Source organism: Micromonospora sp. ATA51 (genome assembly GCF_016802855.1).
Classification (GTDB): Bacteria; Actinomycetota; Actinomycetes; order Mycobacteriales; family Micromonosporaceae; genus Micromonospora; species Micromonospora sicca.
The window spans coordinates 1-42,354 of the sequence record NZ_JAEVHJ010000019.1 but is presented as its reverse complement, the minus strand read 5'-3'; the positions used below and the strand labels follow the sequence as shown (position 1 = coordinate 42,354).

The following is a 42,354-nucleotide window of genomic DNA, read 5'->3' as shown; positions in this document are numbered from 1 at the left end:
CGGAGCTGGTCGCCGCGGCGGTGCTGACCGGCCTGCGCCAGGGCGGGCTGGGGCTGCTGACCTGGACCCCGGCGGCGACGCGCTGCGCGCGCGGCTGGCGTTCTGCCGGCAGGCCCTCGGCGACGACTGGCCGGACATGAGCGACGCCGCGTTGCTGGCCGACGCCCCGCGCTGGCTCGGTCCGGAGCTGGCCCGGGCCCGCCGTCGGGCCGACCTCGCCCGGATCGACGTCGCGTCGGCGCTACGCCGGCTGCTGGACTGGCGGCAGGCCGCCCGGCTCGACGAGCTGGCCCCGGAGCGGCTGGCTGTGCCGAGCGGCTCCCGGGTCCGGGTGGACTACGCCGACCCGGCCGCGCCGGTGCTCGCGGTGAAACTCCAGGAGACATTCGGCTGGCGGGAGGCGCCCCGGCTCGCCGACGGCCGGGTGCCGGTGCTGCTGCACCTGCTCTCCCCCGCCGGCCGGCCGGTCGCGGTCACCGCCGACCTGCCGTCCTTCTGGCGGTCCGGCTACCCCCAGGTCCGGGCGGAGCTGCGGGGGCGCTACCCGCGGCACCCGTGGCCGGAGGATCCGACCACCGCCGAGCCCACCCGGCGCGCCGCGCCCCGGCGACGCTGAGGCACTACTCGTCGACGATGTCGGCGATGACCACGGTGACGTTGTCCGGGCCGCCGGCCCGCAGGGCCAGGTCGATCAGCTGGCGGGCGCACGCCTCCCGGTCGGGCTGGCCGGCCAGCACCTCGGCGAGGGTGTCCGGGCGGACCACGTTGGAGAGGCCGTCGCTGCACAGCAGCCAGCGGTCGCCGGCCCACGGCACCATCGTCGCGTACGTCGGGGAGACCTCGTCGCCCTGCAGGGCCTGGGTGACCACCGCCCGGCGCGGGTGGCTGCTGGCCTGCTCGGCGGTGATCACACCCTGGTCGACGAGCATCTGCACGAAGGTGTCGTCGCGGGTGACCTGCTTGAGCACCCCTTCGCGGAACAGGTAGGCCCGGGAGTCGCCGACGTGGGCCAGGGCCAGGCAGCTCCCGGTCCGGGCGAAGAGCAGGGCGGTCAGTGTGGTGCCCATGCCCTGGCGTTCCGGATCCTCCGCGACCGCCTGACGGATCCGCGCCGTAGCCAGCTCGAGCCCGCTCTGCAGGGCGGCGACCAGCGCGTCCTCGGGGGTCTCCACATCCAGCGGCCCGACCGCGTCGATCGCGATCCGGCTGGCCAGGTCACCGGCCGCCATGCCTCCCATGCCGTCGGCGACGGCGACGAGCCAGCTGCCGGCGTGGAGCGCGTCCTGGTTCCCGCTGCGGATCAGCCCACGGTCGCTCGCCCCCACGGAACGAAGCTTCAGGGTCATGGGAGGCAGCCTGCCAGGCGAAGGGCTCAGTTGTCTCTAGGAGATCAGGACGAGGCCCGCGTGGCGCGGTGAATCTCACTGTCCGTCGCGCCGCGGACCCGCGTCAGGTCATCGGGGTCGATCGATTGCCAGCGGCGAGACGCTGGCGGTCGATGAACCGTCATCGATCGCCCTCGGCCCGGACCGGGGCGCGCCGCGCGAAGGCCTTCTGGGGAGACGCTATGAAGCTGATGACGTAAACGATTCAGCGACGCGGCACCCGGAGCCAGCCCGGCCGCGGCCGGCCGTCGCCGTGATTCACCGACGACATCAGCTTCGTAGCGCACCAGCCACCATGTCGGTCCCGTTCGGCCGGCACGATCCAGCGGCGAGAATCCGCCGGCGGGAATGCACCCCGGCAGCGCGCTGAGCGCGTTCCGGCCGCCCGGCAGGCGTTCGTCGGCGGATCCCCGGGGCTTCCCGCCGCTCCTGGACAACGGCTCCACCCGCACCGGTACGGTCCTTCCCGTACCGGCGTACCGGGAGGAGACCCGTGGCGTACGTGTTCCTGCTGGCCGCGATCACCGCCGAGGTGATCGGCACAAGCCTGCTGAAGGCGACCGACGGCTTCACCCGGTTCTGGCCGACGCTCGGCCTGGCGGTGGCGTACCTGTCGGCGTTCGGGCTGCTCGCCCTGGCGGTCAAGGAGATCCCGGTCGGCGTGGCGTACGCGATCTGGTCCGGCCTGGGCACCGCGGCCATCATGGCCATCGGCGCGGCCTTCCTAGGTGAGCCACTCAGCGTGACCAAGGTGATCGGGGCGGGTCTGGTGATCGCCGGGGTGGTCGTGCTCAACCTCGGCGGCGCCCACTGAGCCGGCCGTACCGAATCCGCTGGACGGCGGGCTGCTGCGGCGCTGGCGGGAGGACCGCCTCGTCCGCCCGTCCGACGCCGACCCGCGCGCCCTCGCCCGGCTTGAGGCGCGGATGTGGGAGCTGCCGCCGGCCGGTTGAGTCCCGGCCGATGCTGACGGTCAGCCGGCGGGGCGACGCATGGCGACCCGCTCGGCCGGGTCCAGACCGATCGCGGCTTCAGCCGCCAGCAGCTCGGCCAGCCCCGGCGTGACCTGCGCCCCGGTCAACTCCCGGAATCCGCACCGGGCGTAGTACGGCCCGTTCCACGGCACGCTGCGGAACGTGGTCAGCGTCAACGCCGGCAGGCCTTGGCCGATAGCCCACCCGGCCACGTCGTCGAGCAGTCTCCGCCCGATTCCCCGCCGGGCGTACGTGGGATCGACGCTGAGCTGCTGGACGTGCGCGCAGCCGTCCACCAGGTCGAGCACGGCGAAGGCGAGCGGCCGGTCCTCGGCGTCCACCGCCACCCGGAGTCCCCCGGCCCGCTGGCAGGTGGCGAGCGCGTCCAGCGGCAGCGGCGGCATGTCGGCGACGTCGACCATGCCGATCTCCCGGAACGGCGCCCCGGAGGCCACCTCGAGCCGCTGCACCTCGGTCAACTCGTCCGCCCGCGCGATCCTGGTGCTCTCCACGTCGCCGAGCCAAGCAGAGCGGCACCGTCCCGGCCAGCGTGTTTCCAGCCCGATCCCGTACCTCGGCCTCCAGGCCGCCACCGCGGCCGGCATGGCCTCCGTCCGCGTACCGCAGCCCGCGGGGCGGCGGTGACCGGTCTGCTGTGACCGGCGTCGCGTCGCCGGGGGCAGCCGGTCCACCCGGCCCTGCCTAGGGTCGGTGGCATGGCCGTCGATGAGGACGCCGCAGCTCGACCGTCGTCTCCGAGCCGGCTCGCGGGGCGCCTGGCCGCGGCGATGTCGCCCATCCCACCGCCGGGGCCGCTGCGCACCCTCTCCCTGGCCACCCTCGCCAACACCGTCGGCTCGGGACTGTGGCTGGCCGGCGCGGCGCTCTACCTCACCCGTGACGTGGGGCTCTCCGCCGCCTCGGTCGGCGCCGGGCTCACCGTCGCCGGGCTGGTCGGGCTGACCGTCAGCGTGCCGCTCGGCAGCCTCGCCGACCGGCGCGACCCGCGTACGCTCCGGGCGGTCCTGCAGCTCTGCCAAGCCGTCGTCGCCGCGGCGTACCTGCTGGTCGGCTCGTTCCCGGCGTTCCTGATCGTCGCGGTGCTCGAACTGCTGTCTGCCTCCGGCAATCTGGCGGTCCGCGCCGCCCTGGTCGCCGCCGTGGGTGGTCCTGACGGCCGGGTGCACGCCTTCGCCACGCTGCGGGCGGTGGCGAACCTGGGCATCGCGGTCGGGGCGGGCCTGGCCGGGTTCGCGCTGGCCGCCGACACGCACGTGGCGTACCAGGTGCTGGTGGCCGGCAACGCGACCACCTACCTGGTGTCCGCGGCGCTGCTGCTGCGACTGCCCGCCTACCCGCCGGCCCCGCGCCCCCGGACGGCCGTCGGCCGGCGGCGCGGCCAGGCGCTGCGCGACGGGCGGTTCCTCGCGGTGAGCGGGACATCGGCGGTGCTCGCGCTGCACCTGACGGTGCTGACCCTCGTCGTGCCGCTGTGGGCGGTGACCCGGGCCGCGCGCCACCGCCCGTGGTGTCGGCGGTGCTGCTGACCAACACGTGCTCACCGTGCTGCTGGCGGTGCGGCTGAGCCGCGGCGCAAACGGCGTCGTCCCGGCGGCCCGGCAGCTGCGCCGGGCGGCCTGGTGCTGGCCGCGGCGATGCTGCTGTACGCCGCCACCGCCGGCCAGCCCACCGCCCCGGCGGTCGCGCTCCTGCTGGTCGCCACCGTCGTCCACACGGTCGGCGACCTGTGGCACGGCACCGCCGGGGCCGGGCTGGCCTACGACCTGGCCCCGCCGGACGCGTCGGCGCGTACCAGGGGGCGGACGGGCTGCTGGCCGGTTTGGCCCGGGCGGTCGGCCCGGCCCTGCTGACCCTGGTGGTCCTCGACGGCGGGGTGCCCGGCTGGCTGGCGGTCGGCGTGCTCTTCGCCGGCGTCGGCCTGGCCACCCCGGCGCTGGCCCGGTGGGCGCTCGCCACCCGCCCGGCACCCGAGGCGGAGGACCGGGCGCCGGCATCCTCCGGTCGTGCCGGCTGAGCGACCGGCCCGGCCGATCGCGCCGGCCGGTACCGGTCATCCGATGATCGACGGTCCGCGCCGATGTAGCAGCATGGCGGGCATGACGGACCAGCAGACCATCACCATCCGACCCGGCGGACCCGACGACGCGGCCACCGTGCTGCGGCTGCTCGACCGCGCCACCGCCTGGCTGGTGGCGCGCGGCCGGACCGGCCAGTGGGGCACCGAGCCCGCGTCGGCCGACCCGCGCCGGATCGCCCAGGCCGACGCCTGGGCGGCGGGCGGTGGCCTGCACCTGGCGCTGCTCGGCGACACCCCGGTAGGCGCGCTGGTGGTGGGCGCGGCCACCGACTATGTCCCCCCGGCCACCGAGCCGGAGCTGTACGTGAACCTGCTGGTCACCGACCGGGCGCACGCCGGCCTGGGGGTCGGGGCGCGGCTGCTGGACCACGCCGCGGAGCTGGCCCGGGCGCGCGGGCTGGGGCTGCTGCGGGTGGACTGCTACGGCGGGGACGACCGGGCGCTGGTGCGCTTCTACGAGGGCTGCGGCTTCACCGCCACCGAGCCGTTCACGGTCGTGCGCCCGGGCCGGGAGCCCTGGCCCGGTCAGGTCCTCGCCCGCCGCCTCGACTGAGCGCTCACACCTCGACGTCGACGGGCACGCCCGTCAGCCGATCTCCTCGTCGACGAAGCACCAGCGCCACGCCTCCCCCGGCTCGATCGAACGCATCACCGGGTGCCCGGTGGACTCGAAGTGCTTCGTCGCGTGCTGGAGCGGCGAGGAGTCGCAGCAGCCGACGTGCCCGCAGGTCAGGCAGCCCCGCAGGTGCACCCAGTCCGCGTTGCCGACGGCCACGCAGTCCGGGCACTCGCCGGTGTTCTTCGGTTCGGCCGCCCCTGGCTCGGCCAGATGCTGACAGCTCATCGGTCATCCTCCCGCTCGACTCGGCGGCTCACTCGTCGTTCTCCTGACGCAGCAACGATTCCTCCAGATCCAGGTCCCGGTAGGCGCGCACCAGCACCTCCTCGGGGATCTTCCCGGAGTCGCGGGCGGCCCGGAAGACCTCCCGCTCGGCGTCGATCATCTCCTGCCGCAGCCGACCGTACGCCTGGGACGGGGTTTCCCGCTCGGTGCCCCCCAGCCGTTCCCAGGCCAGGTTGGTGCGGCTCTGCACCAGCCCGCGCAGCCGCTCGACGACGGCGGGCGGCGCCCCGTCGGCCAGTTCGTCGAGGCGTTCCCGGGCGGCGCGGCTGGCCTGCTGTTGCACGGCGGCGGCGGAGAGCGCGTCCTGCACCGGGTCGTCCGCCGGGAGCTTCAACCGCCGGGCGACGGCCGGCAGGGTGGCGCCCTGGGCGACCAGGGTGACCACGATCACCGCGAACGCCAGCCAGATGAAGAGCTGCCGCGGGTACGGCCGCCCCTCGGCCAGGGTGATCGGCAGGGCGAGCGCCGCGGCGAGGGTGACCACGCCGCGCATCCCGGCCCAGCCGATGACGATCGGGACCTGCACCGGCGGCACCGGGTCCCGGCGCCGGACGCGGGGCATCAGCCGGGCCAGGTAGGTGGCCGGGAAGAGCCAGACGAACCGGGTCAGGAAGACGGCGAGCAGCACCGCCACGGTGATCCCGGCCAGGAAGCCGAAGGGCTCGTCGAGGTCCCGGACCACCTCCCGCAGTTGCAGGCCGACCAGGAGGAAGACCAGCCCTTCCAGCAGGAACCGGATCAGCCGCCAGAACGCGGCGACCTGGAGCCGGGAGGCGGCCGACATCAGCAGCGGCAGCTTGTGGCCGATGCCCAGCCCGGTCACCACCACGGCGACCACCCCGGAGGCGTGGATCTCCTCGGCGGCGAAGACGACCGCGAACGGCACGATCAGCGACAGCGCGTTGTCCAGCACCGCGTCGGTGGTCCGCTTGTGCAGGTAGCCGAAGACGACGACGCCGAGCAGTCCGATCAGGATGCCGCCGCCGGTGGCGACCAGCACCTCGCGGGCCACGTCACCGAAGCCCACCCCGCCGCCGGTCACGGTGGCCGAGACGATGGCGACCCGGAGCAGCACCAGCGCGGTGGCGTCGTTGACCAGGCTCTCCCCCTCCAGGATGGTGACGATCCGGCGGGGCAGTCCGACCTTCCGGGCCACCGCGGTGGCGGCCACCGCGTCGGGCGGCGCCACCACCGCGCCGAGGGCCAGGCAGATCGAGTACGGCACGTCGGGCAGGAGCAGGTGCACGACGTGCCGACGACGAAGGCGGTGAACAGCACCAGTCCCACCGCGAGCAGCAGGATCGGCCGCAGGTTGAGCTTGAACGCCGGCACCGACGTGTCCAGGGCCGCCACGTAGAGCAGCGGCGGCAGGATGCCAACCAGCACCAGCTCCGGGTCCAGCCGCACCTGCGGAAAGAACGGCAGGAAGGACAGCGCGAGGCCGAGCACGACCAGCAGGATCGGCGCGAGCAGGCCCAACCGGCGGGCCAGCGCCGCGCCGAAGGTGGCGATCGCGAGGAAGACCACGACCTCGAACAGAGCTTCCATGGGGTACGAGCCTAGGGGTCGCGGCGGGCCCCGGTGATCAGGCGGCCGTGCGGAGTTTCGGCAGCACCTCGGCGCCGAAGGCGTCGATGAACGCCCGCTGCTCCTGCCCGACGTGGTGCAGGGCGATCTGGTCGAAGCCGAGCGCCAGGTACTCCTCCAGCCAGCCGACGTGCCGGCCCAGGTCGGCGGAGACGTTGACGGTCGAGGTGACCTTCTCCAGCGGCACGTCCGCGGAGACGACGTCGAAGTGCTCGGCCAGCTCCAGGTCCCAGCAGACCGGCGGGGCGAAGACGTTGCTGCGCCACTGGTCGTACGCGACGGCCTCGGCCTCGGCCTGGTCGGGCGCCCAGCTCAGGTGCGCCTGGAGGTGCAGCGGCCCCCGGCCGCCGGCGTCCCGGTACGCGTCGATCATCCGGCGGAGGTGGTGGACGGGCGCGTTGACGGTGATCAGGCCGTCGGCCCACTCGGCGCACCAGCGCGCGGTGGCCACGCTGACCGCCGCGCCGATCAGCGCCGGAGGCTGCTCCGGGCGGGTCCACAGCTTCGCCCGGTCGACCCGGATCAGCCCGTCGTGGCTGACCTCCTCCCCGGCGAGGAGTGCCCGGATCACGTCGACGCACTCGCGCAGCCGCGCGGCGCGGACGTCCTTGCGCGGCCAGCCGTCCCCGGTGATGTGCTCGTTGCTCGCCTCGCCGGTGCCGAGCGCCGCCCAGAACCGGCCCGGGTACATCGCGCCGAGGGTGCCGATGGCCTGCGCGATGATCGCCGGGTGGTACCGCTGCCCGGGCGCGTTGACCACGCCGAAGGACAGGTTGGTGGCCTGGAGGGCGGCGCCCAGCCAGGACCAGGCGAAGCCGGAGTGCCCCTGCCGGGCGCTCCACGGCGAGAAGTGGTCCGAGGACATGGCGGCGTCGAAGCCGGCCCGCTCGGCGTGGACCACCGCCTCCAGCAGCCGGGCCGGGTGGATCTGCTCATGGGACGCGTGGAAGCCGAACACCGTCATGGGGCCACCTCCTACCCATGGCGGTGTGCGGCCAATCGCGGCTACTCGGCGTGCGCGCCGGCGCCCGCCGAGGCGGCGCCCTCCCCCACCCAGACGGTCTTGGTGTTGCAGAACTCCCGCATGCCCACGGCGGACAGTTCCCGGCCGTATCCGGAGTTCTTCACGCCGCCGAAGGGCAGCTCCGGGAAGGAGGTGGTCATGCCGTTGATGAAGATGTTGCCGGCGTCCAGGTCGGTGGCGAAGCGCTCCTGCTCGGCCGGGTCGGTGGTCCAGGCGTTGGAGCCGAGGCCGAACTTGGTGCCGTTGGCCACCTCGATGGCCTCTTCGTAGGAGGAGACCCGGTAGAGGCCGGCGACCGGGCCGAAGACCTCCTCGGACCACATCCGCATCCGCGGGGTCAGGTCGGTGACCACGGTCGGCGGGTAGTACCAGCCGTCGCCGGCGGGCTTCTCGCCGCCACACAGGATGGTGGCGCCGTTCTGGACCGCGTCCTGAACCTGGGCGTCCACCTCGTCCCGGCCGTGCGAGCTGGCGAGGGGACCGACGTCGGTGCCCCCGTCCATCGGGTCGCCGACCTTCAGCGCCGCCATGTTCGCGGCGAACCTCTCGGCGAAGGCGTCGAAGACGTCGGTGTGCACGATGAACCGCTTCGCGGCGATGCAGGACTGGCCGTTGTTCTGGCAGCGGGCGGTGGTGGCGACCTCGGCGGCCCGGTCCAGGTCGGCCGAGGGCATCACCACGAACGGGTCGCTGCCGCCGAGTTCCAGCACCGTCTTCTTCAGCTCCCGGCCGGCGATCTGGGCGATCGAGCGGCCGGCGCCCTCGCTGCCGGTGAGGGTGGCGGCGCGGACCCGGGGATCGCTGAGGATCCGGTCGACGGCGTCCGAGCCGACCAGCAGGGTGGTGAACGCGCCCTCTCCGAAGCCGGCCCGGCGGAAGACGTCCTCTAGGTAGAGGGCGGTCTGCGGCACGTTCGAGGCGTGCTTGAGCAGGCCGGTGTTGCCGGCCATCAGGGCCGGCGCGGCGAACCGGATCACCTGCCAGAGCGGGAAGTTCCACGGCATCACCGCGAGCACCGGGCCGAGCGGCTGGTAGCGGACGACGGCCCGCTTCGCCTTCACCGCGCCGGCGTCGGCCGGCTCGTCGGCGAGCATCCGTTCGGCATTCGCGGCGTAGAAGCGGCAGGCCGTGGCGCACTTGGTCACCTCGGCCTGCGCCGCCGCGTACGTCTTGCCCATCTCGGTGGTCATCAGCCGGGCGGTGTCGTCGCGCTCGGCGGCGAGCAGTTCCGCCGCCGCGTTCATCCACTGCGCCCGCTGAGCGACGGTGGTGCGGTGCAGGTCCCGGAAGGCGAGGTCGGCCCGCCCGATGGCGGCGTCGAGCTGCTCGGCAGACATCGGGTCGTACGTCTTGAGCACCTGTCCGGTGGCGGGGTTGGTGGTGGCGATGGGCATGTCGTACTCCTGTCACTCGAACAGTGAGTGCCGCGCGCCCGGCTCCTCGCGGTGGCGGGCCGCGCGTCGGCGCTGGATGACGATCAGGTCGACCGCGGCCACGACGGCGAGGACCGCGCAGACGACGCCCAGCCAGGCCACACCGGCCCAGAACGCCACCACCGCGAAGACGGTCATGGCCACCAGCCCGAAGCTGGCGAGCACGAGCCGCAGGTTCAGCGCGCTGTAGGCGGCGTTGACCCTGCGGCGGGGCTGCGATCGCGTCATTTCTCCGACCTACCCGGCCCCCGTGGCGGCTAACCTGCGGCCCGCGCCGGGCCGGCGACCACCCGCCCCAGGCGAGACGGGCGGCCCTGGTGATTGCCGGCCACGGGCCGGGTATCCGGTGGATTCGACCCCCCCGGTGGGTTGCGTTACGCCGGTGCGCCGTGACCGGGCCGAAGCGGACGACTCCGGGGAGGATGAGGGCGGCGCCGGGGTCGGCCGAGTGGCACGTGATGTACCGCTTCGCCGACGACGAGACGCTGCGCCGGTGGGGGGAGTCTCCGCAGCGGAACTGGTGGCTCGGCTCGGCCCAGGGCATCGTCGAGCACACCCGGGTGGAGCGGCGGACCGGCATCGAGGGCTGGTTCGACCCGCCGGTCCCTACCTGGTGCTGCCGAGGATCACCCGGGCCCTGCACTGGTGGCTGCACGGCCAGCCGGCACCCTGGCGCAGCGGTCGTTAGCACGCAGACTTTAACGACAGTTGTCAATGCCTGAAAGTTGACAGGAGTCGCTCCCCGTCGCGCGGCGCGCATAGGGTCACCGTGCCGTTGCTCTGTGCCGTCGGACGGGGGACGTGATGCCTCGACGCTGGGTCGCCGCCCTCGCCTGCCTGGCGGCGCTGGTGGCGATCGCCTGCGACGGGGCCGACGCCTCGCCGCGCCCGTCGGGCTCCGCGCGCCCCGGCGCGCCGGGGGTGATGTCCGCGCTCGGCGACTCGATCACCAGCGGCTTCGCCTCCTGCCTGGTGCTGGTCAGCTGCGAACGCAACTCCTGGTCCACTGGGGACGGCCTGCGGGTGGAGAGCCACTACCGGCGGCTGCGCGAGCGCAACCCCGCGCTGCGGGCGTACGACCGGGCGTCGCCCGGGGCCCGGGCCACGGCATTGGCCGGGCAGGCCGGCGCGGCGGTCCGCGACCAGGCGGATTACGTCACGGTGCTGATCGGCGCCAACGACGCCTGCCACGGCGGCATCGACGCGATGACCCCGGTGGCCACCTTCCGCGACCAGCTCGACCGGGGGCTGCGGGTGCTGCGCAAGGGCCGGCCCAAGGCGCGGGTGCTGGTGGTCAGCATCCCCGACCTGTACCGGCTCTGGGAGGTGGGGCACACCGAGCCCCGGGCGGTACGGGCCTGGGGGTACGGCATCTGCCCGGCGCTGCTGGCCGACCCGACCTCGACGGCGCCCGCCGCGGTGGCCCGGCGGACCCGGTTCCGGCAGCGGATCGACGACTACAACGCCCAGCTCCGCGCGGCCTGCCGGGCGTACGGGTCCCGCTGCCGGTGGGACGGCGGCGCGGCGCACCGGCTCCGCTTCGGCCTGGACCTGGTCAACAGCCTGGACTGGTTCCACCCGAACGCCTCCGGCCAGGACCGGCTCGCCGAGGTGAGCTGGCCGGCCGCCGGCTGGTCGGACTGATCGGCACCCCGCCGCACACCTCGGCCCGGCGGTCCGGAGGAACGTGGGGCGGTGGCCGGGTCAGGGGCGGCGCTGCCGGGGCAGGCCGTCCGGGCCGTTGCGGTAGAGGGCGCGGGCCCGCTCGGCGAGATCCTTGGTGGCCGACGAGTTCGCCCAGGTGCCGAGGATGATCGCCGCGCCGGGAACGACCTTGGCGACGACCCGCTTCGCCGCCCGCATCCCGGCCATCTGGGCCAGCCGTACGCCGAGCTGGAGCATCACCCTGCCCAGCGGGCGTTCCCCGGCCATGCCGAAGAGGGCGCCGGCCCGTTCCCGCCCGGCGGCCACCCCGAGGGCGAGCCGGGCGCTCTCGGCGACCTTGTGCACCCGCTGCAGCACCAGCAGGTCGGTGGCCCGGTCGGGGTGCACCGGGTCGACGCCGTGCGCCGCCGCGACGTGCAGCACCAGCCGGGCCTGGGTCCAGGCCAGCACGCCCACGTCGACCACCGCGCCGGCCAGCCCGGCGCCCCGGAGACCGCGCCGGAGAGCCGGGCGTGGTTGACGAACTTGCGGACCGCCTGGTCGGCGAGTTCGTCGCCGGAGACGTCGGGCCGCTCCGCGCGCTCCCGGGCGGCCCACTGCGCCGCCTCCGGCCCGAGTCGCCGGACGGCCTCCAGGGCCAGGTGCTCCGGGGCGTACTGCGGGTCGTCCCGCATCCGGTCCCAGAGCGTGGCCGGCGGGGTCTCGGGGGCGTCGGCCGGCGCGGTGGGCGGGGTGGGGACGGTGGGCTCGCCGTCGACGGGTGCGGAGTCGGTCACCAGGGCTCCCGGGGGGTCGGTTCGCGGCGGTACGGGGTCAGCGTCGGCGGCTGGACAGCCGCGAGGCCAGCTGCTTGAGCTTGCGCTGGTTCTCCGGCTTGGCCAACTCACGCCGTCCCCGCTGGACGAGCTGCTGGCCGCGCGGTGAACGCAGGAACATGCTGATCCGTTGCACCAGTGACATGTCGTCCTCCTGTCGGCGGTCCCCCGTCATGTGTACCCGGGTGCGGCAAACCCTGGTACCCGGAACCGCCGTCCGGCACGCGTCCACAGTGCGCCGCGGCACCCGCCCCGGTCAGCCGAGGATCGCGTCGACGACCCGCTCGGCCCGCCACTCGTGCTGGGCGTAGGCCCACGGGAAGGCGGACACCTGCACGGCCTGGGCGGCATCGGTGAGCGCCATGTCCTGCCAGCCGGGGATCTGCTCCAGCGCGGCGAGGAACTGCTTCGTGGCGTACTCCGGCTGCATCAGGTCCTCCACCGCCCCCCAGCCGCTGCTGGGGCGCTGCTGGAACAGCCCGACCGAGTCGTGGTCCCAGCCGATCGCCTGGTGCGGGTAGTTCTGCGACTCGGGCAGCACCGCGCTGGCGTAGTTGTAGAGGTTGCTCTCCTGCATCGCGGTGGCCACCGCGATGACCAGGCCGCGGCGGGGCACGCCCATGTCCCGGCCGGCGCGCACGATCGCCTTGGCGTTGTCCATCTGGTCCTCGTCGAGGCCGGCCACCGGGGCGATCCGCTTGGGCTTCGGCTTCGGCTTCGGCTTGGCCACTGGCTTCTTCGTGGCCGACGGAGAGACGTCCGGGTCGGCGGTCTGCGCGACCGGCGCCGGGGTCTGCCGGTCGCTGCCCCGGGACGCCGCGTCCGGGGTCGCCCGCTCGGCGACCTCCGCCGGCTGGGCGGGGGCCTTCGTGCCACCGACCGCGCCGGCGCCGACCTGGGTGACGCCGACGAGACCGAGGCAGCAGACCGCGCCGGTGGCCACCGCCAGCCGGGTCCGGCCTGGCCGGGGGGCGAGGGGGTTAGCGAACCCGCGGAGGCGGGTACGGAGGAAGCCGAGGCCGGGGAGCCGAGAAGTGGAGGGCTCGCAGGGGCTGGTTGACCGAACGGTGGAGGAGCTATCGTCCGAACGGTCAGCCGAACCGCCGAGGCCGCACTGGTCGTCGAGGGTGCCGTCGTCACGCATTCGACGAGGCTAGGCAGGTCGACCGCGGGTCACCCAGCGTCATCGAGTGGCCCTTGCCACAGTTGCGCCCTCCCGAACCGGACCGGCCGGGCCACCCTGGGCCCGGACGGGAGGATCCTCGCGGGCCGGTCAAACCTCCGCCCGGTCACGAGTCGCGCCGCCCAGGGGAGGTAGCACGCGCCCGGCGGGCGATAGGGCCATGAACGGCTAACTAGTCCTTTCGGCCGATCCACCATTCACCCGTACGGCGGCGGGCGGTGCAAGATCGGCGTATTCGCCCCAATTTGATCAATCGGTGCGCCGGATTGTGATCATCCAGTTGGCCGCCGAGCCGGGTCCCGCCGGAATGGATCAGGATTGCGGGTACGTTGCCCGAACCGGGTGCCGTGCGCGCACGGCCACCCGTACGCGCGTATCCAGGGAGGTCCCGACCGGTGCTCGACCCACACGAGCTCTACGAACTCACCGACGAGCTGCCCGAACTCGGTCAACCGGTGCTGATCCAGGCGCTCACCGGCTTCGTCGACGCCGGCAGCGCCACCCGGCTGGCCCGTGAGCAGCTGCTCACCTCCCTCCAGGCGCGGCCCATCGCCCGGTTCGACGTCGACCAGCTCTTCGACTACCGCTCCCGCCGCCCGGTGATGACCTTCGTCGAGGACCGCTGGGCCGACTACGAGGCCCCGGCGCTGGAGCTGCACCTGCTCCACGACGACGACGAGACGCCCTTCCTGCTGCTCACCGGCCCCGAGCCGGACCTCCAGTGGGAGCGCTTCGTGGCCGCGGTCGCCGGGCTCTCCGCCCGGCTGGACGTCCGGCTCACCGTCGGGCTCAACTCCATCCCGATGGCGGTGCCGCACACCCGTCCCACCGGGGTCACCGCGCATGCCACCCGCCGGGAGCTGATCGCCGGCTACGAACCGTGGCTGCAACGGGTGCAGGTGCCGGGCAGCGTCGGCCACCTGCTGGAGTACCGCCTCGGCGAGCAGGGCCGCGACGCGCTCGGCTTCGCCGCGCACGTGCCGCACTACGTCGCCCAGACCGAGTACCCGGCCGCCGCCGAGGCGCTGCTCGCCTCGGTGTCCCGCAGCACCGGCCTGCTGCTGCCCCGGGACGGGCTGCGCGCGGCCGCCGAGGTGGTCCGGGTGGAGATCGACCGCCAGGTCGCCCAGACCGAGGAGGCGGCCACCCTGGTCCAGGCCCTGGAGGAGCAGTACGACGCGTTCGCCCGGGGCCGCGGCGAGAAGAACCTGCTGGCCGCCGAGACCGGCCCGCTGCCCACCGCCGACGAGCTCGGCGCCGAGCTGGAACGCTTCCTGGCCGAGCAGACCCGCCCGAACGACACCCCGGGCACCTGACCCCTGGGTGTCGTTCCGGCGGGACCCCGCCCACGGCTCGGCACGACACCCCGGGGAGGTGACCCGGCGGGTCGGCCGGCGATACGGCAGGCTGGAGGCATGCGCCTGGCGACCTGGAACGTCAACTCGGTGAAGGCCCGCCTGCCCCGGCTGCTCGACTGGCTGGCCACCACGAAGCCCGACGTCGTCTGCCTGCAGGAGACCAAGTGCCCCGACGGGGCGTTCCCGGTCGCCGAGGTGGGCGAGCTGGGCTACGAGGCGGCCAGCCACAGCGACGGCCGATGGAACGGGGTGGCCATCCTCTCCCGGGTCGGGCTGGCCGACGTGGCCGTCGGGTTCCCCGGCGAACCCGGCTTCCCCGAGCCCGAGGCCCGGGCCATCTCAGCGACCTGCGACGGGCTGCGGGTCTGGTCGGTGTACGTGCCGAACGGCCGCACCCCCGAGGACCCGCACTACGCGTACAAGCTGGCCTGGTTCGCCGCGCTGCGTGACGCGCTCGAACCGGAGCTGACCACCGGGCTGCCCCTCGCGGTCTGCGGCGACTTCAACGTGGCGCCGACCGACGCCGACGTCTGGGACCCGGCGCTCTTCGTCGCCTCCACCCACGTCACCCCGGCCGAGCGGGCGGCTCTGGCCGCGCTGCGCGACCTCGGGCTCACCGACGTGGTGCCCACCCCGATGAAGGGCCCGCACCCCTTCACCTACTGGGACTACCGGGCCGGGATGTTCCACCAGAACAAGGGCATGCGGATCGACCTGGTGTACGCCTCCGCGCCGTTCGCCCGGGCGGTCCGCTCCGCGTACGTGGACCGGGAGGCGCGCAAGGGCAAGGGCCCCTCCGACCACGCCCCGATCGTGGTCGACGCCGACCTGGTGCCGGCCGTCGAGGCGTTCTGATCCGCCCGACGACGTCGCCGCCCGGATCGACAGCCGGCCCGGTCGTTATGGTGGAGCCATGGCAGTCGTGAAGATCAACGCGATCGACGTCCCGCCCGGCGCCGGCGAGGAGCTGGAGAAGCGGTTCGCGGCCCGGGCCGGCGCGGTGGAGAACTCCCCCGGCTTCCTCGGCTTCGAGCTGCTCCGCCCGGTCGCCGGGGAGAGCCGCTACTTCGTTTACACGCGCTGGGAGTCCGAGGAGGCGTACCAGGCGTGGGCGGCCGGGCCGTCCCGGGCCGCGCACGCGGGCGGCGAGCAGCGCCGGCCGGTGGCCAGCGGCGCGAACCTGCTGGAGTTCGAGGTGGTCCAGCAGGTCCCTGGCAAGGCCTGAGCCCGATCAGGGCTGGCGGGTGTCGGGCACCCGCTGCTTAGAAGACCGCGAGATAGGCACACAGGGCGCGGCATGGCAGACGCCGCAGGTCAAGACTTCTGGAACATGACCGAAGCGATATCTGCCATGACACCTAGCGCCCAATCAAGCTGGGGACAATTGTCCCGATCTCGGCACTCTAGGCAGCCTCCTACTCGCCAGGGCTGGTCATGCGCCCGAGTCCAGTGAGTGTCGATGATCCTCATCATGGCGAACAGTTCGTCTGCCGACGTGATGTCGCCGTCATCCATCGGCATGGGTCTGCACCCTTCCGCGAGGTCACGAGTAGCCCACCCTGGGGGGCAGAGTCTGTGCGTCGTGCTCCCCCAGGGCGGAAAGACCGGTAACCCCGGAGTGCTGAAGTCCAGGAGCGCCCGATCGCTGTCTCACTGTATCCACTGTCTCACTGTAGTCAAGTTCTCACTGTCTCCACTTTGCTGGGTTGTCCGCTTGTCCTGATCAGGTCCGGGCTGGAAACATGATCTCCGCTGAAGTCCAGGAGAGCCGATCATGCCAACCAGACCACCGCACTACCGGCGCGTAGCCGACGACATCGAGGCCAAGATTCGTTCTGGCGAGTATGCGCCAGGGCAACAGCTTCCCTCGGTTTCCGACATCGGTGAGCTTTACAGCGTCGCTCGGTCAACCGCGTACCGCGCCGTGAAGGAGTTGCACGCTCGCAATCTCATCTACGGGCAACAGGGCCAAGGTGTCTTTGTCGCGGAAGCCAAGTAGTTGTCGCCGGGCGTGGGATCATGCCGCCATGACTCGCCCGCCAGTAGCCAGCCGCCTGCTCGGCTGGCTGGTCGGCTCGGCTGCAGGTGGCCTGTTGATCGCAATGCCGGACACTGGGCCTCGGCTGTTCTCGTTCAGCCGGACGCACGGGCCGTCGCTGGTGGATTTCGTCGGGATGGTCATCGCGGTGGTCGCGTGGCTGCCGGCCGTCTGGTTGATCTGGCGTCACCGACGGGCCCTGCGTGGCCTCACCGGCTGGCTCTCGGCCGGCCTGGCGCTGGTCGGTGTCGCGCTCCTGACCGTCACGATCGGCGGCGACCTCGGGCTCTGGTGGCTGGTCCCGGTCACGCTGTTGGTGGTTGCGCAGCTGATCGCGATGGGCTCGCTCGCCCCCTCGCCCGGTCGCCGCGAAGGCAGAGAAGCCCATTCCTCCGGCCGGACACCGGTTGAGCCTTCCGCCCAACCTGGACGACCTAGTTGATCTTGTTTCCCGCGTCGTGGCCCTGGATGTCCCGGCAGCTGGGAAAGGGCTGAGCCCGGTCAGGGCTTGCGGCTGTCGACCAGCGAGGCGAACGCGATCACGTTGTCCTCGTAGCCGGTCCTGCCGCCCACCCACTCCCCGCCGCAGGTGATCAGGCGCAGCCCCGGCGGGCCGTCGTCGCCGTACACCCGGTCGGCCGGCAGGTTGGCCTTGTCGAAGTGCTCGACCGTGTCGACCTTGAAGGTCACCACGCTCCGGTCCGACCGGGTGACCTCGATCCGGTCGCCGGGCTTGAGCTTGCCGAGCTGGTAGAAGATCGCCGGGCCGCTCTTGGTGTCCACGTGCCCGACGATGATCGCCCGGCCCGGCTCGCCGGGCGTCGGGCTGCGGTCGTACCAGCCGGTCTGGTTGTGCTTGCTCAACGGCGGCACGGCGATCGAGCCGTCCCGGGCCTGCCCGACCGGGGTCACCGGCGCGCTGACCTTGATCGCCGGCACGGAGAGGCTGACCGGGCGGCTCGCCGGCAGCCAGCCGTCGGGCTGCGGGTCGCCCTGCCCGGGCCCCGCCGCGGCGTCGGCCCAGTCGAACGGCCCGGCGGTGCGGCCGAGCCCCGCCCCGGTGGCGAAGACCCCGATCAGCACCAGCACCACGGCCAGCGGCGCCGACCAGGGGCTGCGGCCGGCCCGCGGGTCGCGCCGGCCGGGTCGGGCGGCCGGCTGCGGAGCGGGATGCGAGGCCATGGCGGGACTCAGCGGCGGGCGGCGCCACGGACGGGACGGGGCCGGCGCGCCGCCACCACGCCGACGGCTGCCCCGGCCAGGGTCAGCGCGAGTCCCATCGGCACGAGCAGGCCACCGAGGCGGCCGCCGCCGGCGGTGCCGCCGAAGCCGGTCGCCGGTCCGCGGCTCGGCGCCACCCGGTTGACCACCTGGAGCATCGTCGACGCGGTCTGCCCGCCCGGGCACTCCAGCTTGACCCGGTAGTTGCCGGGACGGGTGCGCTCCCGGACCATCGGCGAGGCGGTCAGCAGCCCGCGCTGCGGCTGCACCTGCACCCGGCCGAAGGCGTCCGACACCACGGTCGCCGGCACCGAGTTGTCCCGGCAGCTCGCCCGGATGCCGACCAGGAATCCGGGCTCCACGGTGCTCGGGGTGACCTCGACGAAGATCACGTCCTCGGGCGGCGGCTGCGACTGCCCCGGCTGGCCGGGGGCCGGCTCGGCGACGGGGACCGGGGCGGCCAGGGCGGGGACCGCCCCGACCAGCGGGGCGGCGAACGCGGCGGCCGCGATCACCAGCGCCGCGCGGCGCGTGACTGACACCATGACCCCTCCCGGCGCCGTAGGGCGGTACCGGGCAACGGTCCGCCCGTTATGCCGTACGGGATGAATCGTCTCACCCTCGGGCGTACATCACATCCGATACGCGGCAACCGTCGCGTACGCTCGGGTCGCTGTGACCTCCACCGACCAGAACCCCGCCGCCGCCCCGCCCGCGCACGCCGCAAGGATCCGGACCTTCCATCCCCGCCGGGGGCGGATGAGCGGCCGCCAGGTCGACGCGCTGGACCGGCTCTGGCCGGCGTACGGCCTGGACATCGCCGACCTCGACGGGCCGTTCGATCCGGCGGCCCTGTTCGGCCGGCGGGCCCCGCTGGTGCTGGAGATCGGTTCCGGCATGGGCGACGCCACCGGCGCGATGGCGGCGGCCGACCCGGACCGACACTATCTGGCGGTCGAGGTGCACACGCCCGGAATCGCCAACCTCCTCGACCTGGCGGAACGGCACGCGCTGGGCAACGTCCGGGTGGCCCGGGGCGACGCGTTGGACCTGGTCCGGGCGCTGCCGGAGGGCTCGCTCGACGCGGTGCACGTCTTCTTCCCCGACCCGTGGCCGAAGTCCCGGCACCACAAGCGCCGGCTGATCCAGCCCGGCCACGTGGCGCTGCTGCGCTCCCGGCTGGCCCCCGGCGGGACGCTGCACTGCGCCACCGACTGGGCCGAGTACGCCGAGTCGATGCGGGAGACGCTGACCGCCGACCCGGAGCTGGTCGACGTCCACGGCGACTTCGCCCCGCGCCCCGCCCACCGCCCGGTGACCAAGTTCGAGCGCCGAGCCCTCACCGCCGGCCGCCCGATCTTCGACCTGATCCACCGCCGGGTCGCCGCCACGCCCACGCCCGCCCGGGGCTGACCCCGCGGGCGTACCTCTCGGGTGGTCCACGCCCCGGCGGGATCGGGACGCGCGGGACGGACCGCGCGCCCGGCGGGCGTCGCGGACGCCCCGGTTGGCGCGGCGGCCCATGATCCGGGCACCATGGGGGGCGCTATGACGCTCACTGCCGCGCTGCCTCGAAGCGCCGACCCCGACACCCTCTTCGACGCGTTCGCCGGCTGGGCGAAGGAGCGCGGCCTCGACCTCTACCCCCATCAGGAGGAGGCGGTCATCGAGATCGTCTCCGGCGCGAACCTGATCATGAACACGCCGACCGGCTCGGGCAAGAGCCTGGTCGCGATCGCCGCCCACTTCGCCGCCCTGGCCGACAACCGCACCACCTTCTACACCGCCCCGATCAAGGCCCTGGTGTCGGAGAAGTTCTTCGCGCTCTGCGAGGTCTTCGGCGCGGAGAACGTCGGCATGCTCACCGGCGACGCCAGCGTCAACGCCGACGCCCCGATCATCTGCTGCACCGCGGAGATCCTGGCCAACCTCGCGTTGCGCGAGGGCGCCCGGGCCGACGTCGGCCAGGTGATCATGGACGAGTTCCACTTCTACGCCGAGCCGGACCGGGGCTGGGCCTGGCAGGTGCCGATCATCGAACTGCCGCAGGCGCAGTTCGTGCTGATGTCCGCCACGCTCGGCGACACCACCCGGTTCGTCGACGACCTGACCCGGCGCACCGGCCGGCCGACCGCCGTCGTCCGCACGGCCGAGCGGCCCGTCCCGCTGCTGTTCTCGTACGCGATGACCCCGCTGCACGAGACCCTGGAGGAACTGCTCCAGACCAAGCAGGCCCCGGTGTACGTCGTGCACTTCACCCAGGCCGCCGCGCTGGAACGCGCGCAGGCGCTGATGAGCGTCAACGTCTGCACCCGCGCCGAGAAGGACATGATCGCGCAGGCCATCGGGAACTTCCGGTTCACCTCCGGCTTCGGCAAGGCCCTGTCCCGGCTGGTCCGGCACGGCATCGGCGTGCACCACGCCGGCATGCTGCCCAAGTACCGCCGCCTGGTGGAGACCCTCGCCCAGGCCGGCCTGCTCAAGGTCATCTGCGGCACCGACACCCTCGGCGTCGGCATCAACGTGCCGATCCGCACCGTGCTCTTCACCGGCCTGTCCAAGTACGACGGGACCCGGACCCGGCTGCTCAAGGCCCGCGAGTTCCACCAGATCGCCGGGCGGGCCGGGCGGGCCGGGTTCGACACCCTCGGCCGGGTCGTGGTGCAGGCCCCCGAGCACGTCATCGAGAACGAGAAGGCGCTCGCCAAGGCCGGCGACGACCCGAAGAAGCGCCGCAAGGTGGTCAAGAAGAAGCCGCCGGAGGGTTCGATCGGCTGGGGCGAGCCGACCTTCCAGCGCCTGGTCGAGGCCGAGCCGGAGCCGCTGACCTCCAGCTTCCAGGTCAGCCACTCGATGCTGCTCAACGTGATCGGCCGGCCCGGCGACGCGTTCGCCTCGATGCGGCACCTGCTCACCGACAACCACGAGGACCGGGCCGCCCAGCGGAGGCACATCCGGCGGGCCATCGCCATCTACCGGGCGCTGCGGGCCGGCGGCGTGGTCGAGGAGCTGTCCGAGCCGGACGAGCAGGGCCGGCGGGTCCGGCTCACCGTCGACCTCCAGCTCGACTTCGCGCTCAACCAGCCGCTCTCCCCGCTCGCCCTCGCGACGATCGAGCTGCTGGACCAGGAGTCGCCGTCGTACGCCCTCGACGTGCTCTCCGTCATCGAGTCGATCCTCGACGACCCGCGCCAGGTGCTCTCCGCGCAGCAGTTCAAGGCGCGCGGCGAGGCGGTCGCCGCGATGAAGGCCGAGGGCATCGAGTACGAGGCCCGCCTCGAGCTGCTCGACGAGGTGACCTGGCCCAAGCCGCTCGCGGAGCTGCTGGACGGCGCCTACGAGATGTACCGGCAGGGGCACCCCTGGGTGGCCGACCACCAGCTCTCCCCCAAGTCCGTGGTGCGGGACATGTACGAGCGGGCGATGACCTTCACCGAGTACGTCAGCTTCTACGGGCTGTCCCGCTCCGAGGGCCTGGTGCTGCGGTACCTCGCCGACGCGTACAAGACGCTGCGGCAGACCGTGCCCGAGGACGCCAAGACCGAGGAGCTGGTCGACCTCATCGAGTGGCTGGGCGAGCTGGTCCGCCAGGTCGACTCCAGCCTGATCGACGAGTGGGAGCGGCTGCGCAACCCGTCGGACGTGGCGGAGGTGGCCCAGGCCCACGCGGCCCTGGACGACCGGCCGCCAGCCGTGACCCGCAACGCGCGGGCGTTCCGGGTGCTGGTGCGCAACGCGCTGTTCCGCCGGGTCGAGCTGGCCGCCCTGCGCCGCTGGGACCTGCTCGGCGAGCTCGACGCCGGGGACGGCTGGGGCGCCGACGCCTGGGCGGACGCGCTGGAGCCGTACTTCGACTCGTACGACTCAATCGGGGTGGGCCCGGACGCGCGCGGGCCGGCGTGCTCATGATCGAGCAGGGTCGGGACCGCTGGACCGTCCGGCAGATCCTCGACGACCCGGAGGGCGACCACGACTGGGGCATCAGCGCCGAGGTCGACCTGGCCGCCTCCGACGAGGTGGGCGCCGCGGTCGTCCGGATCACCGCCGTCGAGCAGCTGTAGGAATTTCTCTCCGAGGGGCCGTCCGGTGCGTCCGGACGGCCCCTTTTCTACCCTGGGCGATGTCAGGCCCGTCGATTAGAATGTATGTACTAATCGAGTTCCTGACCTGGGAGGATGCTCGTGACCGCGCCCATCTCCACCCCCCTGACGCCGTACGCCACCCTCCTCGGCTTCACCCGGTACGTGGACCGCACCGGGCCCACCAAGGCCACCTTCGTCGGCGGCCTGCGCAAGCACGCGCGAGCCGGCACGGGTTCAACCCGCACGGCCAGTTCGTCAAGGCGCTCAAGGCCGACATCGCGTTCCACACCGGCGGCACGCACCTGGCCCAGGTGCCCGATCTGGTCAAGCCCCGCTGGCGCCCGCTCTACCAGGCGCTCGTCCCCGGGGCGACCGCCTGGCTCCAGTCGCTCGGTGAGCCGGCCGGCGTCGACCTCGCCCAGACCCGGGACGCCCTGGCGATGCTCGGCGACCTGCCCGTAAAGATCAACCCCCACTTCGGCGTCCGGTACGCCGACGGCCGCGCCGAGGCGGTCCGCCTGCACTTCGACGAGGCGCCGCCCAGCGAGGAGGCGACCCTCGCCACCCTGCACCTGATGGCCCGGCACATGGACGCGGTCCTCCCGCACGCCGAGCCGGTCCTCGTCGACGTCCGCCGCGGCGAGGCCCACCGCATGCCCGAGACGGTCAAGCCCGCGCAGGTCGAGCAGTGGCTGGCCGGCGAGCCGCCGCGTTCCGTGCCATCTGGTCCACCGCCGCCTGACCCCCACCACGCCGGCCCACGGACGGATGCCCGGAGAGAGGAGCGCTCGCTCCGGGCATCCGCCTGTGGGCACCCGCCGCCGGCTCAGCCGACCCGGTCCGGGGCGAAGCGGGCGAGCGGGTTGGCCAGCGTCCCGACGAACTGCGGCGACCCGGACGGGTCGGCCAGGTCGAGCATCTGCTGGTTGTCGCGCAGCTGCAGCCGGTTGAGACAGGACAGCGCGAACTCCGGCGCGAACAGGTCGTGGCGGTGGAGCCGGTCGGCCAGGTGCGGGACGCTGTCGGCGTAGTCCGCGACGCACCCGACCACCGTCCGCCAGAACGTCTCCTCGTCGAGGATTTCCTCGGTGGCCAGGATCGCGTTGAGGTGCCGCAGGAAGCAGTCGAACACGTCGGTGAAGATCGACAGGATCTTGTCCTGCTCCGGGACGGCGACCCGGATCCGGCGTACCGGCGGGGGCAGGTCGGCGTCCGGGTCCATCACCACGATCTCCTCGGCAATGTCCTTGAAGATCACCCGCTCCACCGCCCCGTCGTGCAGGACAAGGATGACGTTCTCGCCGTGCGGCATGAACGCCAGGTCGTACGCGTACAGGCTGTGCAGCAGCGGGACCAGGTAGGCGTCGAGGTAGCGGCGCAGCCAGGCCGCGGGCGCGAGCCCGGACTCGGCGATCAGCGCGCCGGCGAACGACCGCCCCGCGCGGTCGACGTGCAGCAGCGACGCCATGGTGGCCAGCCGCCGGCCCGGCTCCAGCCCGGGCACCGGGCTCTCCCGCCAGAGCGCGGCGAGCATCTTCCGGTACGGGGAGTGCCGGTCGGTCGCCGCCTCGTACTGCCGGTGCCGGTAGCCGATCGCCGCCCGCTCGCGGAGGATCGACAGCCGGGCCCGCCGGAACACCGGGTCGGCGGCGACGAGGCCCGCGAGCCAGTCGTTGATGGCCGGGGTGTGCTCCATGTACGCGGCGGAGAGCCCGCGCATGAAGCCCATGTTGAGCACCGACAGGGCGGTCTTCACGTAGTGCCGGCCCGGGTCGGTGACGTTGAAGAGGGTGCGGATCGACTGCTGCGCGAGGTACTCGTCCGGCCCCTCGCCGAGCGGCACCAGGCGGCGCCGGGCGACCTCGCCGGCGAAGGTGACGGCCAGCTTGTTCCACCACTGCCACGGGTGCACCGGGAGCAGCAGGTACCCGGCCGGGTCGAGGCCGAGCCCGGTGAGGGTACGGGCGAAGCCGGCGAGGGCGTCCTCGCCCAACTCGGCGCGGACCAGGGTGTCGTAGTCCAGATCGTCCGCGCAGGTGAAGGTGGTGTGGTCGCGGTGCGCGGCCAGCCAGACCAGCCGGACCGGCCGCCCGGCCTCCGGGGCGTACCGGTGGTACTCGTGCACCCCGAAACCGAGCCGGCCGTTGTTGGCCACGAAGCAGGGATGCCCCTCGGTCATCGCCGTCTCGATCCATTGGAAGTCCGCCCGGACCAGGTCGACCGCGCTCACCTCCGGCCGGCCGAGCTTGTACGCGGCGCCGGCCAGGGTGGAGGTGATCTCCTCCAGGTAGACGGGCAGGACGGCGTCGGTGAGGCCGAGCGCGCCGCGCAGCTCGAGGCAGAGGTCGACGGCGTCCAGCGGCAGTTCCCGGCCGCCGGCGTGCCGGGTGATGCCGGCCGGGTCGAGCTGCCAGTGGTCGAGGGCCAGCACCCGGGCGGCGAAGCGGTACTCCACCGCGCCGTCGTCGGCCCGCACCAGGTAACGGTCGCCGCCCTGCGGCTCCGGGGTGATCAGGCGCTCGTGGGCGAACTCGGCGAGGGCCTTGCGGACCAGCAGCCGGTTGGCGGCGGCCCAGCGCTGCGGGGTCAGGTGGGGCACGGAGGCGGCGGGGGTCACGCGGGCACGGCTCCTTCGGTGGCGGTCCGGAACTGCTCGCGGGTGCAGACGCTGAGCAGGGCGGTCTTCCCGGGCAGGGTGAGCGGTCGGACGACGGTGAAGCCGACGGCCGCGTTGAGCGCGTGCACCGCCGTGTTGCGCACGTCGGGTTCGACCACCACCCGACGGGTGCCCGGGTCGGCGAAGAGCCAGGCCAGCACCGTGGTGATCACCGCCCGGGTGAACCCGTGCACGGGGCTGTCCGGGGGCGCGCAGAGGAAGTGCATGCCGACGTCGCCCTCGGCGGCGTCGTACCGGCCGACGAGGTCGACGTGGGCGGGGTCGTACCGCTCGGCGAGGAAAGCCGGCCGGCCCCGCCACGACCCCAGGTACGCGTCGTGGTGCGGGTGTGCGGCGATCCGCCGGTACTCCTGCGCCACCCGGGTCACGTCGGCGTCCTGCATCAGCCAGAACGCGACCTGGGGTGGGTGACCCAGCCGTGCAGCAGCGCGGCGTCGGTGTCCGGATCGACCCGGCGGAGCGTGAACTCGCCGAGGCGCGGGGCGACCCGGCGGTAGACCGTCCCGGTCATGACGCGACCCCCGCCGGGGCGCCGAATTCCTGGAAGGCGATCCGCCCCTCGATCGGGTAGTGCTCGCGCCCGGTCAGCTCCCGGATGATCCACGAGTTGCGGTACGCGCCCATCCCCAGGTCCGGCGAGGTGACGCTGTGGGCGTGGGTGGCCGCGTTCTGCAGGAAGATCCCCCGGCCGCTGTGGTCGATGCTGTAGTTGCGGGCGACCTCGAACCGTCCGTGGTCGTCCCAGCGGATCCGGTCCCGGATCGGCTCGAGGAAGCCGGGCACCCGGTACCGGTAGCCGGTGGCCAGCACCAGCCCCTCGGTGGTGAGGGCGAAGTCCCGGCCCTGCTCGACGTTGCGCAGCCCCAGGGTGTACGTCCCGTCCGCCGCGTCGTACCCGGCGGCGGTCAGCTCCGTGTTGGTCATCAGCCGGGTCGGCAGCGGAGCGGCGACGCTCCTGGCGTACAGCAGGTCGAAGATGCCGTTGATCAGGTCGGCGTCGATCCCCTTGAACAGCCCCTTCTGCTCCGCCTCCAGCCGGTAGCGGGTGGCCTCCGGCAGGGCGTGGAAGTAGTCCACGTAGTCCGGTGAGGTCAGCTCCAGGGTGAGCTTGGTGTACTCCAGCGGGAAGAACCGCGGCGAGCGGGTGACCCAGTTGAGCTGGTAGCCGTAGGTGTCGATGTCGGCGAGCAGGTCGTGGTAGATCTCGGCGGCGCTCTGCCCGCTGCCCACCACGGTGACGCTCCGCTTGGCGCGCAACGCGGCGCGGTGCTCCCGGTACCGCGCGTTGTGGATCGCGTCGCCGCCCAGCCCCCGGCAGGGCGGCGGCAGGTACGGCGGGGTGCCGGTGCCGAGCACCAGGTGCCGGGCCCGGTGGGTCACCCGCCCGCCCGCCGCGGCGCAGTGCACGACGTACCGCTCGTCGGCCGGGTCGTACTCCACGGCGGTCACCTCGTGACCGAAGCGGACGCTCGGCAGCTTCGCCGCGGCCCACCGGCAGTAGTCGTTGTACTCGCTGCGCAGCGGGAAGAAGCTCTCCCGGATGTAGAACGGGTAGAGCCGGCCGGACTCCTTCAGGTAGTTGAGGAACGAGTACGGCGAGGTGGGGTCGGCGAGGGTGACCAGGTCGGCGAGGAACGGGGTCTGCAGGCGGGTGGACTCCAGCAGCATGCCCGGGTGCCAGTCGAAGTCGTCGCGCGCCTCGAGGAAGAGACCGTCGAGGTCGCGGATCGGTGCGGTCAGGCAGGCCAGCCCGAGGTTGTACGGGCCCAGCCCGACGGCGATGAAGTCGTGGGTCGACATGTGTTCTCCCGCTCAGCCCACGGGGCAGGACAGGTCGCCGGCCGTGCGGCTGCGCACGTACCCACCGGCGTGTCCGGCGATCAGGTCGAGGACGTGGGCGAGGTCGGCCACCGTGGTCTCCGGATTGAGCAGGGTGAGCTTCAGGTGGTGCGCGCCGTCGACCCGGGTGCCCGCGACGAGGGCCGCGCCGGAGGCCGCCAACGCCTCGCGGGCGTACAGGTTGGCGTCGTCGACCAGGTGCGGCGCGACGCCGGCGGGCCGCCAGCGGAACACCACGGTGCTCAACGGCGACCGGGTCACCACCTCGAAGCGGGGATCACCGGTGAGCAGCCGCCAGGCGTCCGCGGCCCGGTCGACCACCTCGTCGAAGAGCGCGCCGACGGCGTCCGGCCCCATCACGCGCAGGGTCAGCCAGAGCTTCAGCGCGTCGAAGCGGCGGGTGGTCTGGATGCTCTTGTCGACCTGGTTGGGGATGTGCTGCTCGACCGCCCGGGCCGGGTTGAGGTAGTCGGCGTGCCAGGTGACGTGCCGCAGCACCCGGCGGTCGCGGACCAGCACGGCGCTGGAGCTGACCGGCTGGAAGAACGACTTGTGGTAGTCGACGGTCACCGAGTCCGCCCGCTCGATGCCGTCCAGCAGGTTCCGCCGGGTCGGCGAGACCAGCAGCCCACAGCCGTACGCGGCGTCGACGTGCAGCCACACGCCGGCGGCGGCACAGATGTCGGCGATCCGCGGCAGCGGGTCGATGGTGCCGAAGTCGGTGGTGCCGGCGGTGGCCACCACGGCCATCACCCGCAGCCCGTCCCGCCGGCAGCAGTCGATCTCCCGGGCCAGTTCGTCGGCGCGCATCCGCCGGTCGGTGTCGGTGCCCACGGTGAGCACCGCGTCGGCGTCGAGGCCGAGCAGCTTCGCCGCCTTCTGCACGCTGAAGTGGCCGGCCGCCGAGGTGATCAGCCGCAGCCGGGACAGCAGTTCGGGGCGGGACGGCCGGGCGCCGGCCCGCGCCCAGGCCTCCTCCCGGGCCAGCAGCAGCGCCTGCAGGTTCGACTGGGTGCCGCCGCTGGTGAACACCCCGTCGGCGGCGGGCCCGAGCCCGATCCGCTCGGCCGTCCAGTCGATCAGCCGGCGTTCGATGAGGGTGGCGCCGGCGCTCTGGTCCCAGGTGTCCATCGAGGAGTTCACCGCGCTGAGCACCGCCTCGCCGAGCAGCGCGGGGATCACCACCGGGCAGTTCAGGTGGGCCAGGTAGCGGGAGTGGTGGAAGAACACCGCGTCGCGCAGGTAGACGTCGTGGAGCTCGTCGAGCGCCGCCCCGGTGTCGCCGAGCGGCCGGTCCAGGTCGATGCCCCGGACGCGCGGGGCCAGGTGCTGCGGGGTGACGCCGGTGCAGGGCCGGTCGACGGTGGCCACCCGGTCGGCCACCCGGCCGATCCCGTCGGCCAGCACCCGGCGGTAGCGCTCCAGCGAGCCGGCGGTGAACAGGTGGTCCCGGCCGGCGCCGGTCGAGGGGGCCTGAACGGTTGCTCCGGGCAGACTCATGGCGGTCCTCAATGGTCGGAGGCGGACCCGAAGGGACGGTCGCGGCGACGCGCGATCCCCGGCGGTCCGGCGTTGATCGAGTGAAGTTAGGTTACCCTAACCTAAGTACAAGTCAACGCACCGCCGTCCGGCGAGTCCACAGTCGGCCGTCGGCGACCATCACGCCGGCAGGCCGGGCCCGGACATGCGAACGCGCCCGCCCGGCACAGGGCCGGACGGGCGCGGACGGTGGAACGGGATCAGGCGGCGGCCAGGTACTTCTCCAGGTCGTCGAGGATCTTGTTGGCGGCGCCGACGCCGATGCCGGTCATCCAGACCTCGTCGGAGACCACGTGGGCCTTGCCGGCCTTCACCGCCGACAGACCCTGCCAGAGGGTGCCGCCGGTGACCTTGGCCTGCTCGGCGGCGGCCTTCTCGCCGTACGCGGTCACGAAGATCACGTCACCGTCGACCTCGTTGACCCGCTCCGGGCTGACCAGGTCGAAGCGCTTGTCCTCCTTGCCGTCGAGCCGCTGCCGGGCCGGGCGACCCAGCCCGGTGTCGCCGACGACGATCCCGGAGAACGAGTCCGGGCCGTACACCCGGATGTTGCCCGGGATGAAGCGCACGATGGAGACCTCCCGCGACGCGGCGTCGCCGAGCTTCGCGCCGAAGTCCTTCGCCCGCTTCTCGTACGTGCTCAGCAGGTCCTTGGCCTGCTGCTCCCGGCCGAGGGCCTTGCCGTCGAGGAGCAGGTTCTCCTTCCAGGTGATGCCGACCTTCTCGGTGAAGACGGTCGGGGCGATCGCGCTCAGCTCGTCGTAGAACTTCTCCTGGCGGAACTTGCTGCCCAGGATGAGGTCCGGCTTCAGCGCGGTGATCGCCTCCAGGTCGGGCTCGGTGAGCACCCCGACCTCCTTGATTCCGGCCAGCTTCTCGGCGCCGAAGTAGGTCGGCCAGCTCTTCGCCTCACCGGCGGTGGCGGCGCCGACCGGCGTGACGCCCAAGGAGAGCGCCGTGTCGATCTTGTCGGTGTCGAGGACCACGACCCGCTTCGGGTCCGCCGGGACCTTGGTGGTGCCCATGGCGTGGGTGATCTCCCGGGTCTCCCCGGTGGCGGTGCCGGCGACCGGATCACTCTCCCCGCAGGCGGTCAGGCCCACGCCGAGGGCGACGGCCACGGTGAGGGCGGCGGCGAGACGACGCATCAGATTCCTTTCGAAGGGTACGAGTCGACGCGCGGCAGGTCCGCGTCGGCGACGGAGGGGCGCGCCGCCGGAGCGGTCGGGCGCGCCAGGGACGGGCTGGTGAGGCCGGGCACCACGAGCGGCGCGCCGGTCACCGGGCAGGGCACGACCACGCAGTCGAGCCCGAAGACGTCGCGGACCAGGTCCGCGGTGAGGATCTCGCGCGGCGGGCCGGCCGCGACCACGCTGCCCTCGCGCATGGCGATCAGGTGGTCGGCGTACCGGGCGGCCTGGTTGAGGTCGTGCAGCACGGCGACCACGGTCCGGCCGCGTTCGGCGCGCAGCCGGTGCAGCAAATCCAGCACCTCCACCTGGTGGGCCAGGTCGAGGAAGGTGGTCGGCTCGTCCAGCAGCAGCGCCTCGGTGTCCTGGGCGAGGGTCATCGCGATCCAGACCCGCTGCCGCTGCCCGCCGGAGAGGGTGTCCACCGGCCGGTCGGCGAGCCCCGCGACGTCGGCCTGGGCCATCGCCCGGTCGACGGCGGCCGAGTCCTGCTCCGACCACTGCCGCCACCACCGCTGGTACGGCTGCCGGCCCCGGCCGACCAGGTCCGCCACGGTGACCCCCTCGGGCACCAGCGGGCTCTGCGGCAGCACGCCGAGGCGGCGGGCCACCTCGCGGGTGGGCAGGTCGCGGATCGCCGTACCGTCCAGCAGCACCGTGCCGCGGCGCGGGGTGAGCAGCCGGGCCATGGTGCGCAGCAGGGTGGACTTGCCGCAGGCGTTCGGCCCGACGATGACGGTGAAGGCGTCGGTGGGCAGGTCCACGTCGAGCCCGTCCAGCACGGTCCGCTCGTCGTAGCCGACGGTCACGTCGCGGGTCGAGAGCATCGGGCCAGGGGTGTCAGGGGTGCGGTTCACGCGGACCTCCGCCGCCGCCGTCGGACCAGCAGGAGCATCAGGTAAGGACCACCGATGGCGGCGGTGAGCACGCCCGCCGGCAGTTGGGTGGGGGCGAAGAGCCGCCGGCCGACCAGGTCGGCCAGCACCAGCAGCAGCGCGCCGACCAGGGCGGCGCAGACCAGTGGGGGCCGCTCGGCGCGGACCAGGCGGCGGGCCACCTGCGGGGCGACCAGCGCGACGAAGTCGACCGCGCCGACCTGGGCGGTGACGGTGGCGGCCAGCACGACGCCGGTGACGGCCAGGCCCACCCGGCGGGCCACCGGGCGCAGCCCGATCCCCCGGGCGGTGTCGTCGTCCAGCGCGGCGCCGTTCAGCGCCCAGCCGGCCCAGGCCAGCACCGGCAGCAGGACGGCCAGGGTGAGCGCGATCCACGCCGTCTCGGACCAGCCCCGGCCGGCCAGGGTGCCGATCAGCCAGATCTGCGCCCGCAGCCCGTCGATCGGGTCGGCGGAGAGCATGACCACCTCGGTCAGCGCCCGCAGGGCAAACGCGACGGCCACCCCGGCCAGCACGAACCGCTGGGCGGCCAGGCCGTGCCGGCGCCGAGGGCGAGCAGCAGCGCGGCGGCCAGCCCGCCGAGCAGCGCCGCCGGGGCGACCAGCACGGCGGCGGCACCGGTGGTGATCGCGACGGTGGCGGCCAGGCCGGCGCCCTGGGTGATACCGATGACGTCCGGGCTGGCCAGCGGGTTGCGGGCGACGCTCTGGATGAGCGTGCCGGCGACCCCGAAGGCCGCCCCGGCCGTCGCGGCCAGCACGATCCGGGGCAGCCGCAGGTCGCGCACCACCAGGTCGTACGGGGTGCCGGCGCCCGACAGCGACCGGAGCACGTCGGCCGGGGCGACGTACGGGGTGCCGAGGGAGAGGCTGAGCACGACGGCGGCGGCGAGCAGCACGGCCGTCACGGCGGCGACCAGCACCGCGCGGCGGCGCACCTGCACGCTCACCGGCCCGAGCCGCAGCAGCGACCGACCGGGCAGCCCGGCGTACGCCGGGCGGGACGAGTCGACGGCGGTCACGCGGCCACCACCTTCGCGCGGCGGACCAGGTACGCCAGCAGCGGGGCGCCGATCAGCGCGGTGACGATCCCGGCCGGCACCTCACCGGGCGGGGCGACCAGCCGGCCGACGACGTCGGCGCCGAGCAGCAGGGCCGGCCCGAGCAGGGCGGAGACCGCCAGGGTCCACCGGTGGTCGGTGCCGACCAGCGCCCGGGCCAGGTGCGGCACGGCGAGCCCGACGAAGGCGATCGGTCCGGCGGCGCCACCGCGGCGCCGGTGAGCAGCACGGCGGCGGCGCCGCCGCCGAGGCGGACCAGGCCGATCCGGTGGCCGAGGCCGCGGGCCACGTCGTCGCCGAGGGCGAGCGCGTCGGTGAGCAGCACGGCGGCGGCGCCGCCGCCGAGGCGGACCAGGCCGATCCGGTGGCCGAGGCCGCGGGCCACGTCGTCGCCGAGGGCGAGCGCGTCGAGGCCCCGGGCGACCAGCGCGGCCAGCACCAGCCCGGCCAGGACGAACGGCAGCACCTGTCCGGCGACGCCGACGTCCCGGCCGGTCAGCCCGCCGACCACCCAGAAGCGGTACTCCTCGAAGGTGCGCGCGTCGATGCTGAGCATGGCGTACACCCCGGCGGCGAGACTGGCGTCGAGGGCCGCGCCGACCAGCGCGAGGGTGACCGGGCTGGCGCCCTCGCGGGTGCCGCTGGCCACGGCGAGGACGAGCAGGCCGGCGGCGAGCGCGCCGGCGACGCCGAACCAGACGTACCCGGCGAGGCTGCCGACGCCGAAGACCGCGATGGCGAGCACCACGCCGAACGAGGCGCCGGCGCTGATGCCGAGGATCCGCGGTTCGGCGAGGGGGTTGCGGGTGAGCGCCTGGAAGAGCACCCCGGCGACGGCGAGCGCGAGGCCGACGATCAGTCCCAGCGCCGTACGCGGCAGGCGCAGCTCCCGGACGATGGTGGTGGCCTCGCCGCCGTCGGGAGCGGTGAGCGCCTGCCACACCTGGTCGACGGCGAGCGGGCGGCTGCCGAGGGCGAGGCTGGCGAGCAGGGCCAGGACCAGCAGCAGGGCCGCCGCCGCGGCGATCGCCGCCCGGCGGCCGGGCCGCCGGCGGCTCGGGACGCCGGCCCGCTGGGGTCGGGTGGCGACGGTGGTCACGGCAGAGTTCCGCCCTCTCAGCTTAGGATCGCCTTACCTTAGCCGAGTCAGTTAGGCGGGCCTAACTCGGATTCGTCGATGCCCCCGGCCCGGTCGGGCCGGCCCGGGCGGTGCAGGCCCCCCGGATGGGGCCGCTACCGGCAACCGGCGGACAATCAGGGCGTTTCCGCCCCTAGGCTGGCCGCATGCGATTCGACCAGCACACCGTCGTCCTCCTGGTCCGCCCGCCGGACCACCCGAGCTGCCGCTGGACGCGGTCGACCGCCTGCAGGACGCGCACCTCGCCCATCAGGCCGGGCTGGTGGAGCAGGGCGCGGTCCTCGCCGCCGGCCCGTGCCTCGGCGCCGACGACGAACGGCTGCACGGCTTCGCCGTGCTCTCGGTGGACCCCGAGATGGCCCGCGAGCTGTACGCCAACGACCCGGCCGTCCGGGCCGGACGGCTGGTCGCCCAGGTGCTGAGCTGGATGGTGCCGGAGGGCAACGTGCGCTTCGAGAAGGTGCCGGTCCCCCGGTCCATGCTGGAGGCGGCGTCGGGCGACTGACCCGGGCTCAGTCCTCCGCCGCCGGGCGGCTGCCGGGCACCACGGGCATCGGCCACACCCCGGTCCGGGGCACCGTCGCCAACTCCACCTGCTGGTCGGCCCAGACGTACGTCTCGGGCAGCAGGTCGGCCACCGAGACCGCGCGTAGCCCGTCCGCCGGGCCGACGATCACCTTGATCGACGGGAAGTAGTCGAGCAGCACCTGCCGGCAGCGACCGCACGGCGGGATGACGCCCCGGCCCCGATCCCCCACCGCGACGATGGTCTCCAGCTCGGTCACGCCCTGGGTGGCGGCGGCACCGATCGCCACCACCTCGGCACACGGTCCGCCGGTGAAGTGGTAGACGTTCACGCCGGTGAACACCCGCCCGTCGGCGCTGCGCGCGGCGGCGGCGACGGTGTGGTTCTCGCTGCGGCAGCGCAGCTTGGCGACGGCGGTGGCCGCCTGCACCAGCGCCCGGTCGGTGTCCCGCATGATCATCCCGTCCGTCGAGCATGTCGGTCGGCGGCCACTCTAGCCCGGCGACGGCCCCGACCGGGGAGGGCGCGCGCGGGTGCGTCCGCGCCGCCGCCACCCGCGCCGGTCGGCGGGCGGTAACCCGGCGGCACTTCGCCGCGGGGCTGCCTATTCTTGGCGACGACATGCAGAATCCAGCCGTACCCGCCGCGCCCGACTCCGTTCGCGAGCTGCACCGCCGCCTCCCCGCCCTGATGTTCCGCGACCAGCGCCGGCTGCAGCGGCGGCTGGACGGGGTCCGCCGGCTGCGCGACCCGCAGCGCCGGGACGCCGCGCTCGCCGAGATCAGCGCCGACGTGACGCGGGCCGAGGCGTGGCTGGCGAGCCGGCGGTCGGCCGTGCCGGTGATCACCTATCCGGCGCAGTTGCCGGTCAGCGAGCGCCGGGACGACATCGCCGCCGCGATCCGGGACCACCAGGTGGTGATCGTGGCCGGCGAGACCGGCTCCGGCAAGACCACCCAGCTGCCCAAGATCTGCCTGGAGCTGGGGCGCGGGATCAGCGGGCTGATCGGGCACACCCAGCCCCGCCGGCTCGCCGCCCGTACGGTCGCGGACCGGATCGCCGAGGAGCTCGGCACCGAGCTGGGCGACGTGGTGGGCTACAAGGTCCGCTTCACCGACCAGGTGGGCGAGAACAGCCTGGTCAAGCTGATGACCGACGGCATCCTCCTGGCCGAGCTGCAGACCGACCGGATGCTCCGCCAGTACGACACGCTGATCATCGACGAGGCGCACGAGCGCAGCCTCAACATCGACTTCATCCTGGGTTACCTCCGCCAGCTCCTCCCCCGCCGCCCCGACCTCAAGGTGATCATCACCTCCGCGACCATCGAGACCGACCGCTTCGCCCGGCACTTCGCCGACGCCGAGGGGCAGCCGGCGCCGATCGTCGAGGTCTCCGGGCGTACCTACCCGGTGGAGGTGCGGTACCGGCCGCTGGTCGAGGTCACCGAGGCCGAGGAGTCCGACGCCGACGACGAGGAGAACGTCCGCGACCAGATCCAGGCGATCGGCGACGCGGTCGAGGAGCTGGCCGCCGAGGGCCCCGGCGACATCCTGGTCTTCCTCAGCGGCGAACGGGAGATCCGGGACACCGCCGACGCGCTGGGCAAGCTCGTGCAGAAGAAGCGGTCGCTGCTGGGCACCGAGATCCTGCCGCTGTACGCCCGCCTCTCCTCCGCCGAACAGCACCGGGTCTTCGCCCCACACGCCGGACGCCGGGTGGTGCTCGCCACCAACGTGGCGGAGACCTCGCTGACCGTCCCCGGCATCAAGTACGTGGTGGACCCGGGCACGGCGCGGATCTCCCGCTACTCCAGCCGACTCAAGGTGCAGCGGCTGCCGATCGAGCCGGTCTCGCAGGCCTCGGCCAACCAGCGCAAGGGGCGCTGCGGTCGTACCTCCGACGGCATCTGCATCCGGCTCTACGACGAGCAGGACTTCGAATCCCGGCCGGAGTTCACCGACCCGGAAATCCTGCGGACCAACTTGGCCTCGGTCATCCTCCAGATGACCTCGATCGGGCTGGGCGACATCGCCGCGTTCCCGTTCATCGACCCGCCGGACCGGCGCAACGTCGCCGACGGCGTGAACCTGCTGCACGAGCTGGGCGCGCTCGACCCGACCGAGGCGGATCCGGCGAAGCGGCTCACCCCGCTGGGCCGGCGGCTGGCCCAGCTCCCGGTCGACCCGCGGCTGGCCCGGATGGTCCTCGAGGGCGAGCGCAACGGCTGCGCGACCGAGGTGGTGGTGATCGCCGCCGCGCTGTCCATCCAGGACCCGCGCGAGCGGCCGGCGGAGAAGCAGGCCCAGGCCGACCAGGCGCACGCCCGGTTCGCCGACTCCGAGTCGGACTTCGTCGCCTTCCTCAACCTCTGGCGCTACCTGCGCGAGCAGCAGCGGGCGCTGTCGTCCAGCGCGTTCCGCCGGATGTGCAAGGCGGAATACCTGAACTACCTGCGGGTCCGCGAATGGCAGGACATCGTCAGCCAGTTGCGCCAGGTGCTGCGTACCCCGGAAGGAGGGCGACCGGCGCGCGACGGCGACGGCCGGCGCGGCCCCGCCGCGGACCTGCCGGAGGAGATCGACACCCCGAAGGTGCACCAGTCGCTGCTGCCCGGCCTGCTCTCCCACGTCGGGCTCAAGGACGCCCAGAAGCACGAGTACCTGGGGGCGCGGGGGGCGAAGTTCGCGCTCTTCCCCGGCTCGGCGCTGTTCAGGAAGCCGCCGCGCTGGGTGATGGCCGCCGAACTGGTGGAGACCTCCCGGCTCTGGGGCCGGGTGAACGGCCGGATCGAGCCCGAGTGGGTCGAACCGCTGGCCCAGCACCTGGTCAAGCGCAGCTACAGCGAGCCGCACTGGGAGAAGAAGCAGGCCGCGGTGATGGCCTACGAGAAGGTCACCCTGTACGGCATCCCGCTAGTCACCTCCCGCAAGGTCAACTTCGGCCGGATCGACCCGGCGCTGTCCCGGGAGCTGTTCATCCGGCACGCCCTGGTGGAGGGCGACTGGCAGACCCACCACCAGTTCTGGCGGGACAACCAGAAGCTGCTGACCGAGATCGAGGAGCTGGAGAGCCGAGCCCGGCGGCGGGACATCCTGGTCGACGACGAGACGATCTTCGGCTTCTACGACGAGCGGATCCCCGCCGACGTGGTCTCCGGCCGGCACTTCGACTCCTGGTGGAAGAAGACCCGCCGGGAGCGGCCCGACCTGCTCACCTTCACCCGCGAGCTGCTGGTCAACGCCGGCCGCGGCGGGGTGGACGAGGCCGACTACCCGGACGAGTGGCGGGCCGACGGGGTGGCGCTGCCGCTGACCTACCGCTTCGAGCCGGGCACCCCCACCGACGGGGTGACCGTCGACATCCCGCTGCCGATGCTCAACCAGGTGCCGGCGGAGAGCTTCGACTGGCAGGTGCCGGGGCTGCGCGAGGAGCTGGTGGTCGCGCTGATCCGGTCGCTGCCGAAGGCGATCCGGCGCAACTTCGTCCCGGTGCCCGACTACGCCCGGGCGGCGCTGGCCGCGATGCCGGCCGGCGAGGAGCCGCTGCTCGACGCGCTCACCCGGCAGCTGCGCCGGATGACCGGGGTCACCGTTCCCCGGGACGCCTGGGACGTGGCGAAGCTGCCGCCGCACCTGCGGGTGACCTTCCGGGTGCTCGGCGAGGACGACCAGCCGGTCGCCGAGGGCAAGGACCTGCCGACCCTGCAACGCCGGCTCCGCCAGGAGGTACGCCAGGTCGTCGCCGCCGCCGCGCCGGACGTGGCCCGGAGCGGCCTGACCCAGTGGAGCATCGGCACCCTGCCCCGCACCATCGAGCAGGTCCGCGCCGGGTACGCGGTGACCGCGTACCCGGCCCTGGTGGACGAGGGCACCACGGTCGGGGTGAAGGTCTTCGACTCGGAGGCGGAGCAGGCCGCCGCGCACTGGGCGGGGACCCGGCGGCTGCTCCGGCTGACCGTGCCGTCGCCGGCGAAGTTCCTCCAGGGGCGGCTGTCCAACGAGGCGAAGCTGGCGCTGAGCCGCAACCCGCACGGCGGGGTGCAGCAGCTCATCGAGGACGCGGCCGGCGGGGCGATCGACAAGCTGATCGCCGACGCGGGCGGCCCGGCCTGGGACGCCGAGGGCTTCGCGGCGCTGCGCGACAAGGTCCGCGCCGACCTCGTGGACACGGTCGTCGACGTGATGGACCGGGTCGCCGGGTGCTCGCCGCCGCGTACGCGGTGGAGCAGCGGCTCGGCGCGACCCGGAACCTGGCCGTGGTGGCCGCCCTCGCCGACATCCGCAACCAGCTCTCCGGCCTGGTGCACTCCGGTTTCGTCACCGAGGCCGGGTACGCCCGGCTGCCCGACCTGCTGCGCTACCTGACCGCGATCGAGCGCCGGCTGGACCGGTTGCCCGGCAACCCGCAGCGGGACAAGCAGCAGCAGGACCGGATCGCGGTGGTGCAGAAGGAGTACCAGGACATGCTCGCCGCGCTGCCGCCGGCCCGCCGAAACTCGGCGGCGGTGCGGCAGATCCGCTGGATGATCGAGGAGCTGCGGGTGAACGTCTTCGCCCAGGCCCTCGGCACCCCGTACCCGGTCTCGGAGCAGCGGATCTACCGGGCGATGGACGACGCCGAGGCCCGCTGAGCCGCCCCGTCACGACAGCGGCTCGACGCCCGGCGGGAGCTGGTCGGTGGCGGTGGCGTCGTGGACGTACTCGAGCAGGATGCGGCGGAGTTCGCGGCCGGCGTGGGTGGGCACGACGTCGCGCCGGCGGGCCACCCCGATGGTCCGGCGTACGCCGGGCGGGGCGAGCCGGGTGACCCGGATGCCGGGGCGGCGGGCGACCACGATGCCGGGCACCAGGGCGACGCCGAGCCCGGCCTCGACGAAGCTGAGCACGGCGTCCATCTCCCCGCCGTCGACCGAGAGGGTCGGTTCGAACCCGGCGTCCCGGCAGGCGTGGAGGGTGGCGTCGCGCAGGTCGTAGCCCTCCCGGAACATCACCAGCGGCTGATCGCGCAGGTCGGTGATGCGCAGCTCGCCGGTGGCCGAGGTGGCCGGCAGCGGGTCGACCGAGGCGACCAACAGGCTCTCCCGCAGGATCGGATCGGCGCGCAGGCCCGGGTCGGTGCCGGCCGACGGCATGATGATCAGCGCCAGGTCGAGGTCACCGCGGAGCAGGTCGCGGACCAGGTCCTGCGAGCCGCCCTCCTCCACCCCGAGGTCGACGGCGGGGTGCGCGTCGCGGAACCGGCGCAGCACCGGCGGCGCCAGGGAGGTGGCCAGGCTGGGGGTGGCGCCGAGGCGGACCCGGCCCCGGCGCAGCCCGACCAGTTCCTGCACCTCCCTCGTGGCGGTGTCGACGTCGGCGAGGATCCGCTTGGCCAACGGGAGCAGCACCTCGCCGGCCGTGGTGAGGGCGATGTTGCCCCTTACCCGTTCGAAGAGCGGGGCCCCGAGGCCGGCCTCAAGGGCGTGAATTTGCTTACTCAACGAGGGCTGGGTTATGCCTACCAGGTCGGCGGCTTGGGTGAAATGTCGTACTTCTGCTACCGCGACGAAGTACCGGAGCTGATGGAGCTGCATCTACATAGCCTACGGCTATCAAGACTGCGAGGTCGATGCATTGGACGACTGATCAAACTGCTCCTAGCGTCGGTCGTGTGGTAATCACGAAAACTCGGTCGCCCATCCGCTCGAACGTCGGCCTGAAGGCCGTCATGGCGGTGACGGGCCTTCTCCTGGTGCTGTTCCTCGTCGCGCACATGCTCGGCAACCTGAAGGTGTTCACGGGGGAGACCTCGTTCGACCACTACGCGCACTGGCTGCGCGACATCGGCACGCCGCTGCTGCCCCACACCTGGTACCTGTGGATCCAGCGCACCGTGCTCACCGTCGCCGTGGTGGCCCACATCGTGGCCGCCACCGTGCTGGCCCGCCGCGCCCGCGCCGCCCGCCCGGTCAAGTACGCGCACCGCAAGAAGGTGCAGGGCAGCTACGCGGCCCGGACCATGCGCTGGGGTGGGGTGATCATCCTGCTCTTCGTGATCTACCACATCCTGGACCTGACCACCGGTCACCTGAACCCGCAGGGCGACGCCAGCAACCCCTACGGCAACGTGGTCGCCGACTTCGCGCCGGAGCGCTGGTACGTCACGCTCTTCTACACCCTCGCCGTCGTCACGGTGGGCTTCCACCTGCGCCACGGCGCCTTCAGCGCGTTCCGCAGCCTCGGCCAGCAGACGCCGAAGGGCGAGCGCCGCGCCCGTACCGGCGCGCTGGTCCTGGCCGTCGCGCTCTGCGCCGGCTACCTGGTGGTCCCGTTCGCCGTACTCACCGGATTGGTGTCCTGACCATGGATCTCTTCATCGAGGGCGACCCGATCGCCGACACCAAGGCTCCCGAGGGCCCGATCGAGACCCGCTGGGACCGCCGCCGCTTCGAGGCGAAGCTGGTCAACCCGGCCAACCGCCGCAAGATGACGGTGATCGTGGTGGGCACCGGCCTGGCCGGCGGCTCCGCCGCGGCGACCCTGGCCGAGCAGGGCTACCAGGTGAAGTCCTACTGCTACCAGGACAGCCCGCGCCGGGCCCACTCGATCGCCGCGCAGGGCGGCATCAACGCCGCCAAGAACTACCGCAACGACGGCGACTCGGTGCACCGGCTCTTCTACGACACCGTCAAGGGCGGCGACTTCCGCTCCCGCGAGTCGAACGTGCACCGGCTGGCCGAGGTCTCGGTCAACATCATCGACCAGTGCGTCGCGCAGGGCGTGCCGTTCGCCCGCGAGTACGGCGGCCTGCTCGACACCCGCTCGTTCGGTGGGGCGCAGGTGCAGCGCACCTTCTACGCTCGGGGCCAGACGGGCCAGCAGCTGCTGCTCGGCGCGTACCAGGCGCTGGAGCGGCAGATCGGCCTCGGCAACGTGGAGATGAACGCCCGGCACGAGATGCTGGAGCTGATCATCGTGGACGGCAAGGCCCGGGGCATCGTGGTCCGGGACCTGGTCACCGGCGAGATCACCACCGAGATGGCCGACGCGGTCGTGCTCGCCTCCGGCGGCTACGGCAACGTCTTCTACCTCTCCACCAACGCCAAGGGCTGCAACGTCACCGCCACCTGGCGGGCGCATCGCAAGGGCGCGTACTTCGCGAACCCCTGCTACACGCAGATCCACCCGACCTGCATCCCGGTCTCCGGCGACCACCAGTCGAAGCTGACCCTGATGAGCGAGTCGCTGCGCAACGACGGCCGGGTCTGGGTGCCGAAGGCCAAGGGCGACGACCGCGCGCCGCGGGACATCCCCGAGGACGAGCGGGACTACTACCTGGAGCGGATCTACCCCTCCTTCGGCAACCTGGTCCCCCGGGACATCGCCTCCCGCGCCGCGAAGAACGTCTGCGACGAGGGTCGGGGCGTCGGCCCGACCAAGCTCGGCGTCTACCTCGACTTCGCGGACGCGATCAACCGGCTCGGCCGCAAGGCGATCGAGGCCAAGTACGGCAACCTCTTCGAGATGTACGAGCGGATCACCGGCGAGGACCCGTACGAGGTCCCGATGCGGATCTACCCCGCCGTGCACTACACGATGGGCGGCCTCTGGGTCGACTACGACCTCCAGTCGACCATCCCGGGCCTGTTCGTGATCGGCGAGGCGAACTTCTCCGACCACGGCGCGAACCGGCTCGGCGCCTCGGCGCTGATGCAGGGCCTGGCCGATGGCTACTTCGTGCTGCCCAGCACCATCGCCAACTACCTGGCCTCCGGCCCGTTCGACAAGGTCGAGGCCAGCCACCCGGCGGTGGTCGAGGCGCGCGCCGACGTCGAGGACCGGATCCAGCGGCTGCTGGCCGTCGACGGCGACCGGACGGTGGACTCGTTCCACCGGGAGCTGGGCCAGATCATGTGGGAGCACTGCGGCATGGAGCGCAGCGAGGCCGGTCTGCGCAAGGCGATCGACGAGATCCGCGCGCTGCGCGAGCAGTTCTGGCAGCGGGTCCGCGTCCCGGGCGACGGCGAAGGGCTCAACCAGTCGCTGGAGAAGGCCGGCCGGGTGGCCGACTTCTTCGAGCTGGCCGAGCTGATGTGCATCGACGCCCTGCACCGCGGGGAGTCCTGCGGCGGCCACTTCCGGGCCGAGCACCAGACCCCGGACGGTGAGGCGCAGCGCGACGACGAGCACTTCGCGTACGTGGCGGCCTGGGAGTACACCGGCACCGGCGAGCCGTCCGTGCTGCACAAGGAAGACCTGAAGTTCGAATACGTCCACCCCACGCAGCGGAGCTACAAGTGAACCTGACCCTGCGCATCTGGCGCCAGAAGGGCCCTGAGGACAAGGGTCGGATGGTGACCTACCAGGTCGACGACGTCTCCCCGGACATGTCGTTCCTGGAGATGCTCGACGTGCTCAACGAGCGGCTGATCCTCGCCGGCGAGGAGCCGGTGGCCTTCGACCACGACTGCCGCGAGGGCATCTGCGGCATGTGCGGCCTGATGATCAACGGCGACGCGCACGGGCCGCAGCGCGGCACCACCGCCTGCCAGCTGCACATGCGGCAGTTCTCCGACGGCGAGACGATCGACATCGAGCCGTGGCGGGCCCGGGCCTTCCCGGTCATCAAGGACCTGGTGGTCAACCGGAACGCCTTCGACAAGATCATCGCGGCCGGTGGGTACATCACCGCGCCGACCGGCAGCGCCCCCGAGGCGCACTCCACGCCGGTGGCCAAGGCCAACGCGGACGCCGCCTTCGAGTCGGCCGCCTGCATCGGCTGCGGCGCCTGCGTGGCGGCCTGCCCGAACGGCTCCGGCATGCTCTTCACGGCCGCCAAGGTCACCCAGCTCTCGCTGCTGCCGCAGGGCCAGCCGGAGCGGTACACCCGGGTGATCGGCATGGTCGACGCGCACGACGAGGCCGGCTTCGGCGGCTGCACCAACGCCGGTGAGTGCACCGTGGTCTGCCCGAAGGGCATCCCGCTGAACACGATCGGCCGGCTCAACCGCGACTACCTCGCGGCGACCGCCAAGCGCGGCGACACCCCGGGCACCTGAGCCCGGCCGTCCACCAGCGCAGACACCGACCGCCGTGCCCTGTCCGGGGTGCGGCGGTCGGCCTTTCCGGCCTTTTCCCCCGGGTACGGGCCCTGGCGGTTGTTGCCGGCACGCTACGAAGCTGATGACGTCAACGTCATCGGGTGGGACCCGGCCTCGTCGGGCCCCGGTGGCTCGCGGTCTTGTCGGTGGTTGCGCTCGCGCTTCTGGCTTTCGGGGTCCCGCTTCCGACCTGGTTGCGCCTGGGGGCTGGGGGCGACCGTCCCCGGCTCCGGGCGGTCAGGCTTGATCCCTGCGCCGGGGACGGTCACCCCCAGCCCCGTCGTGGTCGGCCGCCGCCCGCCCGTCACCGTCTTTCTGTGGTACGCCCCACCGCCTGCGATCTTGGACAGTTTCCGTTCGCTACTGACGCCAACTCTCCAAGATCTCGGGAAGTGCAGACGCCGCTGGCCGGCACCCCTGTCTCGGGGTGCGGCCAGCGGCTTGTTGCGTGTTGCTTGGTTGGGTCAGCTGTTCCAGTGCTGGGCGACCAGGTGGGCGGCCTGCTGCTCCCACTGGGCGTAGGCGTCCGGGTAGGCCGACACCTGCACCGTCTGCGCGGCCTCGGTCAGCGGCATGTCCTGCCACCCGTCGACCTGCTTGAGACCCTTCTCGAACGCCAGGGTGGCGTACTCGGGGTCG

The 42,354-nt window shown here is 73.1% G+C and carries 33 protein-coding genes and 10 pseudogenes; 21 read left to right on the top strand and 22 right to left on the bottom strand.

Annotated elements, in window-relative coordinates:
• Window positions 1-616: pseudogene (locus tag JNW87_RS05820) on the top strand (ATP-dependent helicase C-terminal domain-containing protein); the annotation flags it as partial.
• Between the two features lie 4 nt (window positions 617-620).
• Here JNW87_RS05820 and JNW87_RS05815 read toward each other — a convergent pair.
• Complete coding sequence (locus JNW87_RS05815; RefSeq protein ID WP_238453245.1) at window positions 621-1,346, bottom strand: PP2C family serine/threonine-protein phosphatase; 726 nt, start codon at window positions 1,344-1,346, stop codon at window positions 621-623.
• Window positions 1,347-1,878: 532 nt separating this feature from the next.
• Here JNW87_RS05815 and JNW87_RS05810 point away from each other — a divergent pair.
• Window positions 1,879-2,199 carry a multidrug efflux SMR transporter gene (locus JNW87_RS05810; RefSeq protein ID WP_109800276.1) on the top strand — a complete coding sequence of 107 codons (321 nt, stop codon included), beginning with the start codon at window positions 1,879-1,881 and terminating at the stop codon, window positions 2,197-2,199.
• A gap of 159 nt (window positions 2,200-2,358) precedes the next feature.
• On the opposite strand, the gene JNW87_RS05805 is transcribed toward JNW87_RS05810, so the two are convergent.
• The gene (locus JNW87_RS05805; protein ID WP_238453244.1) at window positions 2,359-2,871 is read right to left on the bottom strand and encodes a GNAT family N-acetyltransferase; all 513 of its coding nucleotides are present in this window, start codon (window positions 2,869-2,871) and stop codon (window positions 2,359-2,361) included.
• 204 nt (window positions 2,872-3,075) lie between these two features.
• Between JNW87_RS05805 and JNW87_RS40200 the strand changes: the two genes are divergently transcribed.
• The 4 genes from JNW87_RS40200 to JNW87_RS05795 all read left to right on the top strand — a co-directional run bounded on the left by JNW87_RS40200 (window position 3,076) and on the right by JNW87_RS05795 (window position 5,010).
• Complete coding sequence (locus tag JNW87_RS40200) at window positions 3,076-3,906, top strand: MFS transporter (RefSeq protein WP_305070446.1); 831 nt, start codon at window positions 3,076-3,078, stop codon at window positions 3,904-3,906.
• Between the two features lie 93 nt (window positions 3,907-3,999).
• Window positions 4,000-4,230 (top strand): hypothetical protein, encoded by a 231-nt coding sequence (locus JNW87_RS40195; RefSeq protein WP_305070445.1) that lies wholly within the window; start codon window positions 4,000-4,002, stop codon window positions 4,228-4,230.
• Complete coding sequence (locus tag JNW87_RS40190) at window positions 4,200-4,394, top strand: hypothetical protein (RefSeq protein WP_305070444.1); 195 nt, start codon at window positions 4,200-4,202, stop codon at window positions 4,392-4,394. Before JNW87_RS40195 ends, JNW87_RS40190 begins: the two co-directional genes overlap by 31 nt.
• A gap of 82 nt (window positions 4,395-4,476) precedes the next feature.
• On the top strand, window positions 4,477-5,010 hold the full coding sequence (locus tag JNW87_RS05795) for a GNAT family N-acetyltransferase (RefSeq protein WP_109800278.1): 534 nt from the start codon (window positions 4,477-4,479) through the stop codon (window positions 5,008-5,010).
• 33 nt (window positions 5,011-5,043) lie between these two features.
• On the opposite strand, the gene JNW87_RS05790 is transcribed toward JNW87_RS05795, so the two are convergent.
• The 5 genes and pseudogenes from JNW87_RS05790 to JNW87_RS05770 form a co-directional block, all read right to left on the bottom strand.
• The gene (locus JNW87_RS05790) at window positions 5,044-5,301 is read right to left on the bottom strand and encodes a UBP-type zinc finger domain-containing protein (RefSeq protein WP_109800273.1); all 258 of its coding nucleotides are present in this window, start codon (window positions 5,299-5,301) and stop codon (window positions 5,044-5,046) included.
• Between the two features lie 28 nt (window positions 5,302-5,329).
• Window positions 5,330-6,909, bottom strand: a pseudogene (locus JNW87_RS05785) (Na+/H+ antiporter).
• A 37-nt stretch (window positions 6,910-6,946) separates the two neighbouring features.
• The gene (locus tag JNW87_RS05780) at window positions 6,947-7,912 is read right to left on the bottom strand and encodes a TIGR03885 family FMN-dependent LLM class oxidoreductase (protein WP_109800271.1); all 966 of its coding nucleotides are present in this window, start codon (window positions 7,910-7,912) and stop codon (window positions 6,947-6,949) included.
• Window positions 7,913-7,953: 41 nt separating this feature from the next.
• The gene (locus tag JNW87_RS05775; protein ID WP_238453243.1) at window positions 7,954-9,366 is read right to left on the bottom strand and encodes an NADP-dependent succinic semialdehyde dehydrogenase; all 1,413 of its coding nucleotides are present in this window, start codon (window positions 9,364-9,366) and stop codon (window positions 7,954-7,956) included.
• A 12-nt stretch (window positions 9,367-9,378) separates the two neighbouring features.
• Window positions 9,379-9,633 carry a DUF6343 family protein gene (locus JNW87_RS05770; protein WP_109800269.1) on the bottom strand — a complete coding sequence of 85 codons (255 nt, stop codon included), beginning with the start codon at window positions 9,631-9,633 and terminating at the stop codon, window positions 9,379-9,381.
• A gap of 89 nt (window positions 9,634-9,722) precedes the next feature.
• Here JNW87_RS05770 and JNW87_RS05765 point away from each other — a divergent pair.
• Both JNW87_RS05765 and JNW87_RS05760 read left to right on the top strand, forming a co-directional pair.
• Window positions 9,723-10,093, top strand: a pseudogene (locus JNW87_RS05765) (hypothetical protein).
• A gap of 116 nt (window positions 10,094-10,209) precedes the next feature.
• Window positions 10,210-11,049 carry a GDSL-type esterase/lipase family protein gene (locus JNW87_RS05760; RefSeq protein WP_238453242.1) on the top strand — a complete coding sequence of 280 codons (840 nt, stop codon included), beginning with the start codon at window positions 10,210-10,212 and terminating at the stop codon, window positions 11,047-11,049.
• Between the two features lie 60 nt (window positions 11,050-11,109).
• On the opposite strand, the pseudogene JNW87_RS05755 reads toward JNW87_RS05760, so the two are convergent.
• From JNW87_RS05755 to JNW87_RS05745, 3 genes and pseudogenes are all read right to left on the bottom strand, one after another.
• Window positions 11,110-11,846 (bottom strand): annotated as a pseudogene (locus tag JNW87_RS05755) (EcsC family protein).
• Between the two features lie 37 nt (window positions 11,847-11,883).
• Entirely contained in the window at window positions 11,884-12,030 is a 147-nt protein-coding gene (locus JNW87_RS05750; protein WP_201750057.1) for a hypothetical protein, read from the bottom strand.
• A gap of 111 nt (window positions 12,031-12,141) precedes the next feature.
• Entirely contained in the window at window positions 12,142-13,029 is an 888-nt protein-coding gene (locus tag JNW87_RS05745; protein WP_109806066.1) for a peptidase M23, read from the bottom strand.
• Between the two features lie 434 nt (window positions 13,030-13,463).
• Here JNW87_RS05745 and JNW87_RS05740 point away from each other — a divergent pair, with 434 nt between their 5' ends.
• The 5 genes from JNW87_RS05740 to JNW87_RS05720 all read left to right on the top strand — a co-directional run bounded on the left by JNW87_RS05740 (window position 13,464) and on the right by JNW87_RS05720 (window position 16,906).
• Window positions 13,464-14,384 (top strand): proteasome assembly chaperone family protein, encoded by a 921-nt coding sequence (locus tag JNW87_RS05740; RefSeq protein ID WP_109806065.1) that lies wholly within the window; start codon window positions 13,464-13,466, stop codon window positions 14,382-14,384.
• Window positions 14,385-14,483: 99 nt separating this feature from the next.
• Window positions 14,484-15,281, top strand: coding sequence for an exodeoxyribonuclease III (locus JNW87_RS05735; RefSeq protein ID WP_109806064.1), 798 nt, complete (start codon window positions 14,484-14,486; stop codon window positions 15,279-15,281).
• Window positions 15,282-15,339: 58 nt separating this feature from the next.
• Complete coding sequence (locus JNW87_RS05730) at window positions 15,340-15,651, top strand: antibiotic biosynthesis monooxygenase (protein WP_109806063.1); 312 nt, start codon at window positions 15,340-15,342, stop codon at window positions 15,649-15,651.
• A gap of 549 nt (window positions 15,652-16,200) precedes the next feature.
• A complete protein-coding gene (locus tag JNW87_RS05725) occupies window positions 16,201-16,425 on the top strand; it encodes a GntR family transcriptional regulator (RefSeq protein WP_109806062.1) in 225 nt (74 codons plus the stop codon).
• 28 nt (window positions 16,426-16,453) lie between these two features.
• On the top strand, window positions 16,454-16,906 hold the full coding sequence (locus JNW87_RS05720; protein WP_146231327.1) for a hypothetical protein: 453 nt from the start codon (window positions 16,454-16,456) through the stop codon (window positions 16,904-16,906).
• Between the two features lie 59 nt (window positions 16,907-16,965).
• Here JNW87_RS05720 and JNW87_RS05715 read toward each other — a convergent pair whose 3' ends face one another.
• Together JNW87_RS05715 and JNW87_RS05710 are read right to left on the bottom strand one after the other, a co-directional pair.
• The gene (locus JNW87_RS05715) at window positions 16,966-17,646 is read right to left on the bottom strand and encodes a class F sortase (RefSeq protein WP_238453241.1); all 681 of its coding nucleotides are present in this window, start codon (window positions 17,644-17,646) and stop codon (window positions 16,966-16,968) included.
• Between the two features lie 8 nt (window positions 17,647-17,654).
• Entirely contained in the window at window positions 17,655-18,230 is a 576-nt protein-coding gene (locus JNW87_RS05710) for a hypothetical protein (RefSeq protein WP_109806059.1), read from the bottom strand.
• Between the two features lie 130 nt (window positions 18,231-18,360).
• On the opposite strand from JNW87_RS05710, the gene trmB reads away from it, so the two are divergent.
• The 3 genes and pseudogenes from trmB (at window position 18,361) to JNW87_RS05695 (ending at window position 22,509) form a co-directional block, all read left to right on the top strand.
• On the top strand, window positions 18,361-19,098 hold the full coding sequence (gene trmB / locus JNW87_RS05705; RefSeq protein ID WP_109806058.1) for a tRNA (guanosine(46)-N7)-methyltransferase TrmB: 738 nt from the start codon (window positions 18,361-18,363) through the stop codon (window positions 19,096-19,098).
• A 135-nt stretch (window positions 19,099-19,233) separates the two neighbouring features.
• Window positions 19,234-21,746 (top strand): annotated as a pseudogene (locus JNW87_RS05700) (DEAD/DEAH box helicase).
• A gap of 120 nt (window positions 21,747-21,866) precedes the next feature.
• Window positions 21,867-22,509: pseudogene (locus JNW87_RS05695) on the top strand (hypothetical protein).
• 84 nt (window positions 22,510-22,593) lie between these two features.
• Here the strand turns inward: JNW87_RS05695 and JNW87_RS05690 are convergent.
• From JNW87_RS05690 to JNW87_RS05655, 8 genes and pseudogenes are all read right to left on the bottom strand, one after another.
• Window positions 22,594-24,384 (bottom strand): IucA/IucC family siderophore biosynthesis protein, encoded by a 1,791-nt coding sequence (locus tag JNW87_RS05690; protein ID WP_238453240.1) that lies wholly within the window; start codon window positions 24,382-24,384, stop codon window positions 22,594-22,596.
• Window positions 24,381-24,955: pseudogene (locus tag JNW87_RS05685) on the bottom strand (GNAT family N-acetyltransferase). The gene JNW87_RS05690 and the pseudogene JNW87_RS05685 overlap by 4 nt, the downstream one beginning before the upstream one ends.
• Complete coding sequence (locus JNW87_RS05680) at window positions 24,952-26,244, bottom strand: lysine N(6)-hydroxylase/L-ornithine N(5)-oxygenase family protein (protein ID WP_238453239.1); 1,293 nt, start codon at window positions 26,242-26,244, stop codon at window positions 24,952-24,954. The pseudogene JNW87_RS05685 and the gene JNW87_RS05680 overlap by 4 nt, the downstream one beginning before the upstream one ends.
• A gap of 12 nt (window positions 26,245-26,256) precedes the next feature.
• Window positions 26,257-27,783, bottom strand: a complete 1,527-nt coding sequence (locus JNW87_RS05675; protein ID WP_238453238.1) for an aspartate aminotransferase family protein — start codon at window positions 27,781-27,783, stop codon at window positions 26,257-26,259.
• A gap of 239 nt (window positions 27,784-28,022) precedes the next feature.
• Window positions 28,023-28,970, bottom strand: coding sequence for an ABC transporter substrate-binding protein (locus tag JNW87_RS05670; protein WP_109806052.1), 948 nt, complete (start codon window positions 28,968-28,970; stop codon window positions 28,023-28,025).
• Window positions 28,970-29,839, bottom strand: a complete 870-nt coding sequence (locus JNW87_RS05665) for an ABC transporter ATP-binding protein (RefSeq protein ID WP_238453246.1) — start codon at window positions 29,837-29,839, stop codon at window positions 28,970-28,972. Before JNW87_RS05665 ends, JNW87_RS05670 begins: the two co-directional genes overlap by 1 nt.
• Window positions 29,840-29,865: 26 nt before the next feature.
• A pseudogene (locus JNW87_RS41330) lies at window positions 29,866-30,785 on the bottom strand (FecCD family ABC transporter permease).
• A gap of 140 nt (window positions 30,786-30,925) precedes the next feature.
• A pseudogene (locus JNW87_RS05655) lies at window positions 30,926-32,067 on the bottom strand (FecCD family ABC transporter permease).
• Between the two features lie 301 nt (window positions 32,068-32,368).
• On the opposite strand from JNW87_RS05655, the gene JNW87_RS05650 reads away from it, so the two are divergent.
• On the top strand, window positions 32,369-32,611 hold the full coding sequence (locus JNW87_RS05650) for a hypothetical protein (RefSeq protein ID WP_238453237.1): 243 nt from the start codon (window positions 32,369-32,371) through the stop codon (window positions 32,609-32,611).
• A gap of 7 nt (window positions 32,612-32,618) precedes the next feature.
• Here the strand turns inward: JNW87_RS05650 and JNW87_RS05645 are convergent, their stop codons facing one another.
• Window positions 32,619-33,086, bottom strand: coding sequence for a cytidine deaminase (locus JNW87_RS05645; protein WP_236648793.1), 468 nt, complete (start codon window positions 33,084-33,086; stop codon window positions 32,619-32,621).
• A 167-nt stretch (window positions 33,087-33,253) separates the two neighbouring features.
• Between JNW87_RS05645 and hrpA the strand changes: the two are divergent.
• Window positions 33,254-37,266 (top strand): annotated as a pseudogene (gene hrpA, locus JNW87_RS05640) (ATP-dependent RNA helicase HrpA).
• Between the two features lie 9 nt (window positions 37,267-37,275).
• Here hrpA and JNW87_RS05635 read toward each other — a convergent pair.
• Window positions 37,276-38,208, bottom strand: coding sequence for a LysR family transcriptional regulator (locus tag JNW87_RS05635; protein WP_238453236.1), 933 nt, complete (start codon window positions 38,206-38,208; stop codon window positions 37,276-37,278).
• 35 nt (window positions 38,209-38,243) lie between these two features.
• Here JNW87_RS05635 and JNW87_RS05630 point away from each other — a divergent pair, with 35 nt between their 5' ends.
• The 3 genes from JNW87_RS05630 to JNW87_RS05620 are packed head-to-tail and all read left to right on the top strand — an operon-like array spanning window position 38,244 to window position 41,673.
• Window positions 38,244-38,975, top strand: a complete 732-nt coding sequence (locus JNW87_RS05630; protein ID WP_201750056.1) for a succinate dehydrogenase cytochrome b subunit — start codon at window positions 38,244-38,246, stop codon at window positions 38,973-38,975.
• A gap of 2 nt (window positions 38,976-38,977) precedes the next feature.
• A complete protein-coding gene (locus JNW87_RS05625; RefSeq protein ID WP_109806045.1) occupies window positions 38,978-40,915 on the top strand; it encodes a fumarate reductase/succinate dehydrogenase flavoprotein subunit in 1,938 nt (645 codons plus the stop codon).
• Window positions 40,912-41,673, top strand: a complete 762-nt coding sequence (locus JNW87_RS05620) for a succinate dehydrogenase/fumarate reductase iron-sulfur subunit (protein WP_109806044.1) — start codon at window positions 40,912-40,914, stop codon at window positions 41,671-41,673. The genes JNW87_RS05625 and JNW87_RS05620 overlap by 4 nt, the downstream gene beginning before the upstream one ends.
• Window positions 41,674-42,354 lie beyond the last annotated feature (681 nt).

What these genes read in the sequence shown, in the direction of transcription:
- JNW87_RS05715 (WP_238453241.1), bottom strand. Translation starts at nt 17,646, where the DNA reads ATGGCCTCGCATCCCGCTCCGCAGCCGGCCGCCCGACCCGGCCGGCGC.
- JNW87_RS05710 (WP_109806059.1), bottom strand. Translation starts at nt 18,230, where the DNA reads ATGGTGTCAGTCACGCGCCGCGCGGCGCTGGTGATCGCGGCCGCCGCG.
- JNW87_RS05675 (WP_238453238.1), bottom strand. Translation starts at nt 27,783, where the DNA reads ATGAGTCTGCCCGGAGCAACCGTTCAGGCCCCCTCGACCGGCGCCGGC.
- JNW87_RS05795 (WP_109800278.1), top strand. Translation starts at nt 4,477, where the DNA reads ATGACGGACCAGCAGACCATCACCATCCGACCCGGCGGACCCGACGAC.
- JNW87_RS05670 (WP_109806052.1), bottom strand. Translation starts at nt 28,970, where the DNA reads ATGCGTCGTCTCGCCGCCGCCCTCACCGTGGCCGTCGCCCTCGGCGTG.
- JNW87_RS05635 (WP_238453236.1), bottom strand. Translation starts at nt 38,208, where the DNA reads ATGCAGCTCCATCAGCTCCGGTACTTCGTCGCGGTAGCAGAAGTACGA.
- JNW87_RS05780 (WP_109800271.1), bottom strand. Translation starts at nt 7,912, where the DNA reads ATGACGGTGTTCGGCTTCCACGCGTCCCATGAGCAGATCCACCCGGCC.
- JNW87_RS05725 (WP_109806062.1), top strand. Translation starts at nt 16,201, where the DNA reads ATGCCAACCAGACCACCGCACTACCGGCGCGTAGCCGACGACATCGAG.
- JNW87_RS05790 (WP_109800273.1), bottom strand. Translation starts at nt 5,301, where the DNA reads ATGAGCTGTCAGCATCTGGCCGAGCCAGGGGCGGCCGAACCGAAGAAC.
- JNW87_RS05770 (WP_109800269.1), bottom strand. Translation starts at nt 9,633, where the DNA reads ATGACGCGATCGCAGCCCCGCCGCAGGGTCAACGCCGCCTACAGCGCG.
- JNW87_RS40200 (WP_305070446.1), top strand. Translation starts at nt 3,076, where the DNA reads ATGGCCGTCGATGAGGACGCCGCAGCTCGACCGTCGTCTCCGAGCCGG.
- JNW87_RS05730 (WP_109806063.1), top strand. Translation starts at nt 15,340, where the DNA reads ATGGCAGTCGTGAAGATCAACGCGATCGACGTCCCGCCCGGCGCCGGC.
- JNW87_RS05680 (WP_238453239.1), bottom strand. Translation starts at nt 26,244, where the DNA reads ATGTCGACCCACGACTTCATCGCCGTCGGGCTGGGCCCGTACAACCTC.
- JNW87_RS05665 (WP_238453246.1), bottom strand. Translation starts at nt 29,839, where the DNA reads ATGCTCTCGACCCGCGACGTGACCGTCGGCTACGACGAGCGGACCGTG.
- JNW87_RS05720 (WP_146231327.1), top strand. Translation starts at nt 16,454, where the DNA reads ATGACTCGCCCGCCAGTAGCCAGCCGCCTGCTCGGCTGGCTGGTCGGC.
- JNW87_RS05750 (WP_201750057.1), bottom strand. Translation starts at nt 12,030, where the DNA reads ATGTCACTGGTGCAACGGATCAGCATGTTCCTGCGTTCACCGCGCGGC.
- JNW87_RS05630 (WP_201750056.1), top strand. Translation starts at nt 38,244, where the DNA reads ATGCATTGGACGACTGATCAAACTGCTCCTAGCGTCGGTCGTGTGGTA.
- JNW87_RS05625 (WP_109806045.1), top strand. Translation starts at nt 38,978, where the DNA reads ATGGATCTCTTCATCGAGGGCGACCCGATCGCCGACACCAAGGCTCCC.
- JNW87_RS05745 (WP_109806066.1), bottom strand. Translation starts at nt 13,029, where the DNA reads ATGCGTGACGACGGCACCCTCGACGACCAGTGCGGCCTCGGCGGTTCG.
- JNW87_RS05760 (WP_238453242.1), top strand. Translation starts at nt 10,210, where the DNA reads ATGCCTCGACGCTGGGTCGCCGCCCTCGCCTGCCTGGCGGCGCTGGTG.
- JNW87_RS05775 (WP_238453243.1), bottom strand. Translation starts at nt 9,366, where the DNA reads ATGCCCATCGCCACCACCAACCCCGCCACCGGACAGGTGCTCAAGACG.
- JNW87_RS05645 (WP_236648793.1), bottom strand. Translation starts at nt 33,086, where the DNA reads ATGCGGGACACCGACCGGGCGCTGGTGCAGGCGGCCACCGCCGTCGCC.
- JNW87_RS05815 (WP_238453245.1), bottom strand. Translation starts at nt 1,346, where the DNA reads ATGACCCTGAAGCTTCGTTCCGTGGGGGCGAGCGACCGTGGGCTGATC.
- JNW87_RS05735 (WP_109806064.1), top strand. Translation starts at nt 14,484, where the DNA reads ATGCGCCTGGCGACCTGGAACGTCAACTCGGTGAAGGCCCGCCTGCCC.